The organism is Sinosporangium siamense (assembly GCF_016863435.1).
Classification (GTDB): Bacteria; Actinomycetota; Actinomycetes; order Streptosporangiales; family Streptosporangiaceae; genus Sinosporangium; species Sinosporangium siamense.
Map to the genome: position 1 here is coordinate 1 of NZ_BOOW01000038.1, position 57,029 is coordinate 57,029.

At 65.2% G+C, this 57,029-nt stretch carries 52 protein-coding genes, 1 tRNA gene and 1 pseudogene; 27 read left to right on the plus strand and 27 right to left on the minus strand.

The annotated features are described in order from the left end of the window. Positions 1 to 241 precede the first annotated feature (241 nt). The 3 genes from Ssi02_RS28970 (at position 242) to Ssi02_RS28980 (ending at position 3,176) form a co-directional block, all read left to right on the plus strand. Positions 242 to 1,384 (plus strand): esterase-like activity of phytase family protein, encoded by a 1,143-nt coding sequence (locus tag Ssi02_RS28970; protein WP_239129963.1) that lies wholly within the window; start codon positions 242 to 244, stop codon positions 1,382 to 1,384. Between the two features lie 120 nt (positions 1,385 to 1,504). Next, complete coding sequence (locus Ssi02_RS28975; protein ID WP_239129964.1) at positions 1,505 to 2,059, plus strand: RNA polymerase sigma factor; 555 nt, start codon at positions 1,505 to 1,507, stop codon at positions 2,057 to 2,059. Beyond that, positions 2,052 to 3,176, plus strand: coding sequence for a hypothetical protein (locus Ssi02_RS28980; RefSeq protein WP_204030773.1), 1,125 nt, complete (start codon positions 2,052 to 2,054; stop codon positions 3,174 to 3,176). Before Ssi02_RS28975 ends, Ssi02_RS28980 begins: the two co-directional genes overlap by 8 nt. A 107-nt stretch (positions 3,177 to 3,283) precedes the next feature. Here Ssi02_RS28980 and Ssi02_RS28985 read toward each other — a convergent pair whose 3' ends face one another. Both Ssi02_RS28985 and Ssi02_RS28990 read right to left on the minus strand, forming a co-directional pair. Beyond that, complete coding sequence (locus Ssi02_RS28985) at positions 3,284 to 3,955, minus strand: response regulator (protein ID WP_204030774.1); 672 nt, start codon at positions 3,953 to 3,955, stop codon at positions 3,284 to 3,286. Further along, the gene (locus tag Ssi02_RS28990) at positions 3,952 to 5,121 is read right to left on the minus strand and encodes a sensor histidine kinase (protein WP_204030775.1); all 1,170 of its coding nucleotides are present in this window, start codon (positions 5,119 to 5,121) and stop codon (positions 3,952 to 3,954) included. Before Ssi02_RS28990 ends, Ssi02_RS28985 begins: the two co-directional genes overlap by 4 nt. A gap of 243 nt (positions 5,122 to 5,364) precedes the next feature. On the opposite strand from Ssi02_RS28990, the gene Ssi02_RS28995 reads away from it, so the two are divergent. The 3 genes from Ssi02_RS28995 to Ssi02_RS29005 all read left to right on the plus strand — a co-directional run bounded on the left by Ssi02_RS28995 (position 5,365) and on the right by Ssi02_RS29005 (position 8,350). Continuing rightward, positions 5,365 to 6,318 (plus strand): hypothetical protein, encoded by a 954-nt coding sequence (locus Ssi02_RS28995; RefSeq protein ID WP_239129965.1) that lies wholly within the window; start codon positions 5,365 to 5,367, stop codon positions 6,316 to 6,318. Between the two features lie 218 nt (positions 6,319 to 6,536). Next, positions 6,537 to 7,703 carry a MacS family sensor histidine kinase gene (gene macS, locus Ssi02_RS29000; RefSeq protein ID WP_204030776.1) on the plus strand — a complete coding sequence of 389 codons (1,167 nt, stop codon included), beginning with the start codon at positions 6,537 to 6,539 and terminating at the stop codon, positions 7,701 to 7,703. Further along, positions 7,700 to 8,350, plus strand: coding sequence for a response regulator (locus Ssi02_RS29005; protein WP_204030777.1), 651 nt, complete (start codon positions 7,700 to 7,702; stop codon positions 8,348 to 8,350). The genes macS and Ssi02_RS29005 overlap by 4 nt, the downstream gene beginning before the upstream one ends. A gap of 5 nt (positions 8,351 to 8,355) precedes the next feature. Here Ssi02_RS29005 and Ssi02_RS29010 read toward each other — a convergent pair whose 3' ends face one another. The 5 genes from Ssi02_RS29010 to Ssi02_RS29030 form a co-directional block, all read right to left on the minus strand. Further along, on the minus strand, positions 8,356 to 8,643 hold the full coding sequence (locus Ssi02_RS29010; RefSeq protein ID WP_204030778.1) for a YiaA/YiaB family inner membrane protein: 288 nt from the start codon (positions 8,641 to 8,643) through the stop codon (positions 8,356 to 8,358). Between the two features lie 216 nt (positions 8,644 to 8,859). Beyond that, positions 8,860 to 9,354 carry a peptidoglycan-binding domain-containing protein gene (locus Ssi02_RS29015; protein ID WP_204030779.1) on the minus strand — a complete coding sequence of 165 codons (495 nt, stop codon included), beginning with the start codon at positions 9,352 to 9,354 and terminating at the stop codon, positions 8,860 to 8,862. Positions 9,355 to 10,257: 903 nt separating this feature from the next. Further along, positions 10,258 to 11,661 (minus strand): MDR family MFS transporter, encoded by a 1,404-nt coding sequence (locus Ssi02_RS29020; protein ID WP_204030780.1) that lies wholly within the window; start codon positions 11,659 to 11,661, stop codon positions 10,258 to 10,260. Positions 11,662 to 12,090: 429 nt separating this feature from the next. Continuing rightward, on the minus strand, positions 12,091 to 12,966 hold the full coding sequence (locus Ssi02_RS29025) for a replicative DNA helicase (RefSeq protein WP_204030781.1): 876 nt from the start codon (positions 12,964 to 12,966) through the stop codon (positions 12,091 to 12,093). Between the two features lie 290 nt (positions 12,967 to 13,256). Next, a complete protein-coding gene (locus tag Ssi02_RS29030) occupies positions 13,257 to 15,437 on the minus strand; it encodes a prolyl oligopeptidase family serine peptidase (protein ID WP_307825820.1) in 2,181 nt (726 codons plus the stop codon). 576 nt (positions 15,438 to 16,013) lie between these two features. Between Ssi02_RS29030 and Ssi02_RS29035 the strand changes: the two genes are divergently transcribed. The 3 genes from Ssi02_RS29035 (at position 16,014) to Ssi02_RS29045 (ending at position 18,593) form a co-directional block, all read left to right on the plus strand. Beyond that, positions 16,014 to 17,276, plus strand: coding sequence for a hypothetical protein (locus tag Ssi02_RS29035; protein WP_204030783.1), 1,263 nt, complete (start codon positions 16,014 to 16,016; stop codon positions 17,274 to 17,276). A gap of 334 nt (positions 17,277 to 17,610) precedes the next feature. Continuing rightward, complete coding sequence (locus tag Ssi02_RS29040) at positions 17,611 to 18,270, plus strand: hypothetical protein (RefSeq protein ID WP_204030784.1); 660 nt, start codon at positions 17,611 to 17,613, stop codon at positions 18,268 to 18,270. Positions 18,271 to 18,422: 152 nt separating this feature from the next. Continuing rightward, positions 18,423 to 18,593, plus strand: a complete 171-nt coding sequence (locus Ssi02_RS29045) for a hypothetical protein (RefSeq protein WP_204030785.1) — start codon at positions 18,423 to 18,425, stop codon at positions 18,591 to 18,593. A gap of 132 nt (positions 18,594 to 18,725) precedes the next feature. Here Ssi02_RS29045 and Ssi02_RS29050 read toward each other — a convergent pair whose 3' ends face one another. The 10 genes from Ssi02_RS29050 to Ssi02_RS29095 form a co-directional block, all read right to left on the minus strand. Further along, positions 18,726 to 19,871: a glycerate kinase gene (locus Ssi02_RS29050; protein ID WP_204030786.1), complete on the minus strand. Its 1,146-nt coding sequence runs from the start codon at positions 19,869 to 19,871 to the stop codon at positions 18,726 to 18,728. A gap of 132 nt (positions 19,872 to 20,003) precedes the next feature. Then, positions 20,004 to 20,855, minus strand: a complete 852-nt coding sequence (locus tag Ssi02_RS29055) for a fumarylacetoacetate hydrolase family protein (protein WP_204030787.1) — start codon at positions 20,853 to 20,855, stop codon at positions 20,004 to 20,006. Further along, entirely contained in the window at positions 20,852 to 21,730 is an 879-nt protein-coding gene (locus Ssi02_RS29060; protein WP_204030788.1) for a beta-keto acid cleavage family enzyme, read from the minus strand. Before Ssi02_RS29060 ends, Ssi02_RS29055 begins: the two co-directional genes overlap by 4 nt. A gap of 75 nt (positions 21,731 to 21,805) precedes the next feature. After that, on the minus strand, positions 21,806 to 22,828 hold the full coding sequence (locus Ssi02_RS29065; RefSeq protein WP_204030789.1) for a Gfo/Idh/MocA family protein: 1,023 nt from the start codon (positions 22,826 to 22,828) through the stop codon (positions 21,806 to 21,808). Between the two features lie 3 nt (positions 22,829 to 22,831). Beyond that, positions 22,832 to 23,704 carry a sugar phosphate isomerase/epimerase family protein gene (locus Ssi02_RS29070; protein WP_204030790.1) on the minus strand — a complete coding sequence of 291 codons (873 nt, stop codon included), beginning with the start codon at positions 23,702 to 23,704 and terminating at the stop codon, positions 22,832 to 22,834. Between the two features lie 57 nt (positions 23,705 to 23,761). Next, positions 23,762 to 24,841 carry an alcohol dehydrogenase catalytic domain-containing protein gene (locus Ssi02_RS29075; RefSeq protein WP_204030791.1) on the minus strand — a complete coding sequence of 360 codons (1,080 nt, stop codon included), beginning with the start codon at positions 24,839 to 24,841 and terminating at the stop codon, positions 23,762 to 23,764. Beyond that, on the minus strand, positions 24,838 to 25,854 hold the full coding sequence (locus Ssi02_RS29080) for an arginase family protein (protein ID WP_204030792.1): 1,017 nt from the start codon (positions 25,852 to 25,854) through the stop codon (positions 24,838 to 24,840). Before Ssi02_RS29080 ends, Ssi02_RS29075 begins: the two co-directional genes overlap by 4 nt. Beyond that, positions 25,851 to 27,650, minus strand: a complete 1,800-nt coding sequence (locus tag Ssi02_RS29085) for an ABC transporter permease (RefSeq protein ID WP_204030793.1) — start codon at positions 27,648 to 27,650, stop codon at positions 25,851 to 25,853. The genes Ssi02_RS29080 and Ssi02_RS29085 overlap by 4 nt, the downstream gene beginning before the upstream one ends. Positions 27,651 to 27,695: 45 nt before the next feature. Continuing rightward, positions 27,696 to 28,811, minus strand: coding sequence for an ABC transporter substrate-binding protein (locus Ssi02_RS29090; protein WP_204030794.1), 1,116 nt, complete (start codon positions 28,809 to 28,811; stop codon positions 27,696 to 27,698). Between the two features lie 89 nt (positions 28,812 to 28,900). Beyond that, a complete protein-coding gene (locus Ssi02_RS29095) occupies positions 28,901 to 30,151 on the minus strand; it encodes an ABC transporter ATP-binding protein (protein WP_239129967.1) in 1,251 nt (416 codons plus the stop codon). Positions 30,152 to 30,337: 186 nt separating this feature from the next. Here Ssi02_RS29095 and Ssi02_RS29100 point away from each other — a divergent pair, with 186 nt between their 5' ends. Next, positions 30,338 to 31,102 (plus strand): IclR family transcriptional regulator, encoded by a 765-nt coding sequence (locus Ssi02_RS29100; protein WP_204030795.1) that lies wholly within the window; start codon positions 30,338 to 30,340, stop codon positions 31,100 to 31,102. An 80-nt stretch (positions 31,103 to 31,182) separates the two neighbouring features. Here the strand turns inward: Ssi02_RS29100 and Ssi02_RS29105 are convergent, their stop codons facing one another. The 4 genes and pseudogenes from Ssi02_RS29105 to Ssi02_RS29115 all read right to left on the minus strand — a co-directional run bounded on the left by Ssi02_RS29105 (position 31,183) and on the right by Ssi02_RS29115 (position 34,546). Then, the gene (locus Ssi02_RS29105) at positions 31,183 to 31,590 is read right to left on the minus strand and encodes a VWA-like domain-containing protein (RefSeq protein ID WP_239130008.1); all 408 of its coding nucleotides are present in this window, start codon (positions 31,588 to 31,590) and stop codon (positions 31,183 to 31,185) included. A gap of 33 nt (positions 31,591 to 31,623) precedes the next feature. After that, a pseudogene (locus Ssi02_RS38955) lies at positions 31,624 to 31,869 on the minus strand (DUF2201 family putative metallopeptidase); the annotation flags it as partial. Positions 31,870 to 32,188: 319 nt separating this feature from the next. Next, positions 32,189 to 32,869 carry a hypothetical protein gene (locus Ssi02_RS29110; protein ID WP_204030796.1) on the minus strand — a complete coding sequence of 227 codons (681 nt, stop codon included), beginning with the start codon at positions 32,867 to 32,869 and terminating at the stop codon, positions 32,189 to 32,191. A 378-nt stretch (positions 32,870 to 33,247) separates the two neighbouring features. Continuing rightward, positions 33,248 to 34,546 carry a M50 family metallopeptidase gene (locus tag Ssi02_RS29115; protein WP_204030797.1) on the minus strand — a complete coding sequence of 433 codons (1,299 nt, stop codon included), beginning with the start codon at positions 34,544 to 34,546 and terminating at the stop codon, positions 33,248 to 33,250. Positions 34,547 to 35,135: 589 nt separating this feature from the next. On the opposite strand from Ssi02_RS29115, the gene Ssi02_RS29120 reads away from it, so the two are divergent. The 5 genes from Ssi02_RS29120 (at position 35,136) to Ssi02_RS39970 (ending at position 38,860) form a co-directional block, all read left to right on the plus strand. Further along, a complete protein-coding gene (locus Ssi02_RS29120) occupies positions 35,136 to 36,008 on the plus strand; it encodes a hypothetical protein (RefSeq protein ID WP_204030798.1) in 873 nt (290 codons plus the stop codon). A 180-nt stretch (positions 36,009 to 36,188) separates the two neighbouring features. Then, a complete protein-coding gene (locus Ssi02_RS29125) occupies positions 36,189 to 36,395 on the plus strand; it encodes a site-specific integrase (protein ID WP_204030799.1) in 207 nt (68 codons plus the stop codon). 769 nt (positions 36,396 to 37,164) lie between these two features. Continuing rightward, positions 37,165 to 37,665 carry an ATP-binding protein gene (locus tag Ssi02_RS29130; RefSeq protein WP_275410757.1) on the plus strand — a complete coding sequence of 167 codons (501 nt, stop codon included), beginning with the start codon at positions 37,165 to 37,167 and terminating at the stop codon, positions 37,663 to 37,665. Between the two features lie 127 nt (positions 37,666 to 37,792). After that, entirely contained in the window at positions 37,793 to 38,233 is a 441-nt protein-coding gene (locus Ssi02_RS29135; protein ID WP_275410760.1) for an ATP-binding protein, read from the plus strand. Between the two features lie 183 nt (positions 38,234 to 38,416). Next, positions 38,417 to 38,860 (plus strand): GntR family transcriptional regulator, encoded by a 444-nt coding sequence (locus Ssi02_RS39970; RefSeq protein WP_204030802.1) that lies wholly within the window; start codon positions 38,417 to 38,419, stop codon positions 38,858 to 38,860. A gap of 18 nt (positions 38,861 to 38,878) precedes the next feature. On the opposite strand, the gene Ssi02_RS29145 is transcribed toward Ssi02_RS39970, so the two are convergent. Continuing rightward, positions 38,879 to 39,721 (minus strand): IS5 family transposase, encoded by an 843-nt coding sequence (locus tag Ssi02_RS29145; protein WP_204030803.1) that lies wholly within the window; start codon positions 39,719 to 39,721, stop codon positions 38,879 to 38,881. 161 nt (positions 39,722 to 39,882) lie between these two features. Here Ssi02_RS29145 and Ssi02_RS29150 point away from each other — a divergent pair, with 161 nt between their 5' ends. The 3 genes from Ssi02_RS29150 to Ssi02_RS29160 all read left to right on the plus strand — a co-directional run bounded on the left by Ssi02_RS29150 (position 39,883) and on the right by Ssi02_RS29160 (position 46,698). Continuing rightward, a complete protein-coding gene (locus tag Ssi02_RS29150; RefSeq protein ID WP_204030804.1) occupies positions 39,883 to 40,953 on the plus strand; it encodes an IS630 family transposase in 1,071 nt (356 codons plus the stop codon). Between the two features lie 324 nt (positions 40,954 to 41,277). Further along, positions 41,278 to 43,140, plus strand: a complete 1,863-nt coding sequence (locus Ssi02_RS29155; RefSeq protein WP_204030805.1) for a tetratricopeptide repeat protein — start codon at positions 41,278 to 41,280, stop codon at positions 43,138 to 43,140. Between the two features lie 975 nt (positions 43,141 to 44,115). Continuing rightward, a complete protein-coding gene (locus Ssi02_RS29160) occupies positions 44,116 to 46,698 on the plus strand; it encodes a tetratricopeptide repeat protein (RefSeq protein ID WP_204030806.1) in 2,583 nt (860 codons plus the stop codon). Positions 46,699 to 46,896: 198 nt separating this feature from the next. Here Ssi02_RS29160 and Ssi02_RS29165 read toward each other — a convergent pair whose 3' ends face one another. Beyond that, on the minus strand, positions 46,897 to 47,625 hold the full coding sequence (locus tag Ssi02_RS29165) for a helix-turn-helix domain-containing protein (RefSeq protein ID WP_204030807.1): 729 nt from the start codon (positions 47,623 to 47,625) through the stop codon (positions 46,897 to 46,899). A 288-nt stretch (positions 47,626 to 47,913) separates the two neighbouring features. Between Ssi02_RS29165 and Ssi02_RS29170 the strand changes: the two genes are divergently transcribed. Continuing rightward, entirely contained in the window at positions 47,914 to 48,363 is a 450-nt protein-coding gene (locus tag Ssi02_RS29170) for a GntR family transcriptional regulator (protein ID WP_239129968.1), read from the plus strand. A 78-nt stretch (positions 48,364 to 48,441) separates the two neighbouring features. Further along, positions 48,442 to 49,008, plus strand: a complete 567-nt coding sequence (locus tag Ssi02_RS29175; protein ID WP_204030808.1) for an HD domain-containing protein — start codon at positions 48,442 to 48,444, stop codon at positions 49,006 to 49,008. Here the strand turns inward: Ssi02_RS29175 and Ssi02_RS29180 are convergent. The 3 genes from Ssi02_RS29180 to Ssi02_RS29190 form a co-directional block, all read right to left on the minus strand. Beyond that, positions 48,976 to 49,452 carry an NUDIX hydrolase gene (locus Ssi02_RS29180; protein ID WP_204030809.1) on the minus strand — a complete coding sequence of 159 codons (477 nt, stop codon included), beginning with the start codon at positions 49,450 to 49,452 and terminating at the stop codon, positions 48,976 to 48,978. The two genes, Ssi02_RS29175 and Ssi02_RS29180, sit on opposite strands and share 33 nt — an antisense overlap. A 3-nt stretch (positions 49,453 to 49,455) precedes the next feature. Then, entirely contained in the window at positions 49,456 to 50,196 is a 741-nt protein-coding gene (locus tag Ssi02_RS29185; RefSeq protein WP_204030810.1) for a helix-turn-helix domain-containing protein, read from the minus strand. Positions 50,197 to 50,735: 539 nt separating this feature from the next. Continuing rightward, positions 50,736 to 51,065, minus strand: coding sequence for a GntR family transcriptional regulator (locus tag Ssi02_RS29190; RefSeq protein ID WP_204030811.1), 330 nt, complete (start codon positions 51,063 to 51,065; stop codon positions 50,736 to 50,738). Positions 51,066 to 51,171: 106 nt separating this feature from the next. Between Ssi02_RS29190 and Ssi02_RS29195 the strand changes: the two genes are divergently transcribed. The 7 genes from Ssi02_RS29195 to Ssi02_RS29225 all read left to right on the plus strand — a co-directional run bounded on the left by Ssi02_RS29195 (position 51,172) and on the right by Ssi02_RS29225 (position 56,794). Continuing rightward, positions 51,172 to 51,516 (plus strand): SCO3933 family regulatory protein, encoded by a 345-nt coding sequence (locus Ssi02_RS29195; protein ID WP_204030812.1) that lies wholly within the window; start codon positions 51,172 to 51,174, stop codon positions 51,514 to 51,516. Beyond that, complete coding sequence (locus Ssi02_RS29200) at positions 51,509 to 52,813, plus strand: FtsK/SpoIIIE domain-containing protein (protein ID WP_307825822.1); 1,305 nt, start codon at positions 51,509 to 51,511, stop codon at positions 52,811 to 52,813. The genes Ssi02_RS29195 and Ssi02_RS29200 overlap by 8 nt, the downstream gene beginning before the upstream one ends. A gap of 60 nt (positions 52,814 to 52,873) precedes the next feature. Beyond that, a complete protein-coding gene (locus tag Ssi02_RS29205; protein ID WP_204030813.1) occupies positions 52,874 to 53,533 on the plus strand; it encodes a DUF2637 domain-containing protein in 660 nt (219 codons plus the stop codon). A 13-nt stretch (positions 53,534 to 53,546) separates the two neighbouring features. Continuing rightward, a complete protein-coding gene (locus Ssi02_RS29210) occupies positions 53,547 to 53,945 on the plus strand; it encodes a hypothetical protein (RefSeq protein WP_204030814.1) in 399 nt (132 codons plus the stop codon). A 94-nt stretch (positions 53,946 to 54,039) separates the two neighbouring features. Then, complete coding sequence (locus Ssi02_RS29215; protein ID WP_204030815.1) at positions 54,040 to 55,395, plus strand: replication initiator; 1,356 nt, start codon at positions 54,040 to 54,042, stop codon at positions 55,393 to 55,395. Next, positions 55,392 to 55,577, plus strand: coding sequence for a helix-turn-helix domain-containing protein (locus Ssi02_RS29220; RefSeq protein WP_204030816.1), 186 nt, complete (start codon positions 55,392 to 55,394; stop codon positions 55,575 to 55,577). Before Ssi02_RS29215 ends, Ssi02_RS29220 begins: the two co-directional genes overlap by 4 nt. Further along, positions 55,574 to 56,794, plus strand: a complete 1,221-nt coding sequence (locus Ssi02_RS29225) for a site-specific integrase (protein WP_239129971.1) — start codon at positions 55,574 to 55,576, stop codon at positions 56,792 to 56,794. Before Ssi02_RS29220 ends, Ssi02_RS29225 begins: the two co-directional genes overlap by 4 nt. Positions 56,795 to 56,894: 100 nt before the next feature. Here the strand turns inward: Ssi02_RS29225 and Ssi02_RS29230 are convergent. After that, positions 56,895 to 56,970 (minus strand) — tRNA-Arg (locus Ssi02_RS29230). Positions 56,971 to 57,029: the final 59 nt, after the last annotated feature.

Sequence of the window (57,029 nt, forward strand, 5' to 3'; positions counted from 1 at the left end):
TCCTCCGGCGCGTCACCTCACCGGATGCTCACGCCTGAGACCTTGCCGATGTCCTGTCAGCGGGCGGCGCCGAACTCGGCGAAGTCGATGCGGGCCTGGGTGAGACTCACCCGCGTCTCAGCAGGCACAACATGCGCGAGCCGTACCGGCCCCCTAAACATGCCCAAACCAGGTGGACTCCCCCTCATGTTCGCGATCTCATTTGATCCACGATCTTTCGCGACACGACATGGGGGCATGTATGACACGCCGGCAGACAATGACCAGGCTTGCCATCGCGACAGCGGTCGGTTTCAGCCTCGTGGGCGCCCCGCCCGCCTCGGCCGCGTCGAGGGATTTCCAGTTCACCCGCTTCCTCGGTGAACAGCAGCTGGCCCACCAACTGCAATACGCCGGCACGACGGTCGGCGGCCTCTCCGGCTTCGACCGGGACCCGCTCACCGGCACCTGGTATCTCATCTCCGACGACCGAGCCCGCTTCAACCCCGCCCGGTTCTACACCGGGAAACTCGACATCAACCGGCGCACCGGCGCGTTCACCGGAGTCCACATCACCGGCGTCAAAACCCTCCAGCGCCCCGACGGCACCCCCTACCCCGGAATCGGCCTGCCGGAATCCGCCGACCCCGAGGCGATCCGCTTCGACAAATGGACCCGCCGGCTCCTCTGGGCGGACGAGGGCGACCGCCCCAATTCCACCGAGCTCACCATCCCGGTGTCCCAGCCGGGTGTGCGCTGGATCGACCGCGACGGTAAATTCCTCCGCGAACTCCCCCTGCCCGCCAACCTCAACAACACCGACGCCGAACGCGGCCCCCGCCGCAACGGCGCTTTTGAGGGGCTGACCTTCTCCCCCACCACCATCGCCGCCGTCGCCGAAGGCCCGCGTTTCGAAGACGGCGCACGGCCGACCCTCGAACGCGGCGCCCCCGTCCGCATCAACGTCTGGGGCCGCGACGGGGAAATCCGCGCGCAATACGCCTACCCCGTCGACGCCCTTCCCGCCACCCCGATTCCCCCGACCGGCTCCGGCGGCGGTGGTGTCTCCGAGATCCTGGCCATCGACGACAACCGCTACCTCACCTTGGAGCGTTTCTCGATCGCAGGCGTCGGCTACAAGGTCAAGCTCTATGAGATCGACCTGCGGGGCGCGACCAACGTCCTTGAGCGGGACAGCCTGGCGAGTGGCGACGCGTACCAGCCGGTGTCCAAGCGCCTCGTCTACGACTTCGACGACCTGGAGTCGCCGATTCAGAACCTCGAAAGCCTGGCTTTCGGCCCCCGCCTCCTCACCGGCGAATGCACGCTTGTCATCGGCTCCGACGACAACTTCGACACCCGGGAGACCACCCAGTTCCTCGCCTTCGCCGCCCGAGGCTGTTAAGGCGTCCCCCAGGGTCTACGCCTCCTGCCTCGCAAGCCCACCGGACGGCCGGGGAAACACACCTCGGTCGTCCGGCCCCGGCGACGTGAAAACGACTCCCCCGATCGGGCAAGAACGAGCGTGACAGTCCACGACACGCTGAATGAGGCGAGGCGGCACTCAAGGGTCCCTCCAGACCTCTTCGACGCGTATTTCGCTGAGATCCACCGCTACATCGCACGGCGCTTATCCGACGACGTCGCCGACGATCTGGCGGCCGAAGTCTTCGTGGCGGCACTGCAGAGCTCCTACGACCCGGCGATCGGCGCACCTCGCCCCTGGTTGTACGGCATAGCCACCAATGTTGTCGCCCGGCACCGCCGTACCGAAATCAGGCGTTGGAAGGCGATCAGCCGGACGGCCGAACGCGACAGCGGCGGCCACGAGGACGAAGTGCTCGACCGGGTCACGGCGGCACGTTTCACCGGCCCGCTTGCGGGGGCGCTGGCCGGGTTGAAGCGGCGCGACCGGGACGTGGTGCTGCTGATCGCGCTGGGCGGACTCAGCCACGCCGAAGTGAGCGAGGCTCTCGGCGTGCCCATCGGCACCGTCGGCTCCCGGCTGAACCGGGCGCGCAAACAATTGCGCCGCGCACTCGGCGACGTCAACCCGCTGAAGGAGGACTCCCATGGATGAGCTGGACCTGCTCGCTCGCGCCCTGCCCGACGCGAACCCCCCGTCGCCCGACGTCGTCGCCCGGGCCCGCGCCCGCCTGGCTGCCTCGCCGGCCCGCCCGGCGCGGCGGCGCACGCGAACCTGGACCCTGACCGCGGCCGCGGCCACCGTGGGAACGGTGGGAATCGTGGGGGTCGTCTTCGGCCTGGTGGCGAACCTGACAGCGGCGGCCCCGAGCGCCGTCGCGCCAAAACGAAACCAGGCGCTGTTGGACCTGGCCGACAGAATCGAGGGACTACCCGCGGAGACCGGCTCCTTCTGGCGGCAGACGTCGATCAGGGGGCAATACGTGAAGAGAAGCGGCATTACCTATGTGGGGCAACTCCACAGTGAAACATGGCAGCCGCGTGACTTCGGCGAGCCGGCGACTCAACTGTTCTGGCCCAACCCCATCGCGCGCCCGGCCACAACCGCCGACGAACGCGCCTGGCGCGCCGCCGGAAGCCCACGCCGAGTCAAATTCCCGTGCGACGAAGGTGAACGCTGCGACGTGCCGGTCACCGACAAGGTGGGCCAGTGCGAGCACAGAACGCTGGACAACTCACGAGTCGATGGCACAGTCGGCGACCTGACCATGGCCGACTTGGCGGCGTTGCCCACCGGTCAGAAAGAGTTGAAGGAGAAGCTCCGTACCTACCACAGGGTTTGGGAGAAGCGCGGCTTCAAGCAACCCTTCAATGAATATCTCGCCACCACCTCGAACCTTCTCGAACTGCCTCTCCGCCCCGACCAGCGCGCCGCTGTCATTCGCCTCCTGGCCGGACTGCCGGCCACCAAGGTGATAGGCACGGTGACGGACCCGCTGAACAGGCCGGCCCTGTCCGTGGAATTCGGCACTCCCAACAACACGTTGGTCTACAACCGGAAAACGGGCTTGGAACTGCCGGTCTATCACCGAATGCACATCGACCCCACCACGGGCACAACGCTCGCCGACGTCTCCCACGCGGCCCGCGCGGGTGTCGGGATGGCCAAGGACAGCGTCGTCACCTTCCGTGCCACAACCTCCGAGTCGGGCTGGACCACAGAGCAGCCCACCATCCCCAAGGGCTGCAAGAAAAGCAAAAACAGGAGCTAGGACCTGCCCTGCGCGTGCCGTACCGCAGATGTCCAGCCCGGTACGGCACAGCCCGCTTCACGCGTGGGGCAAGCGTTACGCCGTGCCGCATGCGCCTGCGTGCGCTCTTATCCCGATTCGCCAGGCACAATCAGCCCGGTCTCGTAAGCGACGATCACCGCCTGGACCCGATCACGTAACCCAAGCTTGGTCAGGACATTGCTGACATGCGTCTTGACCGTGTGCTCACTGACCACCATGGCTTCAGCGATCTCCGCGTTGGACAACCCCCGCGCGATCAACTTGATCGTCTCCCGCTCCCGCCCCGTCAGCACCGCGAGCCGTTGCGAAGCCGGCACAGTCGGGCGGGCGACCGCCGCTTTGGCGGTGAACTCGGCGATCAGCCGCCGGGTGACCGAAGGCGCGAGCAGCGACTCCCCCGCCGCGATCACCCGCACCGCGTGAACGAGATCGTCACGCCGCACATCCTTGAGCAGAAACCCACTGGCCCCAGCCCGCAGCGCATCGTAAACGTAATCATCCACGTCGAACGTGGTCAGCATGAGCACCCGGCACTCACTCTCCGCCGACACCGCACGAGCTGCCTCAATGCCATCCATCACCGGCATCCGGATGTCGAGCAGCAGAACATCCGGCCGATGCTCACGAACGGCGGCGACGGCCTGAGCCCCGTCGCCTGCCTCGGCGACGACCTCTATGTCCGGCTGAGCGTCGAGGATCATGCTGAACCCGGCGCGCACCAGCTCCTGATCGTCGGCCACCACCACTCTGACGGTCACGCCGCGACCGCTTCGCTGACCGGCAGCCGGACAAGCACCCGGAAACCTGGCCCGTCCGGACGGGGACCCGCGGTCGCCGAACCGCCCAGAGCGGCGGCGCGTTCGCGGATGCCGATCAGGCCGTTCCCACCCGAGGGGAGGAACACGCCGGAACCACGCCCGTCGTCGGTGATGCTGATCATGAGTGTGTCGGCCTCCCAGATGAGCCGGATCTCGGCACGGGTGGCGCCCGAGTGCTTGATGATATTCGTCAGGGCCTCCTGAGCGACCCGATAGGCCGCGACCTCGATATCAGGCAGCAACGGCCGAGACTCCCCCGAACTCTCGAAGACCACCTCAATCCCCGTGCCGGCCACCTGTTCCGACAACCCGGCCAGATCGCCGATGGTCGGCCGCGGTGTCCGCACCCCGGCGTCCTCTTTAAGCGCCCCCAGCGTACGGCGAAGCTGCACCATGGCGTCGCGCCCCACGGCGGCGATCGCGTCGAACGCGGCCTCGGCGCGATCCGGATCAATGCGCACCACCACCGGCCCGGCCTCGGCCTGCACCACCATGAGGCTGACCGCGTGCGCGAGGATGTCGTGCATGTCGCGAGCGATCCGGGCACGCTCCCGCTCCGCGGCCCGCTCGGCCTCAACCCGGCGTTCGTCTTCCAACCGGGCCGCCCGCTCCTCCAATGCGGCGGTGACGGCGCGGGAGCCGGCGGAGGCACGCCCGATGGCATGCGCGGCGACGAACAACACGACACCCCGCATCGCCGTATCCGAGGAGCCGACCAGGAGCACGCCCCCGACAACGCTGACGGCCAGCATGACCATACGGAGCAGCGGCGCCGAGTAGGCCGCGACCGTGTAGGTCGCAATGAGTCCGGCATACCAGATGGGCTGGGCCGGAACCTCCTCCACAACGTCGTACAACGCGATCACACCGAGGCTCACGATCAGCACGATCACGGGCGCCCGCCGCCGCCACACCAGCGGCACGGCAGAGGCGACCACCACCGCATACCCCCACCAGTGCCACGACGCGGCGTGCGGGCTCTCCCTGGACAGGAACGGCCATAACTGCACCACCATGACGAGCAGCGCCAACGCCGCATCCAGCCGGAGCGGCGGAAGCGCCCGCACCCGCCTCCAGAGCGACACAAGAGCCGACATATCGGACATGATGCTCATACTTCCGCCGGAGTGGAATTTCGTGGGGACACCGCCAATCCTGTCGGTCCCGCACCCACTCCCGGATCGCCGACGTGGCCCATCTTCTCCCTCCCTCTCAAGAGGGAGTCCCGCGCCTCACCATCGGCGGCTACGAAACGGACAATAGGCCCGCCTCTCCCAGATCGCGCCAGTTACCATCCCAATTAAGCTTCACCCTTCCCCCCACCCCCCGAGGACAAGGACAGGCGCTCCATGAGACGACGGGCCGTGCCGGCGATCGCCGTGTTGATCGTGTCCCCCATGGTTGCCGCGAGCACGGTTGCCACGAGCGCGGTCGCCACAAGCACTGTTGCCACAAGCACTGTTGCCACAAGCACTGTTGCCGCGAGCATGGTTGCCGCGAGCAACGCCGCCGCAAAGGCGGGTGCCCCCGACCCGGTGAAGGCCGTCAAACGGCACCTCCGAAACGACCGCGGAGTTCGAGTCTCGGAGACCAACCGCCACTTCTTCGGCAAGAAGGTATTCGGGCCGGAGACCCGCATCACCGGCAAAGTTCAACTCTCCCCCTCGGGCCCGGCCGCGACGAATCTCACCTGGTGGGACGTTCCCGCTCCCCGCTCGGCCAAGAAATCGGACCGCTATCGTGTGATCCGCGTCGGCGAGGACTTCTACGACGCCGCGAAAACTCACCCCGGACCGGTTCCAGACGGCAAGAATTGGATCAGATTCCCGGGCAACCACAAGGGGCTCATGGGCCGGGACATCGCCCTGGACGCCAGCCTGCAATCGATCAACGTATACGACCTGGCCGTAATGAAGGCCGTGCTGAAATGCTCGAAGCGCACACCCGCCTCCGGCGGTTTCCTTTACCAGGGCACCATGAGTTACCCGAGGCTGAGCAAGGTCTCCAAGGGCGCCTTCGTCAATCCCGTCTCGGGCAAACCCATCGGCGCCAAGAGCAAGGGAACGGTCTCGTGGCGGCTTTGGGCCGACCGCACCGGCCTGCTCAAGCGACTGATCACGGTGGACACCGCGGGAGCGGGGAAAGCCCCGCTGGTGAAGCGGAGCGACACCCGCTACAAGAACTGGGGCGTCCCTCTGGTCGTCACCGCACCGCCCGCCGACGAGGTCATCGACGAAGCCGACCTCCTGGAATACATCCGCGAGCAAAACGCCGGCGCCCCGACAGACTCCGGGAACAGCTGACTTTTCGCGGGTCTCAGAGAATGCCGTAGTAGCGGAAGGACGTGCTGCCGGCGGCGTCCGTCCGAAGAACGTTCCGCCTCAACTCCGAGGTTTATCCACCCGAAGTGAGTGCTCGGTCATAAGGAGAGAGCTCGGGAGGAGAATCGGCATGCGGCGAGCAAGTCGCCATATAGTCGGGTCACCGGGAACAGAGCGCCAAATTAGCGTCATGAGGCCACATGGAGATCGAAGGATCGTTCTGGCGTGCTATCGCGGTCTACCGCATCGCATCCCTCGGCTACGCGGCGCTGCTCCTGACCGGTGCGGACGGTTATCTCCGTCCCCTCGCGGGCTGGCTGGTCATCGGCGTCATGGCGGCCTGGACCGGCATCACCACCGCCGCATATTCCACCACCAGAACCCGTCCGCTCCTGCTGACGGACCTCCTCGTCACACTCGGCTGCATGCTGGCTTCGCCGTACGTCCAGGGAGCCGGCGCCCGTGAGGATGGCGTTATGCCGGTCACCGCGACGTGGATCGGGGCACCGGTGCTCGCCTGGGCCGTGTACGGCGGGCGGCGGGCAGGCGCGGTCGCGGCGGTCATCATGGCACTCGGTGACCAGTGGCTACTTGGTCTGCCGGGATTCGACCTCTCCACGCCCGTCAACGGATCTGTGCTGCTCATTCTCGCCGGCACCGTTGTCGGCCACGTGGCCCGGCTGACCAAACAAGCGGAGGAACGGCTGCAACAAGCCGCCGAGATAGAGGCGGCCAGCCGGGAACGCGAGCGACTCGCCCGCGGCATCCACGACTCCGTCCTGCAAGTGCTGGCGCTGGTGCAGCGCCGCGGGCTGGAGATCGGCGGAGAGTCAGCCGAACTCGGCCGGCTCGCCGGTGAACAGGAGGCGGTGCTACGGGAGCTGATCCGCGGCGGGCCACCACCCCTGCTCGCGCAGAACGGCACGAGCCCGGTTGACCTGGCGGCCGGCTTGCGCCGCTATGCGACGTCGTTGGTCACCGTGTCGACGCCCGCGACACCGTTGCCGCTCCCCTCCGACCAGGCCCGTGAGGTCGTCGCGGCCGTGGGAGCGGCGCTCGACAACGTCCGGTCGCATTGTGGTGAGAACGCGAGGGCCTGGGTGTTCGCCGAGAACGATGGCACCTCGATGACCGTCACCGTGCGCGACGAAGGCCCCGGCATCCCGGCCGGCCGGCTGGCGGAGGCCGAGGCGGAGGGCAGGCTCGGCATCGCGCAGTCCATCCGCGGCCGCATCGCCGGCCTCGGCGGCACAGTCGAGATCACGTCCGTGCCGGGCCAGGGGGCCGAGGTCGAACTGACCGTTCCCATCCCCAGAGGCTCATGCACTCTGGACGGGGACACAGGCCGGTTTACAGTTGCGCCATGACCAGTGCGCTGCGGGTAATGGTGGTGGACGATCATCCGATGTGGCGGGACGCCGTCGCCCGCGACTTGGAGAACGCCGACTACGACGTGGTCGCGACCGTCGGCGAAGGCCGTCAGGCGCTCCGCATCGCCGCCACGATCCGCCCCGACCTGGTGATTCTCGACCTGTGGCTTCCCGACATCCAGGGCGCGGAGGTCGCAAGAGGACTGGCCGCGTCCGACTCGCCTCCCCGGGTGCTGGTGTTGTCGGCGAGTGGCGAGCACGAGGACGTGCTGGAGGCGGTCAAAGCCGGCGCCTCCGGCTATCTCGTCAAGTCGGCGAGCCGGGAGGAGTTCCTCGACGCCGTGCGCCGCACCGCCGGAGGCGAGCCGGTTTTCACCCCCGGCCTGGCCGGGCTTGTGCTGGGCGAGTATCGCCGCCTCGCCACCCAGACGCCCCTCAACGACGGACCAAGCCTCACCGACCGGGAAACCGAGGTGCTGCGCCTGGTCGCCAAAGGCCTTTCTTACCGGCAAATCGCCGAACGGCTGGTGCTCAGCCATCGCACCGTGCAGAACCATGTGCAAAACACCCTGAACAAGCTTCAACTGCACAGCCGGGTCGAACTCGTCCGTTACGCCATCAAGCGCGGACTCGACGAGGCGTAGCTCAGTTACGCATCCACCTTGTAGGGGTCGTGCTCGGTGAGCAGTTTGTCAAGGCGTGCCTGGTCGACACGGCTTGCCATACTGGCGATCTCCTGCCGGTCACGCACACACTTGGCCAAGGTGAAGGTCGACGTCACCGTATAAAGCACGGAGACCGCGAAGAAGGCGCGGACCCAGGGGTCTATCGGCAGATAGATGACGCCGAGCGCCACGCTGCCGATAGCCACGACGAAGGATATGACGCACTGCACGAAGTAGGCAGTGGTCATTGTGGGTTGGAGTGGCTTACTCATGCTTTCAAGGGTCCGGCACCGGGCAGCCGTTCGCCTGAGTAAATCGCCCCACCCTGCCTGAGTAGATGAGCCCGAAGCACAAACCTCACGCGGCTGTGGTTCCGCCGTATCGTACGGTGGCCGGTGCCCTTGGACGGGCACCGGCCACGGATTCGGACGCCGCAGTCATATGAACACCGCAGTCACAAGGACGCAGCACTCACATGAACGCCGCCCTCACGTGGGTGCGCCCGCACCGACGGGCACCCTCTCCAGCCAGGCCTCGTCCCAGGTGTGCTGGTCGATCTTCCCGTTGACCGGCAGGCCCTTGAACTTCTGCAGTTCCTTGCAGACCTGCTCGGTCTGCGGACCGAAGTCGCCGTCGACCTCGAGTTCCTCCCAGCCGCGGTTGTTCACCTGACGCTGCCACTTGCGAACGAACTGATTGTTCATATCGCCTTTCTGCAGGATGTGGTCCGGTGCCGGCGGAGGCTTCGTGCTAGGAGCCTCCCACGTCGCCTTCCAGGTCTCCGGACCCACGATGCCGTCCACTTCCAGGCCGTGTTCCATCTGGAAGTTGGCGCATAGGCGCTTGCTCTCGGGTCCGTAGATGCCGTCGACGTCGATGTTCCAGCCGCGCGATCTCAGCTGCTGCTGCCATTGCCTGACGGTCTCCGTCTCGGTCGGCGGTGGGTACCTCAGCGGTGGTGGTTTGAATGGCGGTGCCGTCATGCTTACCTCCACAGATCGAGGTGGTGGCGCGGCCCGCGGCCGGGGCTACCTGGCGGCGCCCATGCACGGGCCGCTCGTGTCGCGCGAGCTCTCATGAAATGAGGCCGCAACTCCTAGCAGAACACAGGACGGCCCGGGGGTCGGCTCTCGCGAGGCTTTTTGACCTCACTCTTAATGCACTGTGACCGCAATCATTAATGGCGGCTGCAACCGGAGGACGGAGGCCGCTTTCCCTTGCGAATTGCTCGCACACTTGAGGATTTCCAGTGGGCGGCTCGCCGGCAGTCCGGCTCGGATTACGGCGATCTCCGGGAAGAGATTCCGTACAGTTGATATTTAAAGAACTGCGGATCTGCGCCGTCAGTGCGCCGGTGGCGGAGGATTATCCTACGTTTCCAACGGAAGTAGAAAGTCCAGCAAAAGAAGCCGCACCACACGACCCTTGACCACGAAAGCACAAGATTGATATGGTCCGGCGCCTCACGGCGCCGAGCGCAAATATTCGTTGGTCATCCAGACGGACGCGGCCGGTGAACCTTCACAGGCAAGGATTTCGCCAAGAGTTCGGTTCACCGTCTGCCACAACTTTCCGGCGTTCCTCACGCCGCCCCGTTCCCCGCTGCCCCCACGCCACCCCCAGTGCCGCTCTCGCTTCACCCCGGAGTCCAGTCGCCCGGGCACCGCGGCTCCGGCAGCCGGATCCGTGTCCGTACTTGAGCGCGGGCGCCCCTTCTCGACGATCGGCACACGCGGGCGGCCATCCGCCCGCCGAACCCCGTCCCCGCGTGCGAGCACCGCCGGCCCCGGTCGACGCCACCCCACCGTGGCGACTGTCCTGCCCCTCTTCAAGGGCGACCTGACCTGGGCGACGGCGGCACAGTGAACCATCCCGGCCCACCGCCGTCACTCCGGCTTCATCGACAGAGGCTCCTTGATCTCGGCAGGCTTGTTCGAGCGGGCCGGCAGGAGAAGAGCGGCGACGATCACAATCACCGACAGCGCCGCGCCGACGATGAAGGCCATCCGCATGCCGCCGAGAACAGCGAGATCCTCCGTGACCCCCGCCGCCTTCAGGGCGTCGGACCGGGCGCTCATCACAGTGATCACGAGTGCGGTGCCGATGGCGGCGGCGACCTGCTGCAGTGTGCTCAGGATCGAGCTGGCGTGCGAGTAGAGCGACGGCGGGACCGCACCGAGCCCGAGCGTGAACACCGGGGTGAAGCTCGCGGCCAGGCTCACCATCAGCAGCGCGTGCAGGCCGAGGAGCTGCCAGAACGGCATGGTCATGCTGATCTGGGTGAAGCCGATGAGCGACAGCGTGATCCCGATCGCACCCGGGATGACCAGCACCCGGCCGCCGAACCGGTCGAACACGCGGCCGACCGTCGGCCCCAGCAGGCCCATCGCGAGGCCGCCCGGCATCACGAGGAGTCCGGTCTGCAGGGCGCTGAGCCCGCGGACGCTCTGCAGGTAGAGCGGCACCAAGATCATCGAGCCCATCATCGCCAGGAAGGCCACCGACATCATGATCAACGCGACCGTGTAGTTGCGGTTGAGCAGAGTGCGCAGGTCCAGCAGCGGCACACCGCGCTTCTGCAACGACAACTGGCGGACGACGAAAACGGCGATGGAGGCCAGACCCGCCACCACGATCGCGACGGCCACGCGGACGTCACCGCTCTCGAACCGGCTGAGCCCGTAGACCAGACCGCCGAAGCCCGCAGCCGCGGTCACCACACTGAACCAGTCGACGGTGCTGAACCGGGGCTCGCCGACGTTCTCAAGCTGCTTCAGGCCCCGCCATGTGATCAAGCCGGCGATGGGAAGCACGACAAGGAACAGCAACCGCCAGGACCCGAACTGGAGGATCAGCCCCGAGACCGTCGGCCCCATGGCGGGCGCGACCGAGATGGCCAGGGAGACGTTGCCCATCACCCGGCCCCGATCGGACTCGGGCACCACCTGCATCAGCGTGGTCATCAGCAGCGGCATCATCACCGCGGTTCCGGATGCCTGGATGATGCGGGCGCCGAGCAGCACCTCGAAGGTGGGCGCGACCGCGGCCAATGCCGTACCGGCCAGGAACAGACCCATCGCCGTGGCGTAGGCACGGCGCGTGGGCACCCGCTGCAGGAACCACCCGGTGATCGGGATCACCGCCGCCATAGTCAGCATGAAGGCGGTCGAGAGCCACTGCGCGGTCTGCTCGGTGATGTGCAGCGCCTCCATCAGCTGCGGGATCGCGTTGATCATGATCGTCTCATTGAGGATGACCACGAAAGTGGCGAGCACCAGCAGCCGGATCACGGCCGGGGTTCGCCGCTTGGTATCAGGGCTTGCGGGCGCGACTGGCAAGTCGAGCTGTGGAGTAGGCACGGCACCTCGATCGGGGTTGCAGGATGTGGTGGGGGCATGGATGAAGCCCAGCGGTCAGGTAAAGACTGACCTGCACCACCGACAAAACTCATAGCCCCCGCCCAACATTCCGGGTAGAGGTAGGAAATGTCACGTGATTTTCCCGGACTGGCAACGATCTGAAGATCGCACCGTGAACCCCGGCTCCCACGCTGACCTGGGCGAATATCTCGCGGCTTTCGGTCGCCGAGGCTCCTGCCGTACCTCTTGAGAAGAAGAATGTTCGGCAGGAGCAGGCAGGGGCGGCAGGGCGACGTACGGCAGGCGCGGCCGGTCGCGAAGGGGACCTCCACCACCGAGCGACGACACTGCCGGAGATCCCTAACCTTGTCCGGCGTTCCTGGGGATGTCGATGAACCGGCCGTAGTGCCCCTGAAAGGCAACCGTGATCGTGGCGCACGGACCGTGCCGATACTTGGCGATGATCAGATCGGCCTCGCCCGCTCGATCCGACTCCTGCCCGTAGCCGTCCTCCCGGTGAAGCAGGACCAGCAGATCCGCGCCGTAGGCGATCGCGTCTGAATCACGCAGGTCGTCCACGTGCGGCCTCTTGTCGACGACCTGCTTCGGAGCCCGCTTCAGGTGCGACGTCACCAAGACGGCCACCTTGAGGTCACGGGCGAGAGTCTTCAACTCTTGTACGGCAGTGCCGTCTTTGCGTCCATGCAGATCGCGACGCCGCTCCGGGCGGATGTCGTGGATGCCGTCGATCGCGATGAGCCGCACACCTCGCGTCGCGACCAGCTCCGCGGCCTCGTCCGCAAACTGGGCCATCGTGAGAGACGAAGGGGTGCTCAAGTGGAGCGGCGCCGCCTCGATCTGCCCCCGAGCCTTAGCGATCCGCGTCCAGTCGTCCTCGACCAAGGCACCCGAAAGCATGCTATGGCGGGCCACCCGGGCCTGGGTGCTGAGCAGCCGGACGGTGAAGTCGTGCGCCTCCTCTTCGAACGTCCAGACGGCGACAGGCCGGCCTTTGGCGAGCGCATTATGGCGACAGATGTCGGCCATGAGGGTGCTCCGCCCCATCCCCGGCCGTGAGGCGATGACGGTGAGGCTCCCTGGCCGCAGACCACCGGCGGTGAGCGCGTCGAAGTCCTCGAAGCCGGTGGGCATCGCGGTCGAATCATCGGGCGCTGCCGCTCTGGCCTTGATGAGGTCGAGCGTTTCGGAGAGGTATTCGCTGCCGAGGTGCATCATGGCGTTCAGATCTCCGTTCTGGCAGAAGCGCGGGACGACGGCACGGGGCACGGGCCGTGGGGGGCGGGGAAGTCTGCGGTGCGGGGAAGTCTGCGCACACAGCATGGCCCAGCCGCACTCCCGTTTCCGGGCATTCGCCCATATGGCTGGGCTCCATCACTGTCCGTGCAGCAGGGAGGGGCGCGGCACGTTTGGTCTGTACGATGGGCCCGGCACCCCGAAGCCAGCCGGCAGATCAGACCCCACGCCGATCTCGCATTGCATCTTCTGCATGCCGCTGGACGCCGTTCTCAGTATGGCTCTACGACAGCCTTGCGAAGAGATTTTTCCGCCGCCATCGGCGATAGCCCGGTGTATTGGCCGGCGAAGGCAAGGACGTCGATATTCAGGCCGCGCTCTTTACTGGCGGAGGAGGCCGCGTGAGCGGTATCGGGTTCTCGCCGCATCAAGATCGGCCGGTCACCGCCGGTGGCGTGCTGTAGTGCCGCACACATTTTGGTGGCATGAGCCTCGCCGGTCTGCAAATCAATCGACGCACCGGCCAGGAGGAATGCGGGATAGCAGACTCCAGGCTCGACGTTGTGGTAGGGAGAGTATGCCAGCAGCCATTGAAGTTGTTCGGCCTGGGAAGCCGTCCCGAATTCATCGCTCCAAGTGCAGCCAAGCCCGAAATTCTCGTAGCGCACCATGTCACACAGCGGCCCTTCGGCAATGACCGCGGCATACAGCTCCGGTCGTTGCGTGGCGGCGGCGGTGACCAGCAGCCCACCGGCCGACTGGCCATAGATCGCCAACTGGTCGCGAGTGGTCAGACCGGTGTCGATGAGCCATGCCGCGGCGTCGTTGAAGTCACTGATCGCGCGATGCTTGTGCGGTCCCCGGCCGGCGTCGTGCCAACGTCGGCCTTCTTCACCACCGCCGCGCACACAGGCCACCGCATAAGTGCCACCGGCACTGACCCATGCGGCCGCGGCCGGGAAAAACCACGGCCGCATCGGCATGCCGAAGCTGCCGTAGCCGTAGAGAAGGGTGGGACGGGGACCCTCGCGTTCCTCGGACGGGGTGAACAGGAGCATCGTGACCTCGGTCCCGTCACCGGCACGATAGCGAACACTGCGGCTGCGGATCTCCGGAGCGTGCCCGGCTGTCGTGGCGCCGCTCTCCTGCTCTATCTCCCCGGTCACGGCGTCGTAGCGATAAATGGTGGGCGGTGTGGTCGCGTCACAGTAGCTGAACCAGGCGCGGTGTCCACGTGCGATGTCCGTACGCAGAGACGACACCACACCTGCCCCGGGAAGAGGCAGACCGCTGATCAGCCGGCCGGTGGCCAGGTCGTGCGATGTCAGGGTGGAGATCCCGTGACGGGCACGCGCCACCAGCAAGAGGGGCCGCGGAAGTGCCGGGCCGTCCAGAACCACACACTCATCCAGAGGAGCCTGCGAATCCTCGGCTACCAGCACCCGCCATGCAGCCGGGCCGACATCACCCCTGCGCGCCACACAGACGCGGCCACAGGGAGCCTGGTAGTCGGTGACCAGGAGCAGATCGTTACCCGCGAGAAAACGTGGAAGGACACGGGCGCGTGTGGTGCCCCCATCCACAATCTTGACGAAGCACGGAACCTCCAGATCGACGATCTCGCCCAGGTAGACATCGTTGTGCGAGGCAGGCCCAGCCATCGCAGTGACCGCCAAAAAACATCCGTCACCGCTGACCGTGAGCCCGTAGTAGTGGTCCGGCGCATCGTCACCACCGAAGACCACCACATCGTCCTGCCAGGGCGACCCGACGCGATGCAACCTCACCCGCCGCTGCAAACGCATATCCCCAGGGACCAGTTCCTCGTCGGGAACCCGGCTGACGTAATAAAACGCATCCCCTCCCGGCAACCAGGCAAGCGAGGTGTTACGAGCACGCGGCAAGGGCCCGTCCACCACCTCACCGGTGCGCACGTCCAACACCAGGATGTCACTCCCGGGCTGCTCGGCGACCTCCATTTGCACAGCCACCCGCCCGCCCTCACGCGACGGCCACCAGGCATACAACCCGGTGTGACCGGACGGATCGACCTCTACCGGATCGACCAACACCCGCCTGTTCCCCACGCCGTCGACAACAAGCAAACGCCGCTGCTCGTCCCCACGGGCCTGCTCGGCCAGGAACATGACCGAACCACGCACCATCGGAGGCTCCGACACCCCAGAAGATGACACCTGATCCACCAAGGAAGCCCACAATTGGCCGTCGCGCCATCCAGCCCGACAGGAGCGGAAGAGCCGATCCTGAGCAGCCGCCCACGCCCGCACACGCGTATCAGTGCCGTCTTCCAGCCATCGATAGGGGTCGGAAACCGAGCATCCGAACAGACTTTCCACCACATCACCACGCCAAGCGGCAGGGTAAAACCGTCGCGCCACAACGCCCCCCGATGCCGAGCACCACGTTTCAAGCAGGTCGAGGCACTGCGGCACCTAGGCACCGCAGCACCTCGAGCTCACTCAGCTACGACTCGCCGCGAAGAATATCCGCCTGCCAGCCGCGCACGCCTCCAACGCGGGCAGCCGGAGTGGTTTCGCGATACGGCAGGTATCCATTCATGATTACCCTCCCGGATCCATCGCTTCGCCCGAAATGAGCGCTGTACGCCGACCAGTCTCCCCATACCGGGGATCGATAAACAAGGGCACCGTTATCGACAGCGAGAGCACACCCTCGGCATGTGCCTGTTAACCACATGAGCTACCTCAGCAAACCCTTCACATGGAGAAAATTCACATCTCAGAGCCCGAGTAGCAGCCAACCTGAATGTCAACAAAGAGAGCGCCAATTACCCTTACATACCGCAGCGCTCGCGCCGGCCAAGCACCTCGACAAAGCAAACGCGACGTCCCATTAGCTCCCACCTGTCAGAAGTCACCCTCAAGCCCCAATGGCCCCCACCATGACAAGCGCACCAGAGGGACGCCCTGGATCAAGGCCCTCATGGCGACCGTGAGCGATCTTGTCGGTGACGGCGTCTACGCTCCTTGCTCGTGAGCAGCAGCGAGGTGAGCAGCGTACGCGTGCAACTGGAAGTGGCGGACCGCGGGATCGTTTACCTTGCAGACCGGGAACTCGAGGGATATGCCGCCGAAACACCGGCTCAGAGCATCGGGATCATCGCGGTCGAGCAGGGCTACGCCACCCTCCGCATCACCCACCAGTGGGGACCGGCCAACTTCACCGTGGCGATCAGCGATCGAGCCCCGGAGGCAGATCTCACAGGATATGAAGACATCGTGGAAATCGGCTATCAATCCATGTCCGGGCACTTGGAGATGACCGGGTTCTGCTACGACGAACACATAGCGTTCCCCCTTCCCCCACTCCCAGCCGGCCCCGGAGAATACCGCATCCGCTATCACGTCAAGGGCATGGACACCGAAGGCACAGAGGACGCCACCGACGACCACTACCTCCAGATTTGGCCTTCCCCTCCCAGGGATCCCGTGGTGGTCCAGACCACGACTCAAACTCTTCATTACTTTCTCGCCCCAGAGAAGCACGAAGGGAACAGTGGAACCACACGTCGCAATGACCACGGACGTCCAGCCATGCGCAGCGCTCTTCAACGTGAATGGCGCCTTCGACGAAACCCTGGGACCGATTGGTCAGACGTACGCGAACGGCTTGTGCGGCTGACCGCCGACCCCGGTGCCGATGCGGTGTTCGGCTCGGCCTGCCACCGCTGGACGCTTCAGCCGCCACTGGGAGCCGGCGACCTGGCCCAGATAGAGGCACAGCTACGGACAGAACTCCCTGGCGAATACCAATCCTTTCTGCAGCAGGCGGGGGCCGGCGGGGCAGGCCCTGCCTACGGGCTCTTTCCCGTGCGCCGCGTGAACGGACGGTGGCAGTGGGAGGGCGACGGCGCCAACCTCACGGACCTGGGCACGCTGAACCAGCCGTTTCCCCATGTCGAGGCGTTCAACCCCGCCGACGCTCTTCCCGCGCCACCTGACGAAGAAGACTTCGATTCCAGCGAGGCCTTCACCGCGGCCGAGGACGCCTACTGGGAGCAGTACAACACGATCGTTTACGATCATCGCCATTCGATCGGGCTGCTGTATCTGTGCCATCTCGGCTGCGCTCTGCGAGAGGCTCTGGTGATCAGCGGCCCGGCACGGGGCCAAATGTGGGGGGACGACACCGCCGGCGGCGCCGGGTTCCAACCACTCGTCGACGACGCCGGAAACCCGCTCGGCTTCGCCCGTTGGTATCGCCGATGGCTGGACGCGGCCGAAGACCAGGCCTCACACGAAGCCCACTGAGCCGCTGCTCCACTCACCGGGAGCCCAACCCGCTGGTTTTAGGCCGCCCAATAGGGCGTCATTAACACGCAGATCCGTTTCTTATAGCCAAGCGGATACATCGAACTATCCGCCACAATGATTTCTCTACGCATTATTTGTGATTTAAAAGAGGAGGTTTCCGCAATGCTGCCCAGTTCACCTTCATCCCGAACGTTATGGAGGGCGAGTGACGCACCCCAAGAGTTGCGAGCGCGCCAAGCTGCATCAGTGCCGATGTTCCGACTGCGGTGGGGCGCAACACGGGTGGCCCCACGGCCTGACCCTGGCCCGGGACCCGTCCCCCGCAGCTCGCATGGAGGTGAGAGAACGCAGCGACCTCGCGTGGAGCAAGACTCGGCCGCCCAGGGGGCGACGGAACCCGTCCAAGCCCAGACAGGCAGCCGCCATCGACAGCGCTACGGTCGATCTCATCGACTGGCTATTCGAAAACCCAAGTGCGATCGAACAGATCCAGAAAGTCGGCGATATTCTCACTGGCCCCGTCGTCCAAGAACTGGACAAAAGGTTCGGCGGACGCAACCCACCGGCAAACCGACGAAAACTTACCGACCACTTCTGGTGTGACCTCCTCGTCGCCCTGGCCGAGGTCATCGAGAAGTTCGCCAAGGCCCTGGATCAAGTGCCCGAACATGTGACAGCGGCCATCCTCAAGTTCCGGAAAGCCGAAAATCGCAGCCCTCTTCTCGAAGCGCTCGTGGCTCTTGCCGTACAGACAGCCTGGGAGCCCATCAGGGACGTGATTCACATCAGTGGGATCAAGGAACTGCAACGGTCGTGCCGAATTCTCGCCGTCCTGATCTGCCCGGCTCCCGAGAACCACACGGCGGTGCAGAACGGTGCTCTCCTCCCACTGGCGAAGGAGGGGATGCTGGAGATCAGCAAGACGCGGCTTGAGCAGGTCTTCCCCACCGAGTGGGTCCACCGCCTCCGGGACGACCTCGCCATCGCCTGAGCAGGCCCGCCGAGGGCTGGGGCAGCCACTGCTCGGGGAAGAAGGCCCGGAATGCCCTGCCGTCCCTTGAAGGGCATCTGCAAGGCGGATGAGCAAGTCCACCGGCGCCGCCTGGATCAAAGAGCCGGGCCGGCGGGATCTGCGACGAGGCCGTGTCGGCGCTCGACGTCTCCACTCAGGCGCAGATCCGCGGCCTGCTCGCCGAACTCCGCGAGAGCACCGGCTTAGGGTGCGTGTTCATCTCGCACGACCTCACCGTGGTGCGGCTGATCGCCGAAAACAGGCCGAACACACCGAACCCCGTGTCAATGCCGTCGTCCTGATCGGGATCTTCTCCTGACTCGCTCCCCTGTCCGTCTTTCCCGCCGCCATCCGCCCGGAGCTTGCCGACAGCCGGGCGATGCGCATACTCGACAACATGACATTCGTCGGGCTGTGCGCCGGCTATGTGATCCTCAGCGTGACGGTCCTGCTTCGGTGAACGCGGCGGCGATCCGCCCGGCGAGCCGTTCGAGGAGCGGTCCGGCCTCGGCCATGCACCGCCGTACGTCGGGCTCGATGTCGGTCAGTGCGTAGGCCGCCTCGATGCCGGCCGCGCGCAGCTCCTCGTCGCTCACCGAGCGGCGGCCGCAAACCGCCACTGCCGGCACATCGTGCCTGGCAGCGACCGCCGCGACGCCCACGGGGGCCTTGCCGCGGAGTGTCTGCCCGTCGATCGAACCCTCACCGGTGATCACCAGCCGGGCACCCGCCACATGCCGCTCGAAGTCCACCAGATCCAGCAGATATCCGATGCCCGGCCGGATCTCCGCCTCCAGGAAGGCCAGCGCGCCGAACCCGGTCCCGCCGGCGGCTCCCGCGCCGGGCCGCATCGCATATGCGACACCGCCCGGCTCGGCGACTGCCGCCAGCCGGGCCAGGCCGGCTTCCAGCACGGCCACGTCCCCGGGGGTCGCGCCCTTTTGCGGGCCGTATACGGCGGCGGCGCCGTACGGCCCGAGCAGTGGATTGTCCACATCGCTCGCCACGACGACCTCGAAGCCGCGCAACCTGCGGGAGACGTCGATCGTGTGCAGATCGCGCAGCGCGATCCCGCCCGGCGGCAGGTCGTTCCCGGCCGCGTCCAGCAGCCGCACGCCGAGCGCTTGGGCCATGCCGGCCCCTCCGTCGGTGCAGGCGCTGCCGCCGAGGCCGAGCACGATCCGGGTCGCGCCGTGCCGTACGGCATGAGCCATGAGTTCGCCGGTGCCACGGCTTGTGGCGGTCAGCGGCGCCGGGGCGCCGCCCTCCGGCAACCGCCGCAGGCCCGACGCCTCGGCCAGCTCGATCACCGCGACCCGGCCGCCCGGCTCGTCGCGTATGGCATAAGCCGCCGTGACCAGCTCGCCGACCGGCCCGGTGACCTCCATCTCAACCCGGGTGAAACCGCTCGCGACCACCGCGTCGACGGTGCCGTCGCCGCCGTCGGCGACCGGGAGCCGGACAACGGGCACCTGCCCGGAACCGGCGGAACGCAGCCCGATTGCCACATGGGCGGCCACCTCGGGAGAGGTCAGCGACCCGCGGAACTTGTCGGGCGCGACGACGACATGCCCTTTCATGCGAATCGCCTTCCGGTTGTTGCCTCTGCCCCAACGGCCATGCTCCGCAACGGAACCCCGCTCGATCGCAAGATGATCTATCGGAGTCCCGTTGGGGCCATGCCGTACAGCCGATCGGTCAAACGCACATGATCACTTGACGAGCACCTGGTTGGCGACGCTGCCGACGCCCTCCACGGTCACCGTCACCACGTCGCCGTCCCGGACCAGCAGCGGGGGTTTGCGTGCGAAGCCCACACCCGGCGGAGTGCCCGTCAGGATGAGGTCCCCCGGTTCGAGCGTCATGTAACGAGAGGCGTAGGAGATGATCTCCGCCACGGAGAAGATCATCTCTCCCGTCGAGCAGTCCTGAACGACCTGGTCGTTGAGCCGGGTGACGATGCGCAGCGCCTGAGGGTCTTCGACGTCCTCGGCGAGCACCACGACCGGCCCGACCGGGCAGAAACCGTTGGCGGACTTGCCGCGGAGCCATTGACCGTCGGAGAACTGAGCGTCCCGTGCCGACAGATCGTTCGCCGCGACGTAACCGAGGACGTGGTCAAGCGCCTCGTCCAGGTCGACGTTGTCCGCCCGGCTCCCGATCACGACGGCCAACTCCCCCTCGTAGTCGAGCTCGCCGGCGAGGTCGCTCCGTACCTCGACGACAGCGCCGTCGGCTCGCAACGTGTTGGGGAACTTCGCGAACAGGAGAGGCTTGGCGGGCGCCTGCACTCCCGACTCGTCTGCGTGGTCGAGGTAGTTGAGGCCGACACACAGGATTTTCGAGGGGTTCGCGACAGGAGCGAGGAGTTCGAGGTCTTCGACCGGAACCTTCGCCTTGTCGCGATCCTCACGCCATGCACCTGTGTGCAGCGCTTCCCGCAGGACGTCGGCGGCGGGGTGATCCGACTCGGTCGCCAGCACCGTCGCCTGTCCCTGCGAGATTCGCACGAGCACGACCTCGCCGCGGAGGCGGGCGCGCGCCAGACCCGCAGTTGCCGTCATCGGCTCACCCCGACGATGCGCCGGGCCTCCTCGACGTTCGCGATCGGACGGCCGATCTGCTGGGCCATCTTGACCACGATCTCCACCAGCTCGGCGTTGCTGCGCGAGGCCTCACCACCGGGCAGGTAGGGGTTGTCCTCCCAGCCGACGCGGACGTGGCCGCCCAGGGCGATGGCCAGCGGCAGCAGCTGCCACTGCGCGACCGCGTCCATCACGCTGATGTTCCAGTTCGTGTTCGGGGGGAGGTGCTTGACCATGTACATGAGCGCGTCCGGGGTCGGAGGAGTCCATGCGCCGCCCTGCCAGCCGAAGAACAGGGTCGCCCACGCCTTCTCCTGCAGCAGGCCCTGCCGCCGGACGTACTCAAGGTTCCAGAACGCTCCGGTGTAGAAGCACTCGATCTCCGGCTTCACACCGTGCGCCTCCGCCGCGGTGACGAACTCGACGAGCTCGTCCCGGGGGTGCAGGGAGTACATCTCGTTGGCGGGGTAGGCCGGGTCGGGCTGGAAGTACTCGTCGTGCACGTTGAAGGCGTAGGACATCATGTCGGGCTTGAGCGACATGAGCTCGACCTTCTCAGGGAGGCGGGCGCTGGCGATGCCGAACTGCATGATCGGATCGGTGCCAACGGTCCGGATCTTCTCGGTCAGGTCCCTCCAGCCGTCAAAGTCGATCTTGGACAGCTTCTTGCCGTCCGCCTGGATGGCGTCCTCCAGGTAGTGAACACCGTGGTGGTGGCACAGCGTCGCACCCGCGTTCACCGAGTCGATGTACTCCTGGCCGACCTTGTCGGTGTCCTCAATGGCCGGCATTCCCTTGTAGCCGGGATAGGACATCGTGCTGTCGACCGTGACGGTGATAACGAGCGGATCCATGGGGTCTCCTCATTGGTTGTGTTATTCGGGGGGTTGGTATGGGCGGCCACGCCCGGCCGGAATGTGCCGGACTGCTCAGACCGTGACGGGCGAGCCCGAGGCGATCGACTCGTAGGCGAGCTCGATGATTCGCACCGCGTAAGCGCCGTCCTCGGGCGCCACGGCGGTCGGCTCGTCGTTCGCGATCGAACGGGCGAAGCTCTCGATCCCGGCCGAGATCGAGTTGTACTTCCAGGTGTTCGGCTCGTAAGCCGTGCCGGGCAATGGCGATCCCGCGTGGTCGCGCTTGCCGCGGAAAATCATGGCGGGAGGGTTCTGGTGCTGGTCGACGACGATGAGCCCCTTGGTGCCGTGCACCTCAAGGCGCTCGTTCCACGGCCCGCCGGAGGTGAAGGTGGACTCGACGGAGAAGAGCGCACCCGATTGCATCCGGCCGCACACGACCGACCAGTCCTCGACCTGGCTGGCGCCGACGAGGCGCTCGGAGAGGGCCCGGAGCGACGCGACCTCGCCGAACATCCACTTCAGCAGGTAGAAGGAGTGAGCGCCGGCGTCGATGATGGTGCCGCCGCCCGAGCCGTCCTGGCGACCCTTCCAAAGTTTTGTGTTGCCGAGGCGCTCGAACTCATTGCCGCTGATCAGGGTGCGGACCAGCGTCACGTCTCCCAGTTCGCCGCTGTTGACGGCGTCGAGAGTCGCCTGATAGGCGGGGATGAAGCGCGTGTTCTCGTTGACGGTGAACTTGAGTCCCTTGCGAGCCGCCAGGTCGACGAGTTCGCGCGCGTGCGCGGCGTCGACGGTCATGGGCTTCTCGATCAGGACGTGCTTACCCGCCTCCAGGAACTCCCGTGCGATCTTGTAGTGCACGTTGTGCGGAAGCACGAGGTCGACGGCCTGGATCCGGTCGTCCTCGAGTAGCCGGCGGTAGTCGGTGCTCGCCTCCGCGCCGAGTGACTGCGCCGTCCGCTCGGCGACGTCCTGGTCGAGGTCGCAGACAACCGCGGCTTCCAGGCCGTCCGCCCGCTGGTAGGCGAGGTGGTGGGCGAGTTGGTAGATCTCGCCAAGGCCGACAACGCCGAAGCGTACCGATTCGGTCACCGGTCAACGCCCCCCTTCGAGGCGTTCGCGGATGATGCTGCGGTTGTGGGTGAGCGAGTCCATCACCCGTGACTCGTGCCGGAAGACGGCCACCGAGACGACGCCGTCGAACTCGACCTCCCGAAGGGCGTCGAACACCTCTTCCCAGTCGATGTCGCCCTGGCCGATGTCGAGGTGCTGGTGGTTGCGCACCCCAGGACTTCCGGGATTGAGGAAGGTACGGCCGGGCAGCAGGGTGTCCGCCAGATGGATGTGGTCCATGGTGTCGCCCGCGTAGGTGATGATGTCGCGGTTGACGCCCTTAAGGTGACCGCGTTCGTCTTCTACGCCGGTGAGGTAGAAGGTGTGCGGCACACAGTGCAGATAGGTGACGTAGTCGCTCTGCAGCCCGCGGATGAAGTTGACGGCCTCGATGCCGGACTCCACCCAGTCGCCCGGATGCGGTTCGAGCGCGATCGTGATGCCCTCAGCCTCCGCCAGCGGCAGCACCTCCTCCACTGAGCGGCGCATCGCGGCCTCGCCCGCCTGCGGGGCGGACGGGTGTCCGGTGAACTCGGAGTTGATCCGGTCGCAGCCCAGGTCGACGGCGAGCTGGATGGTCTGCTTCCAGTAGCCGACCGCGGCCTGCCGGATGTCCTCCTCCGAGCTTCCCCATGCCTGTTCGATGAAGATGGACGCGATCTCGACGCCGTGGGTCTTCGACGCCTCCGCGATCTCGGCGATCTTCGCCTTGGACGCCCGTCTGCCCCCGTAACTCGGCATCACGTCGGGCCGCGGCGAAAGCTCCAGGTAATCGAAGCCCGCCGTCCGCACGGTCGAGAACACCGTGTCAATCGGTTGTGGACGCAGCATCCACGTATCGGTTGCGATCTTCATATCGCTCCTCACTGATCCTTATGCCTGTTCTGGCTGTTGCCGGCCTCGCCGGTCGCCCTACTGCCGGCGCATCGCCTCATGCGTGATGAGGACCCGGCCGCGTGCCTGGCCGCTTCGCAGGCGGGCCAGTGCTTCGTTGGCGTGCTCGAGTGGATATTCCTCGTCCAGCGGCGGGGTGATGACGCCCTCGGCGAGCAGGCGCAACGCGTCGTGCTGATCGCTCCGATCACCGTTGCGCGAACCGACGATCTCCAGCTCGCGCTGGGCGATGGTCGTCGAGCTGATACCGGGAAAGTCGGGTTCCTCCCCGACGACGACGATCCGGCCCCGGCGGCGCACATACTGGGCGGCGTCGGCCATGCTCGCCGTCGACCCCACCAGGTCGATCACCAGATCCACGCCGTCACTCCAACCGCCAGGTTCACTCCGTACGGCTTGGGAGTCCGCCCAGCTACGAAGAACCTGCACGCGGTCCGCCGCCGACGCCAACGCGGTGTGGCCGGCCCCGTTGCTGATCGCGAGTGCGAGGTTTTCCTCCCTCACGTCGACGACCGCAGTCGCCACGCCCGCGCCGACCAGGAGCTGGACCAGGATCTGCCCGATACCGCCCGCGCCGATCACGACCGCGGTCCTCGCCGGTGTGACCGTTCCGCGGCGGTAGGCGTGCACAGCCGTGATGACCGCGCAGCTCGAAAGCCCGGCGATCCTGGGGTCGAGCCCTGCGGGGACCTTCAGGAGATTTCGGGCAGGTGCCCTGAAATACTCGGCGAAGCCGCCCGGCAGTGTCACGCCGAGGATTCCCTGTAGGTGCAGTGCCTGTGCGTCGGCACCGGCCTGGGTGTAGCGACACTCCCGGTCCGCGATGAACAGATGCGGTACGACCACTTCGCCGACTTCGACCTCTGAAACCGCTTCGCCGCGTTCGACCACGATGCCCGCGGGTTCGTGACCCATGATGTGCGGCAGCCGGGGCACATAGGCCAGGCCGTCTTGGATGTGCAGGTCAGTGCGGCATACACCGCTGGACAACGTCTGGATCAGCACCTCGTCGGGTCCGATCTGAGGGATCGGCACCTCCCGGATCTCCAGTGGCCGGTCGATGCCGGTCAGGAGCGCGGCGCGCATGGTGCCACTCACCGCCACTGCTCCGCCCACCCCTGGAAGAAGTGGGTCGCCGCCACTGCGGTCGACTCGTAATACCCGTAGCACCCCTCGGTGGTCACGAGCGTCGGCAGGCCCAACCCGGCAATACGGCGACCAAGCACGCCGAAGTCCTCCGAATCCAGGCGAAGCAGGCCGAACCCCTGCTCCCGCTGGGCGTCGTAGCCCAAAGCGAGAACGAGATACCTAGCTTCGAAGCGGGCGATCGTCTCCAAAGCGGTCTCAAGAGCGGGTGCGTAGCCGTCGAACCCTGTGCCGGTGGGCAGCGGGAGGTTGAGATTGGTGCCGGGCGCGCCGGGCCCTCCGGTCTCCTCCGCGAACCCCGCGACGTGAGGCCAGCCCTCGGCGTGGATCGAGATCGTCAGAACCGACGGATCGTCGTAGAACACACCCTGGGTGCCGTTGCCGTGGTCCTGGTCGATGTCAAGCACGACGACCCGGCCGCTGCGGGAGAGTTCGCGTGCCGCGATGGCGGCGTTTGCGAACACGCAGAGACCACCGCCCACCGAAGGGAGGGCGTGGTGACCCGGAGGACGGGTCGGCACGAGCATCAACGCGTGCTCCGCGGTTTGCGCGGTCTCCGCGAGCCGGCGTGCACCCTGCTGAGAGGCAGCCGCGCTGATCAGCGCCCCCTCGCACAGCGCGGGGGTGGCACGGGTGATCTCGTCGAAGAAGTACTGCGTGTGCCTGCCCTCGAAGGTGCGCGGCTCGGAGACCTTCAGCTCGGGGAGCGCGACGACGTTCAGGGGGAACTTCGTGGCACCCTCCGGCCGCCGGGAGCCCTCCTTGACGAAGTCGACGTAGTCGCGGCTGTGCACGCTCAGCGCCGCCGCCCCGCCGTCCTCCTCCGGCACGAGCCGCGCCGCGGCCGGGAACGCCTCACGGAAAGCCGCCAGCGTGGCCGTGACCGAGGTCGGATAGACGAGGTCAGGGAACTCCTGATGCTCGACATAGGGTGAGGTCATCTCCGCGATGACTGTGGTGCTCATGAGGCTCCCCTTCGGCTCAGCGCCACCCGTACGGCACGCACGAGCCAAGCCATGACGAACCGGAGGAGCACCGCGGCCGCTCCTGCTCCAAGCAGGACGACGGCGACCACGGCTGTCCTCGGGCTCACTTCGAGTTTGATGTCTTGGAACATCCGCAGCGGCAGCGTCACCGCCGTCGGACCCGACATGAAGGTGGCGACGACGACGTCGTCGAACGCGGCGAGGAAGGCGAACACGAACCCGCTGATCAGTGCCGGGCGCAGCGCGGGCAGCAGCACGTGCCGGAGCACCGAGAGCGATCCCGCGCCGAGACTGCGCGCGGCGTTCTCCAGCCGCTGGTCGAGGTTGCGCAGTGCCGCCGCCGTGATGGAGACCGCGAAGGGCAGTCCCAGCACCACGTAAGGCATGATCAGCCCCAGGTTCGTGCCGACGACGTCGTGCGGCGCCACGAGGATGAAGAATCCGAGGCTGTAGATCATCGGAGGGACGATCAACGGCATCGCGACCAGGATCGCGATCGGCAACCGCGGGCGCTTCGGGCCGCGCACAAGACCGAAGGCCCCGAATCCGCCGATGACGACACTGATCACAGCGGAGGCGGAGGCGATGCCCAGGCTGAGGAACGTCGAGCCGATCCACGCCTCATCGGTGAAGTAGTCGGCGAACCACCGGGTCGAATACTCCTCCGGCGGGAACGTCAGATACGTCGCGTCGCTGAAAGACCAGATGGCCACCACGACAAGTGGCGTGGCGAGCAGCGCCGCGCCCACGATCCAGCCGCACACCAAGATGGGCAGGCGCAACCGCCCGACGGCGTCGAGACCGCTGTCGAGAATCCGGGCACGCAGGGCACGCAGATTCTCACGCCGTTCGGTGGTGTCCGCACGACGACCACGCCGTGGGGTAGCCGACCCGGTGCTTTCGACAGACAGCGAAGGCGCGAGATAGCGGAAGAGAACGACGAACAACATCAGGACGATCAGCAGGAGCAGTACGGCTTGCGCCGCCGCCCCGGCGGGATCCACGAGGTTCGAGAACTGCACGAGGATGGACTGTGCGATGAGCGCGTCACCCGGGCCGCCGAGCAACGCGGGCGTCACGTAGAAGCCAAGACTGCTGATGAAGACCAGAGCAGCGGACGCCATGACCGCCGACGACGTCGCGGGCCGGTATACGTGCCAGTGCGCCACAGCGGGCGAGGCCCCAAGGCTTTGCGCGGCGCGCACAGAAGCGCGGTCGATGCCGCTCATCACACTGTAAATCGGCAACAGCGCCAGCGGCAGCAGGATCTGCACGGTCCCGATCAGCACACCGGTCTGGTTGAACACCAGGTCGGGGGGAGAGTCGATACCCACCAGCGCGAGCGTGCGGGCGACGAGCCCGCCCGGCGCGAGGATCGCGATCCACGCGTAGGAGCGGATCAGGATGCTCGTGAAGTACGGCACGAGCACCACGACCATCAGCACGCCACGTAGCCGTTTGGGCATTCGGGTGAGTGCGTAGGCCATGAGATACCCGAGCACGACACAAATCCCGGTCGAGATCGCGGCGATGACCAGGGTGCGGCGGATCGCACGCCAGAAGACCGGTGAGGTCACCTGCTCGCGGTAGTTCTCCAGGGTGAATCCCTGCTCGCTGCGGAAGCTGTCGATCAGCAGCGAGAACAGCGGGACGACGAACAGCAGAATCAGGACTGCCAGGAGCGGCACGAGCGTGAGCCACCGGCGGTCTGGCCGGCGCCGCGGGCGGGCGGCCAGACCACCGGTAAACCGCTCCGTGGAGCTGTCGACCGACATGGATCTCCTAGATCGAGGTCGTCTTGATCGCAGACACGTCGCGGCCTACTTCGAGGCCCACGCTTGCCAGCGCTCGATGGCGACTTCCTCATTGCTCTTGTCGGACCCCGGGGCTTTAGCCGTCCACCATTCGTAGTTCTGGGTCACGGCGGACGCGACGTTGTCCGGCGATGTCGGCAGCTTGGCCGCGCGGTCGGCGGAGAGCAGGTCGAATGCCGCGGAGTTAGCCGGCGAGTAGGTGATCGCGTTCGCGAAGTCCGCCTGAGGCTGGGCCTCCATCATGAAGGCCAGGAGCTTCTGCGCGTTCGCCGCGTTCTTGGCGCCCTTGAGGATCGTCCAGTTGTCGTACTGAAGGATCGACTGGTTCCACGTGCTGGCCACCGGCACGCCCTTGTCCTGGGCGCCGGCGACGCGGCCGTTCCACGCGCTGGTGCCCGTCACCTGGCCGCCGGTGAGCAGCTGAATGGGCTCGGCGCCGGTCTCCCAGAACTTCACCAGATTCGGCTTGAGCCGGTCCAGACTCGCGAACACCTTGTCGTAGTCGATCGGGTAGAGGTCTTTCGGCGCCACCCCGGCGGCCATGGCCGCGATTTCAAACGTCGCACCGCCCGCTCCCCATGAGCCGGGTGCGAGGGTCCGCTTCCCGGGGAACTTGTCGACGTTCCAGAAGTCCGCCCACGAGGTCAGCCCTTTGTCGCCGAGTTTCGCGGTGCTCCAGGCCGGGACGATGGAGATGTAGTAAGCCGGTACCGCGTCGTCGGCGGCCTTTACCGGGGCGATCTTGTCGCGGGCGCCGTTCTGCCACTGCGCGTAGTCGATCGGCTCGATCGCCGCACCGTCGCGGAACCGCTGAAGCACCGCGCCGTTGACGTTCAGCATGTCGTAGGCCGGGGCACCGGCCTTGACACCCGCGAGCACGACGGCGGCATCGAACTCACCGGAGCTGAGCACGACGTCGATTCCGGTCTTCTTTTCGAACGGGTCGAAGAAGGCCTTCTTCATCGCCTTGCCCAGGTCACCGCCGGGATCGGGGACGATGACCTGACCGGCGGAAGTGGTCGCTCCCGAGGTGTCACTGTCGCCGCTCCCGCAGGCGGCGGTCGCGAGCAGCGTGCTGACCGCCGCCACCGCCCCCAACACGGTCTTCCGAGAAAACTTCATGAGCCGAACCTTTCTATCGTGCAGATCTCACACGGATTGGAGCCCTGGCCCGCGGCCGCGCTCGCCTAGGCTGAGGTATCGCCGCGATGTCACGACGAGGGGGATGAATTCCGATCCGCAACGTGGTAGCCCCGTGCCGCATGGGCATCCCAATGCACGGCGACCTGGTCACCGACAGCCCATCGGGTCTCTCGGAGGTTCTTGAGCGAGAGGCGCGCGTTCACGTTCCCGATTGCCGTCTCGACGACATGCAAAGCCGTCGCGCCCTCGTAAAGCACTTCACACACCTTGCCGACCACGTCAGGCCCGTCGGTGCCTTCCACAGGCAGCAGTGAAACCTGCTCTGGGCGCACCCCGACTTCGACACCGCAGTCGGCCTTGAGCGACTCCGCGTTGTCCACGTCCCGGCGGTGACCCGTCCGGTCACCGTCGAGAACAACGCGGACCCGGCCGTCCGCGTCGAGTACGGTGCGCCCCTGAAAGAAGTTGGTCTCCCCGACGAAGTCGGCCACGAAGGCACTCGCCGGCCTCTCGTACAAGTCGTCGGGCGTTCCGAGTTGCTCGACGGCGCCGTCGTTCATCACCGCGACCCGGTCGGCCATCGTGAGCGCCTCGCCCTGGTCGTGGGTCACGTAGATGACGGTCGCGCCGAGATTCCGCTGAAGCCGTTTGATCTCGACTCGCATGTGCTCGCGCAGCCGCTTGTCGAGCGCGCCAAGCGGCTCGTCCATGAGAAGCAGCGGCGGCCGGAACACAATTGCGCGAGCGAGCGCGACCCGCTGCTGCTGGCCACCGGACAGCTGGTCGGGGAATCGGGTCGCGAAGTCCTCTAGCTTAACCAGCTCAAGGGCGTGCTGAATGTGGCTCCGCTGTTCCCGCGGCGACATCCGCCGCATACGCAGGGGGAACGCCACGTTCTGGGCGACGGTCATGTGCTTGAACAGCGCATAGTGCTGAAACACCACGCCGATCCCACGCTTGTGCGGCGCCAGCCGCGCGACGTCCCGGCCGTCGATCCGGATCGCACCACTCGTGGGCTTCTCAAAGCCGGTGAGCATGTTGAGCAGCGTTGTCTTTCCCGCGCCGGAGGGACCCAGGATCGCCAAGAACTCCCCGCGACGGATGCTCAGCGAGACTTCACGCACCGCCTGGACCGTTCCATACTTCTTCGACAGGCCGTCCAACTCAACCTCACCGCCCGTCGCGACCTGGTCGACGACCTGGACGCCCTCCAACACCTCGGACATCCTCAACTCCTCGGTAGAGTTGCAATCAATGCAACGCGTATGGCTGCTGAACATAGGCAGCCCCGGAAGGCGTGTCAAGGGGGTGACCAGCACTGAAGCACCTCATCCCTGGCCACAGCGGTCGCTCAGCGCCGGGATTCCATGCTTCTCCACCTCAAGCAAGGCGTGCTATGTTGCCAACAGCGCAACACACCTCAGTGCGGGGCCACGCTCCACAGCACACTGAGAAATTCCGAGAACAGGTCAGTCCAGGATCTTGGTGAGGAGAGAATCATCTCTATGCCAGACAAGCGATCACGGGACAACAGCGACCTCGGGAGCATGTCGCACATCAGGCGCGGCCTCATGGTTCTTGAACAACTGGCCACCAAGTCTGCGACGGCGGCCGAGGTGGGGCGGTTGGTCAACGTGAACCGCAGCAGCGCTTTGCGAATCCTCGGTGACCTCGTGGACGCCGGCTACGTCGCCCGCGACGACGCCACCAAGGAGTTCACCATCCGCCCGGAGCGGTTTTACGGGCTGATCGTCAACCACCCCGCCCACGAACAGCTGATGGAGAAGGTCGGTCCCCTCCTCAAGCTGCTCACCGGCCAAACCGGCGAAGCCTCCCTTTTCGCTGCCCCCGCCCAAGGCAACATGGTCTACGTCCAATACCAGCCCTCATCGGAGGTGCTCACCCTTCAAGAGCGAGTCGGCACGGTGCGCCCCATGCACTGCTCCGCAGTGGGCCGCGCCTACCTGTCGACCCTCGACGGCATCACCCTGGACGAGGTCCTCGGCACCCTGAACTACTCCGGCGGCACAGAACGCGCCGCCAAGGGCCCCCTGGACCTGCGTCAACGCGTCGACGAAGCCCGCAGCGCGGGATTCGCCCTCGACATCGACGAAACTCTTGTCGGGGCTTCGTGCGTGGCGGCTCCCTTGAACCACAACGGGAGGTGCATCGGCTCGATCGCCTTGTCGGGACCGACCTCTCGCCTGCCCCAGAACCGCCTTGTGGAAGTCGGGACCATGCTGGTCCACGAACTCACGCACACGTTCTGACCGTTTGCAGGTGCACCTTCAGCACCCGATGAGGAGTCGATCCCGAAAGGCTCGCCGCGGAAAGGCCGGCCTGGCAGCCGCTAGCCGATGTGAACTACCCGTGCCCATTCGGGCGGTGTGTCCGGCACATAATCGGGATCGTCCTCGTCCCACCGCGTCCCCCGCGGGAACAGTCCCACCACTGTGCGGCATGGTGGTGGCGCATCCGGCCAGGGAGTCTGGCCGTCGGTCAGGATCACGATGACGTCTGGCCGAGGACTCGCTCGCAGTGCCTTGGCGAAGCCCGTACGCAGATCCGTCCCGCCACCGCCCACCAGCGGAATTCCCTCGGCACGGCACATGGAGTCCACGACCGTGGCCGCCGCGTCGCAGGACAACACGCTGACCAGGTCGCGCCGCCCGCCCAGAACGCGGACCATCGCGGCGACCTCAAGAAGCGCACTACCCAACTCGGTGTCGCTGACCGACCCGGATGTGTCGATGACCACGGAGACTCGCGGCGGCCTGCGCCGCAGGCTCGGCAGGATGACGCCGGGCAGGCCGGCGGACCGCCGCGACGGCCGACCATAGGTGTAGTCCTCCCCGGCCCCCGGACCTGAAGCCGCCGAGCGAACCGCCGCGCCGAGCAGCTCCCGCCACGGCTGTGGCGGGTGAAACGCCTCCTCCGCCCACCGCCGCCCCCCCTTCGGGGCGTTCCCAGGCCGGGTTGCACAGTGGCGGTTTACAGCCCCTCGCGGATTGCCCGCAACGCGGGTGGTGTGATGCATCTCCCGAAGAGGAGGCAGCGCTCATGCCGGAGATCCATCCACGTGATGAGTCCGACCGACCTCACCGCTCGGCTGGGAAAACCGCAGCCGAGCGTCTCGCGTGAACAGCCGTACAGCTCGGCAGCAACGGCGTCGAGGTCCTCTCAGGTGGGGACAGACAGATCGACGCCTTTGCCGAAGTACTGGCGCAGCAGTCCGTTGCTGCTTCTATGTCAAGACGATATTGCTGCACGCCCTGCCGTACAGCACTCCTTCAATGCACCTCAGCGTTACTGTCCCAGCTCTCACCGGACAGAACTCGGACTGGCCCTCTCGCTTCTCAGCCGGCAATCGACGGATACCGGGCCGCCGCAAGGTCGTCGGCGAGGTCCTCCACGGAAAGGTCGGCGTTCAGGGCAGTGACCACCGTCTGCGTCAGCGGACGGAGGGCGTAGATGTGCCGGGCCGCATTGAGGTCCACGGATACGTCGTAGTAGTCCTCCGCAAACCGCTGGAACGCCTCCGGAGTCGGGTCGACGAGCTGTGCGAACAAGTACACCGCCCCATCGGGATCGCTCACGCCGTCCGGGTAGTCAATCTCACAGTCAATCTCACCCGCCCGCCACCGCTGATCATCGGTCGCACGCCACAGGCAAGCGGTCACAACCGGCATACCGTCCTCGTCGCAGAACGCGGGCTCTCGCACACAGTGGCGGAAGGCTACTGGGATGGCGTCGAGCACTCCCGGCCACGGCCCATCGTTGCCGTATGGGCTCATCACAGCCTCGTGAGCGAAGCCGCGAATGTAGGCCCCTGCCGCGGAAAAGACAATGGAGTATTCGTCTCCCGAGCCGTTGCGCATCGAGGCCAACTCTTCCCCAGGGCCCCAGCCCGCGTCGCAGGAGTGGTAGCGGCTGGACCACGCCGGGCTCAGGATGGCCTCCAGCATCGCCATGGACCGGCATAGATCACGGAGCGTCGGGACATCCGGAAGGAGACGAGCCACATCGTGAGCGGTCATGGGCCTCATCCAATCGGATGCCGGCGACATCTCACGGAAGGGCTCTCACCATCCGTCCGGTGACGGACAACCGATGACTCCCTGGAGGCAAGGTCGACAAGCTTTCCCTGTGCCATCGCTGTCGTAGTCCCGTTACTTGAGACACGAAAGGCGCTCGGCCGGCTCAACCGAGCTTGGACGGGGACAGCTGATCGTGTAGCTGCACTTTGTCGCCGTACAAGATCGAAAAATGCCCTCTGGAATGATCCCAGAGCGCCTTTGACCTGTGGCACGGCCGAGCAGACTGATCCGCAGGAAGGGGCACAGTCCTTGTCGGCGGCTCCTGGGCCTGCTCAGGCAGTGGATGTCGGCCGATGGGATGCTGCTTGACGGTCGTGGTCAGGTGAGCAGTCGCACGGGGTTGACGAGGTCGGCGTACATCAACAGTCCGGCCATGATGATCATCAAGAAGGCCGCCACGTAGGTCAGGGGAAGCGCCTTGGCGATGTCCACGTGGCCGGGAGTGGGGCGGCGTGTGACGCGGGCGAAGCCGCGCTTGAGTCCCTCCCACAGGGCGCCCGCGACGTGGCCGCCGTCCAGGGGAAGCAGCGGGATCAGGTTGAACACGCCGACCGCCAGGTTGAACCCGGCGAGCAAAGTGATCAGATACACGATTCTGGCCTCGAGGGGCATAGGTGCGGAGGCGATCTCGCCGCCGATGCGGCCCGCGCCGATGATGCCGATGGGGCCGTTCTTGTCGCGCTCCTCACCGGAGAAGGCAGCCTCCCACACACCGACCATCTTCTCGGGCAGGCGCACGATCGACTGCGCGGTGCGGGCGGTGAGGTCCCACATGTGGGTGGCGACGGCGCCGACGCTCTGCTGCTGGATTGACTTCACGGGGGTGAAGCCGAGGACACCGGCCACCTCAAACTTGTCGGACTCGTCCAACGACCACACCACTTGGGCAATCACATTGACGTTGACGTCCATGGCGCGGCCGTCGCGCTGGATGCCGACCACGGCCGGGCCGGCTCCATGCGCGCGGATGGCACGTGTGGCGCCCTCCCCCGAGTCGATCTTCCGGCCGTCGAAGGTGACGATGCGGTCGCCGGGACGAAGACCCGCGGCGCCAGCAGGGGAGAGAGGATCGGCGGCGGTGCATTCGCGAGCTTGGACATTCGCGGGGATGACGCAGCGATTGACCTTGTCGATCACAGGCTGGCTCACCTGGACCCCGAAACCCATCAACACGATGGCGAAAAGCCCAAAAGCCAGCACAAAGTTCATCGCCGGTCCGCCGGACATGATGACGACTTTCTGCCACCAGGCTTTGCGGTAGAAGACCCGATCCTCATCGCCCGGTCTGACATCTTCCAGGGAGACTTCCCGGGCCGTGTCGTTCAGGCTCTGCCATGGCCCCGTGGAGACCTTGCGCAGTTGGCCGGGATCGTCGTTTGACCTGGGCGGAAGCATGCCGATCATGCGGACGTAGCCCCCGAACGGGATCCACTTGATCCCGTATTCGGTCTCCCCTTTTCGGCATGACCACATGGTGGGGCCGAAGCCCACCATGAAATGCGGGACTTTGACGCCGAACAGCTTGGCGGGGACCAGGTGGCCCAACTCGTGTAGAGCGATGGAGAGCATCAATCCGATGAGGAAGATGACTATCCCTGCCACAAAGAGCCAGCTCATATATGCATACCCCCGCCATAGCGAGACGTGTCCGGGACAGTTGAGTAGCCATCAATCGCGGGAAACAGACGATTCCAACAGGAGGCGCAGAGCCTAGTGCCATTTTCCACGGGAGGAAAGTAGACATCCAGCTCTATCAACAGCACCCGCCTCCGTTCCCCTCTCTTAAGCATGGCGGCGATCAGTAAGGCTAGCCTGGACGCCACCGCTCGCCCCCGCAACCGGCTCCGCCGGCTCCACGCATGCCGACAGACCTAACAGCATGGAGAGGTTCACGCTCAACCCAAAGGAGCCTTTGGGCCTATGGCATGTCCCCCGTCCACCCGGCTGAACGCCGGTCAGCTGCCCCCTCCTTCAGCCCAGGGATCCACGTGCAAGGCCGCGGCGGAGATGACTGCGGGACCTCAGTAGACGGGATCCCAGTAGAACGGCCGACATTCGGGCATGCGCCTGCTCCATACCCGAATCAATTGCATGAGCGAAATGTCCAGGCCGACCCTCATCACTCGGTAGGCCGGGGCTAAGGAACAGGGGTTCATCTCCAAAGATGAGACGGGGCCGACGAGCTGTGCTTGCCTAAGCAGCATTCATGCAACCAGTCGCCAGCAACGCCGCCGATCGCACGGCCCTCCGGCGTGGTCTTGAACGCCACTGTCATTGGGCCTGCGCTGGCATTCTGTCGTACATGTCACACGATGATCTGATTGAGCGCATTCGCAGACGAGCCTGGGATCCCGCCCGCCGACACGACCTGGTCTACGTCCCACTGGACTGGCTCAAACGTGAGTACGGCGAGAGCATCGAAAGCCGCATCCACCACACGCTGCAGCCGCTCCGTGAAAACGGCAGCGTGACCCAACTCAGTTTCGACGACCCCATACCTGATCACCTCATAGAGGCCGCCTTGGAATCAGGTGCCACCGAAGCCGTCAAGTACTTCAGCAACGTCGCACATGAGCCACCGTACCCGCCGATCTCTCATGCCGACCTGCTCGCCTGCGAAGAACGCATTGGTCACGAACTGCCAGAACTCCTCCGCAGGGTCTACACCGAGGTGAGCAATGGCGGCTTCGGCCCCGGCTACGACCTTCTCCACTTTCCCGTCAAGGACGACCCGGTGCCCCATAGGCACGGCTACCCCGATGCAGTCGAAATCTTCGAACAAGATCCTGTGGTCAGCGAGGCACTGGGGTTCCCACTCGTGGGTGCAGGCTGCACTGTGTACTGGTACATGTCGCTCACTCAACCAGGCAATCCCGTCTATCTCTGGGATGGCGCCGGATGGGACTTCCCCGAGGAACAGTCGCCTGAGGTCGGGATCGCGATCACCGTCCCGTCCTTGGCCGATTGGTTCGACGACTGGGTCAACGGACACGACTGGTACACCCAGCTGAGAGACGACACCACTGCGAAGCCATCGACCTCCCTGGAGGGCGACGCACTGGACGAGCCCCCGTTCTAAAGGGCATCGCAGAACATAGCCAGGCGGGCATCCTGCATAGATGGATGTCGTGTCACGAGCTGAGCCAGTGTGAGTGGAGCCGTTCACAGGGCTGCCCATGAGCCGGTCCGAGCGGCTGCTGCACGCGATGCGGGAGCGTAGCGGCGACAGACCGAGCCGGCTCTATGAGGCCCTTCGGTCATGGTCGTCCAGATTTACCTTCAGCACATCCACGCGACGACGCTCCTACTCGCCGGCGTCCCCGTTCACGTGGTCGCGGCCCACCTCGGACACGCCGACCCCGCGATCATTCTCCAGGTCTACCGCCCATGTGATCCGGGCGACCAAAGCCTCGGCGGCGGACATCTTCACAAAGACCGTCGGCGACTAGGCCGCGAGCCCTGCTAGCAAGATCTCGATTCAGCCAAGAAACACTAAGGCCCGTGACCGGCGTTTCGCCTGTTCACGGGCCTTCTTATGTGGCGCGGCCGAGAGGACTCGAACCCCTAACCTTCTGATCCGTAGTCAGGATCTGATCGTCCGGGAGCGTCCAGCACAGCCTTCAGGGCCTGGTCGAGTGAGGTCCAGACCCTCCCTAAGTCCACACTCGTTTGGTGCTGTCCAGAGGCGTTGTTAGCACCAGCGTTAGCAAGATCTTTGGATCGCATGCTCGCCGAGAGCACCGGAACCGGGGCTGAATCCATCGCTACCGCGTACCGAGAGTGACGGCACCAGCGAACGGTAGGAGCGCAAGTTGCCGCTTAGGGCCTTCAGGCGGGGCCCACTCCACAGGTGAAATGACTATCGGGACGGCTTCGACGCTAACCGTAAACGTCTTGAACGTCTCTCAAACGCGGTGGCCCCGCCACTCCTCAACGGCAACGATCGCTACCAGTTCAACCGACGTCTAGTGCTGCGGAAACTAAGGACTGCCGGCAGTCGACGACTCGCCCTGAACCTGGCTTCCTACCACGGGACCACCCAGCTGACTTGACGTCGGTATTCACGGTCACGAGACAAGGAGTGCAGCAATGGAACGGCTTGACCGGCAACGACAGTGCGTTCGCTACATCCAGGTCCTTCACAGGCTGCCTTGCGCGGGAACGAGTCTTCGAGCGCACTTCCAGGCGCTTTCCAGCAAGGGCGCCTCTTACCAGCTCGCCAAGCCGGCGGCGTCATGAGAGCGGTCGGGGTCGGGTGGGGTGAGCATCCCTGGCCGACGAGGATCCGACGTCGAGACTCGTGCTTTCGCCGTATAGACGTACCGGGTTCACCGGTTGATGTGGGGGTGGTGCGGCGCTGGGTGCAGGGACTGCTGATTCTGCACGGGGTCGGGAGCGAAGTCATCGAGGTGGCGGTGCTTCTGGTGAGCGAGCTGGTGGCGAACGCGGTGGTCCACTCCTGCTCCCGCCACGGTGAGGTCACGGTGCTGCTGAAGGCGGACCGAGAGCGCGGCCGAATCCGTCTGGACGTGATCGACGACGGCCCCGCGGTCTCAGTGAGAGCCGTGCATAAGAACCAAGAACACGAGGGAGGCCGGGGACTGTTGCTGGTGGAGGAGCTGGCCGACCGGTGGGGCTGCTACCCCGACGAGGACGGAACCGGCGTGTGGTTCGAGCTTGAGTCCTCCTGGTCAACTGGATGCCGGATGACGGTAGTGGGCGATGCACGCGGATAAAGTCACGGCATCGCCAGCAACGAACACACCGGTGTTCAAGGACGCTCGGGGCCGACCGTTCGTCCCGCCAACCGGCATGGACGACCCCCGGCTACTGCTGGCGGCATACCGGCTCCGTCCTGATGGCATGATTTGGCGGCGGCTGTTCCCTTGCCGGCCTGAACAAGCCCGACACGTCAGGGCATTCGTGCGCACCATGATGCAGGACCTCCCCCTTATCGACGACGCGGTGGCCGTCGTATCGGAGCTGGTCAATGTGGCGGTGACACGCAATGAAGGCAGGCCGTACTTCACCTCCTTCATAGTGGAGGTTCAGCGGTACGGCCGACACGGGGAGCACTCGCGGGTGACCGTCTATGACTGCGGCCCTACCGGGATCCCCACCTTCAGAGAACGGCACAACACCGCTCAAGACGAGCCCGTTCCGGACACCACAGACGGACTTGCCCTACTGATCCTCCACGGCCTGGCCGATGCGGTGGGGTACTGGGACGGCCCGCACGGCACACCGACTTACCCGATGCGGGCTGAGTTCCCTGACCACCGTCTCTTGGATGGCGGCCCCTGAGACCGCTCCTCTTCACCTTGAGCTCCCTGTGAGGCATGGCGGACGTACGCCCTCCGCCTGACGCCCCCAGGCCGGTGTTCCACGGCCCTTGTAGGAGCCGCCGCTCCTAACAACCGGAGGGAGAGCCCAGCGACGAGTTTCCCAGGTGCACCTGCCCACAGCCCCGACCATAGGAGCGACCTTATGCCGCCCTATCTGCGGATAGTCAACCTGATCAGGACCGACATCAGCGAGGGCAGGCTTGCCCCCGGCGATCTCCTGCCCTCCGAATCCGAGCTAATGAGACGGCACAGTGTCTGTCGTGGCACGGTACGACGGGCAATAGCCGTCCTCTGCCGAGACGGCGCCATCCACACCATCCACCCCGAGGGCTCCTATGTGGGCTCGCGTTCGGTGCCCAGGCGGCGTCTCCCCCGCAAGTATGACCTGGTCGCTGCCGACCTGAGACAGCAGATCGACAGTGGCCGGCTGCCCCCGGGCGATCGGCTACCTACCGAGGCAGAGTTGGCCAAGCACTACAGAGTTTCGCAAAGCACAGTGCAAGCTGCGGTGGCACTACTGCGAGCCGATCATCTCGTGTTCACCGTTCTGGGAAGAGGCGTTTTCGTGGTCGATTGTCGACACTAGAGGGTGTCTGAGAAGTCGTCATCGTGACGCTCCGAGACGATGAAGGAGCAGCATGCAGGTCGCGGCGTAGATGACACTCTCAGAGGCCCTGATCAGGAACTCGTAGTCGCGCGACAGGCGCCGGTACCTCCCCAGCCAGGCGAACGTCCGCTCCACCACCCAGCGGCGCGGGACCACCGCGATCCGGGCCACCTCGCGTGGCGGCGCGCCCTTTTTGGCCCATGTACGCCGTGCCCCGCCGTCCGCACGGACGGTGATCTGCACGGTCAGGCCGAGCTCCTCGCGTGCCCAGCCTGTGAAGCGCTCACCGCGGTAGCCCTGGTCCGCCCAGAGGTGACGCAGTCGGGGCAGGCGGTCTGCGGTGCGCAGCAGCAACACCGCGGCCCCCTCCCGGTCGTCGACGCTCGCCGGGCTGACACAGGTGCCCAGCACCAGCCCCAGGGTGTCCACCAGCAGGTGCCGTTTGACCCCGAACACCTTCTTGGCGCCGTCGTACCCGTGCAGACCGCCCCGCTCGGTGCCCTTCACGCTCTGGCTGTCGATCACGCCCGCGCTCGGGGCGGGATCCCGGCCCCGGCGGATGCGCTCCCGTTCGCGCAGGGCCGCCGCGACGGCCTCCCAGCGGTTCTCCTCCCGCCAGAGCCGCCAGTAGTGGTAAACGGTCTGCCAGGGCGGAAAGTCGTGCGGCAGCAGCCGCCATGCGCAGCCGGCACGCAGCCAGTAGGCGATCGCGTCCACGATCTCCCGACGGTGGTGCACCACCGGGCGGCCCCCGGGCTTCGGCGCGGGGATCAGGGGTTCCAGCAGTGCCCACTCCCGATCGGTGAGGTCGGTCGGGTAGGGGCGGCGGTGACCGGGCATGGGGGACCTCCCGTACCCAGCACCTCATAAAGGGGACATCACGACCAGTTACTGGTCGGCCAGCTTTTCAGACACCCTCTAGAGAGATTCAAAGGTGAGGGTTAGGTACCGTCACCTGAGCGTCAGATGGCAGGCCGTCGCCGGGATGCGATGCCTAAGGCATGAGATATCCCGATGGCGGTGGACTGACCGCCGAGCAGCGCAAGCGCCGCGAGATCCTCCGGATGCGGGCGGCCGACCGGTTCGCCGAGGGCGCCACCGACATCCAGATCGCCCGCGAGCTGCGTGTCACCCCGATGTCGGTCGGCCGGTGGCGCAGGGCGCTGGAGAGCGGCGGACGCGGGGCCCTGCTCTCCAGGGGAGCCGGCGGCGCCGGGTGCAAGCTCAGCCCGGCCCAGCTCACCGACCTGCAGAAGGTGCTGGAGGAGGGCCCGGCCGCCTTCGGCTGGGACGACCTGCGCTGGACCCTGGCCCGGATCGCCGAGATGATCGACCGCCTGTACCGGGGTGGATTACACCCAGGCCGGGGTGAGCTACCTGCTGCGGCGCATCGGATGGAGTCGGCAGGTTCCGACCAGGCGCGCTGCCGAGCGCGACGAGGAGGCGGTGTCGACCTGGAGGCGGGAGGGGTGGGAGCAGGTAAAAAAAGAGCAGCGGGCGAGCAGGGCGCCTGGATCGTCTTCGAGGACGAGGCCGGACGTTCCCTGAGGTCGCCGCTGGGGCGCACCTGGGGGCGCAGAGGCCGCACGCCTGTCGTGTCGCTGCCCGCCGGAGGAGGCGGGCGGGTCTCGATCGCGGGCCTGGTCGCCGTCAGGCCGGGGCACCGGCCGAAGCTGCTGTTTCGCACCCGCGGCCGCCCGGCGCGCAGGGGCGGGCGCAAGGGGTTCGCCGAGGCGGACTACGCCTCGCTGCTCGACGGCGCGCACCGCACGCTGGGCGGGCCGATCGTGCTGGTGTGGGACAACCTGAACACGCACACCTCGGCCGCGATGCGGCGGCTGATCGAGGTCCGGCCGTGGCTGACGGTGTTCCGCCTTCCGGCCTACGCGCCGGAGCTGAACCCGGTCGAGGCGGTGTGGGCGCACATGAAGAGGAGCATGGCCAACCTGCCGCTGCGGACCGTGGAGGAGCTGGTGTCGGCGGTGCGCGGCCGACTCAGGCGCATGCAGTACCGGCCCGATCTTATCGCCGGGTTCGTCGCCAAGACGGGGCTGGGCTTCCAGCCGCCATAACTTCCGCCTTTAAATCTCTCTAGGTGGAGGACAAGCCATAAAAATGGGCGATAGTGATTAGTTTGTGGGCCAAGGTCGTAGACCAGCCGACTACCTGTGGGGCCGTCATCCTTGACCAGCCACCTCATTCCGGTGGCAACACGACCTGGAGCAGATGGGACGTGACCTGCCCTACCATCATTGGCACCGGAAGCGGCGCGGCAGGAAGCCCGAGCCAGCCACCACTGTTCTACTTCCCGACAAGAAAGATAGTTCGGCGATGTCCAGCGTATCATCTATGGGGTGACTCTCGTCTTAGCGCTTGCCTCAGAGCATCAGCTGCACATGACCTGCGATTTTAAATTAACCGACGCAAGGACCGGTAAGCCATTAACTTACAACGCTCACAAATTAATATCCGTTCGAAGTTCCACACTACAGGCCATCGTTGGATTCACCGGGATTGCAACGTTCGGACGAGAGCCTGTGGGGGTGTGGATTGCCAGGAAAGTAGCAGAGCTTCCCGATAAAGCCGATCTCGACGCACTTATAGCAGCATTGCGCCAAGCATCGAGTCAGCTGGAAAAGTTGCCGAGGAGCATATGGAAGTTTAGGCATTTGACATTTGTTGTGGGAGCGATCCAGGGCTCTCAGGCAGTAGTGGCACTTCTGTCAAACTTCCAAGACTTAAGCGGCCTATTCCTCGACGACAGCTCAGCACCGGAGAGCGACCTCCGGCTGAGTGTAATGCGACCAAGCAAGCCGAGTCTGATCGTCGCAGGCGAGGTAAGATCTATCCGTAAGGATGAACGCAAGTCGATTGAACGGAGCCTGCGCGCCAATATCGATCAAGAAGTTATTAGAGAAAGACTTGCCGCTTTGAACAGGAAGGCCGCCCAGCGCACCAATACAGTAAGCCAGGGCTGCCACTCTGGGAGTATTATCGCAACAGGAAGCGGTGCGTCACAGGCATTTTTAGTTGAACAGACCGGCGACTTTATCCCTCCTGATATACAGGAGATGTTCAATCGAGTTGGCCTCAAGCTCAACAGAGGGAAGCTGCCAGATGGATCGCCCGCACCGATAGTAGTGAGGGGCGCTACTTCCTATAGCTATTCTCCCTCTCCCAGCTATTTTCGCGAACAATTCAAGCTTCGACCAAACGACTCGGAGCTCTGGAACAATTTTGGCGCCTATGAGGATCATCAAGGTCGCACCGAGTCCGCCCGTACGGCATTTCAGAAAGCCTTAGAACTCAAACCAGACAACTTCATCGCGGCGCGGAACCTCGGCTCCCTGGTGTGGAGGGTAGACGGCAACCGCGAAGAAGCCCGGCGCCTGTTCGACATTGCCCTAACCGATCCGGAGGACAGTTGGCGCCGTACCACCTTGGCTTACTTCGCTGAAGCCGTCTTGCACTTTGAGGGCGATGTTCAAGCTGCCCATGAAACGTACAAATCGGCAGTCGAAGGAGAGTTCGTAGCGTGGATCGCGGCTAAGTATGCATGGTTCCTCCTCCAGTACAAGCCGGCGTTGATCGAGGAAGCACGGAATCTAATAGATGAATCACTGAAGCAGGACCCTCATCTCGCTTGGGCCCTCCTAGGGAAGGCCCAGTGCCTATGGCATCTTGATCGAGACCCAGACGCTGCTTTCCGCATGCTATTGGACTACCTACCTAGATTCGAGAAAGACATAACTTTTCTCGCTTCCACACTCCACATGAGCCTCGTGTCGCAACACCTTGCTGCTGCTGAAGAGCTGCTGGCACAGTTGACCCGCTCGAAAGATGCCGCCGAAGACATCAAGATATCGTTTAAAGGTATACTCGATTTATGTCAGGGGAAAAGCCTTGACGTGGCAGCTGCAAGCTTCATTGCATCAGAAGCCGAAACTGATTTAATCAACCTAGCCGCCGTTAGGTGGTCGCAAGGTAGGGACGCGGAAGGGCGCGAAGCTCTCGATAATATCAGAGGAGAACACCTTACTGCTGGCGCTTATGCCGAACTCGTAATTACCAAGGATCTAGTCGAGGGTACATCTTTCGACGCTATTACATCTACCCTGCAAGAGCTCATCTCTTCGAGACGTATTGCCGTATTCGATCCCACTCTGTTTAGAGGTCTCGCAAATCACGCCGATGTTGATCCGGAGATCAAACTAAAACTAAGCACGCTACTTAGAGTGATCAATGAAGCCCAAGTGTAACTATCTATGCCGTTGACCACCTGGGACACGAGAGACGCAAGTCAACCCACCGCCAGAGCAGCGTGCGAGATGGCTATTTCGGACAGAGGTATGATCCGACACTTTGGCCAAATTGGATCTTCTTGATGTAGCAGACGAAGAAGTGCTGCTGCTTCGCCTTCAGTCGGACCTTTCGACTTCTGAGACATTTGCCGTGTCTCGAGTCAACGGTAGGCATGAGTCTGAAGATGTGACCTGAATAAATCACGCAAACAGGGTTTGCAGGAAATAGAGAAATAGTCTTGTTGGTAAACACAGCACAGGGCGACTATGTGGCGGATATTGCGCATTGACAGCCCGAGCTGTAGCCAGTCTAAGATCCATGCTGCCTAAGATCGCCTAACAAGGTGATTGGATTGTGAAGCGGAGAGTACGACCTATGCAGACGGCACCCGCCACTGCGCCCCCTCCCCACTATCATTCAGCACGTGGTGGAGCCTCATCCCGAGACGACGACTCGGGATACGCCAGAGACGGTCTCGCCTCCTCACCACAGGTTTTGCATGATGCCGCTCCACAGCGTTCGAGGACAGGGCATGAGGGACGAATGCCTTGTCGACGGTCGCCCTTCACCCGTGACTGCCGAATCCCGTGGCGACCGTAACGCCCACTGGCAGACACGTACAGGATGCAGTTGCATCTACGGCGCCTGCCCTATCAGGAGTCTCTACGGCCCTTGTGTGCAGGCAGATCTTTCGACCTGCACAATGCGAGAACAGGTTGTGTGGCGCGGTTTCATGGGTTTGCGATTAGGTAACGGAGCGCGTGCGCGCTGCTCGGGATGCCTACACAGAAGGTATGGGCTTGTGGTGGTGGATACGTGGAGCGCTCGGTGCGATGACCTGTGCTGGTGCAGCGGCTGGGATCGCGGCACTCACCGATGGCAAGGGGTGGCTGCCGATAGCTGGTGCCTTCCTAGGCGCAGTTGGAGCCTTGTTGGCGCCATTGCTGCTAGAGCGGTGGCGGACGCAGCGTGCGGCGCACTCGGCTCTCGAGCGCCTCGCGGAACTTGGTCCCAACAGTGCGCCGGCGCTGCTGCTGAACGCGTCAGAGGCAGTGGTGCCGTTCACTGGGCGGGACAGGGAGCTTGCCGAGCTGCTGGCCTGGTGCTCCGATCCAGATGCGGGGCGGTTGCGGCTGCTGGTGGGGCCGGGCGGGGTCGGCAAGTCGCGGCTCGCTGCGGAGCTGGCGCGGCAGCTGGACCGTTCGTGGAGGTTTCTGCCGGTTGCGGATGAGGCTGAGGCCGAGGTGCTGTCCCGACTGCGGGAGGTGAGTGGAGGGCGGCTGCTGCTGGTGGTGGACTACGCCGAGACCAGGACCGGGCTGGCCTCTCTGCTGAACGAGGCAGCGGCCGATGAGGGCCGACAGGTGCGGGTGCTCCTGGTCGCGCGCAGTGCCGGGGAGTGGTGGCGGCAGCTGGGCGGGCAATCGGCGCGGGTGCGACAGATGGTGGCGGCGGCCGGTCAGGGCATCGTGCTGACCGAGCAGGTGGGTGACGGCATTTCGGATATCGAGTTGGTACTGGGGGCGGTCCCGTACTTCGCGCAGCGGCTGGGGGTGGAGATACCGACCGGGGTGAAGGTGGAGCCGGGTGTGGGGCCGCATCGGGTTTTGGATCTGCATGCAGCGGCGCTGGTGGCAGTGCTGCGTTCGATACAGCACGGCAGTGATGGTGCAGGCGCGATCAGCGTGGGGATGGGGGATGTGCTGGAGGAGCTGCTGGGGCATGAGCGGCGGTTCTGGTTGCGGAGCGCTCAGGCGCGGGGGTTCACTGGCGGTGTCGATGGGTTGAGTGCACTGGTGGTGGAGCAGACAGTTGCGGTGGGGACTCTGCTGGGAGCACACAGCCGGGCTGAGGCGGTGAAGCTGGTGGGGCGGGTTCCGGATGGCACGGTGTCGGGGGCGGTGGCCGACTGGTTGCGGGAGTTATATCCCCCCCAAGCGGGTGACGGGCGCGAGTGGTTCGGGCAGTTGCGGCCGGATCGGTTGGCGGAGCTGCACGTGACGCGGCAGTTGAGCGATTCGCCAGCGCTGTTGATGGGCTGTCTTGAGGGGTTGGACGGGTACCGGGAGCGACGCGCCTTAATGATGCTGGCGCGGGCCGCGCAAGAGCTGGATGAAGCCAGGGAGATCTTGCATCGCCTGCTTCCAGAGTTGGCCAATGAGGTGGGTGGCCTCATTGCATCTCGGGAGACTCTGAGGGCGTTACACGATGCACTGCCGTCCCGTTCGCTGATCTTGGGTGGGGCTCGCGTGCTGCTGGCTAAACGGTTGCTGGATAGCGTTCCGGACAAGGAAGATGTCGCGGAGAAGGCGCACTGGCTGGATGCACTTGTTGTACACCTTTCGCATGTAGGCCACTTGTTTGATGCTCTGGCCGCAGCCAGGGAAGCCGTCACTATTTATCGAGAGCTGGCCAGACTCGATCCCGACCGCCACTACGCAGACCTCGCCCACTCCCTAGCAAACCTCGGTGCCTGCCTGTCAGAGCTCAATCATCCAGCCGAAGCTCTGGCTGTAGCCAGGGAAGCCGTCACCATCAGCCGAGAGCTGGCCAGACTCGATCCCGACCGCCACCGCGCAGACCTCGCCGACACTCTACACATGCTCGGCAACTGCTTGTCAGAGCTCAATCATCCAGCTGAAGCTCTGGCCGCAGCCCAGGAAGCAGCCACTATTTATCGAGAGCTGGCCAGAGTCGACGCTGACCGCCATCGCGCAGACCTAGCCCGCTCCCTTGCAAACCTCAGCATCTATCTCTCGGCTATTGGCAATAACGCGAAAGCTCAATCCCCAGCCAAGGAAGCAGCCACTATTTATCGAGAGCTGGCCAGACTCAATCCTGACCGCCATCGCGCAGACCTAGCCCGCTCCCTTGCAAACCTCAGCATCTATCTCTCGGCTATTGGCAATGACACGGAAGCTCTGGCCGCGGCCAGGGAAGCCGTCACCATCAGCCGAGAGCTGGCTAGGCTTCACCCCGATCGTCACCGCGCGCTCCTTGCCGACACCCTAAACATCCTCGGCAACCGCTTGTCAGAGCTCAATTATCCAGCCGAAGCTCTGGCCGCAGCGAGGGAAGCCGTCACCATCAGCCGAGAGTTGGCCAGACCCAACCCCGACCGCCACGGCGCAAACCTCGCCCACTTCCTATACAACCTCGGTTTCCACTTATCGAAGGTGGGTCGTTTAGCTGAAGCCATAACTGCTGAACAGAGAGCTGTCACCATCCGCCGAAAGCTGGCTAGGCTCGATCCCGACCGCCACCGCGCAGACCTCGCCCACACCCTAAACAACCTCGGCTGCCATCTGTTGCAGGTGGACCGCCTAGTCGAAGCCCTGCCTGCTTCCAAGAAAGCTGTCACCATCTATCGAGAGCTGGTTAGACAAGACCCCGACCGCTACCGATACGACCTTGCTTATTCCCTTTACAATCTCAGCTATATCTGCGTAGAAGACGATTCAGCTGAAGCTGACAAACTGACCGAAGAAGCGAATCATCTTCTAGATGAGGGTTGAAGTGCTTTGGCCGCATGAAATCGATGTGACAGTCATACTCGCGTTCACCTATCGGGCGCGTGGGCGGTGCGGGGCGCGACCGGCCGGAGAGCCGCAGCGCGGCCCGTGACCGCCCGACGCGCGGCGGGCCGCGCAGCGGTCCGCCTTTAAAGACGTAGAGAAAAGTTTCTGTCGATCTCAGAGAGCCCTTGGTCCCGATCACGAAGGTGATGGCTCAGCCCTGGACCAGATGCGTTCGTAGCTCTTCAGGTAGGTGATCGCCGCACCATCAGCCGTGGTGGCGTTGAGGTGCATGACGGGTGCTTTAGAAGCAGGGACCCCGTATACATGCGGGTTAACGAGCAGGTTGCTGTCTGCGCGGTAGATCGAGGCGTAGAGGACGGTTTGGTGTAGGCGAAGCTCGACGCCCTTCACCTCAGCGAGGGAGCGGTACAGGGTGAGTGCGTTGTGCACCCGGGCGGTCATGACATCGGAGCCGATGCCTTCCTCTTCGCCCCGGGCAGCGACGGTGGGGCTGTCAGGGGCGCCCAAGAGAAGCCGGACGTGCACGCCGGCTCGGGCCTGATCGGCGAGAAGGTGGAGAAGCCCGGTGTCTTCGGCGAGGAACAGGCCGCTGTAGACCAGGATGGCGATGTCCTCTTTCGCCGCTGCGAAGAAGCGTCGCCATACGGTACGGGGGACGGCCCATCTGTGAGGGTAGACCGCCTGGATCTCAGGAGGCATAGCCCGCTGGCGTGGAGCAAGTTCGGGCCACAGGGCACGCTCGTCGGTTTTGAGGAGGTCGGCGACGGCTCGGCGGTGGCGGGGGTGCGGTGTGCGGCCGTGAATCCAGCGCTCAACGGTTTTGGGGTCGACGGCGATGTGCGCGGCTACGTCGGTGGCTCGGAGGTGTGCTCTGATCATCGCACTGCGCAGGTTCTCGTTCATGAGCGTCTCCAGGGCCGGGCTGGTTGCCTGCGACGCTAACACAAGACGTCCCTAGACGTCCCACACTCGGGGTGTAGAGGTTCCCTGCGCCCGAGCAGGGTTGACGTACAGCCGGGCATAAGGGAAGGACGCAAATCTTGGGGGCGCCTACACGACTGCCGTGGTCATACGGCGAGGAGCTGGCGGTTGCGTCGCGGAGTGAACCGATGGAGCGAAAGCGACGATCTCCTTCGGCAATGACCGTTACCCCCTACGCGTACATGCGCCCTTGGCAAGCAGGCTCTGAACGTGGGTGAGTACATCACCGGCGGACGGGTCTTCCCACAGATCGCCGACCGTCTACGGACGAGGATAGTCGCCGGCGACTATGCGGCGGGTTCGGTGATGCCGTCAGAAGCAGCGCTGTGCAAAGAATTCCATGTTGCTCGCAACACGCTACGGCGGGCATTGGCCGTGCTTGAGGACGAGAGGCTCATCATCACCGTCCCGGCCAAGGGGCGCGTAGTGGTCGAGAGGGATCGGCTGCCCCATGAGCCCTATCGATACCGGCTCATCTTGGGAGAGCTGCGCAAGATGATCGAAGACGGCATCTCCCCGCCTGGAAGCAGGCTACCGAGTGAATCAGCACTTCAGCGCCGTTATGAGACCTCTCGAAACACTGTGCGTCGGGCGTATGCCGAACTTGAGCAGGCGGGACTGATCACCACGAGACATGGCAAAGGGCGCTATGTCCGCTGACCACGGTGATCCAGACGTCTCAAGACGTCTTCGTCACGCCCTGGAGCGCGCAAGGCGCAAACAGCGATCGTGGACGGTATGGGACACATCGATTGGGCTTATGACCTGGCCAGAAATCTCCTGAAGGAGTCGCTGCCGCGTCGCTGGGCGCACACCAAGGGGGTCGCGCGGCGGGCCGAATCGCTGACGGCCATTCTCGGTGACCAGGCCGATACCTTGATTGCCGCCGCATACCTGCACGACATCGGGTACGCCCCAGACCTCGTCGACACAGGCATGCATCAGCTCGACGGCGCGCGATACCTACGCGACGTCGCCCACGCCGATGACACGATATGTCGGCTGGTGGCACACCACTCCTGCTCGGTCAACGAAGCGACCCAACGGGACCTGTACGACCTCCTCACCGGGGAGTTCGACGAGGAAAGTCCCGAGCTGGCCCAAGCGCTGACCTATTGCGACATGACCACGGGCCCCGACGGCCGCCACCTTGACGTGACCGACCGCCTCGGCGAGATCCATGCCCGGTACGGGCCCGATCACCTGGTCAGCCGCTCGATCACCGCGGCCACCCCGTGCATCCTGGCCTCGGTCCGTGCGGTCGAAGCGGCGCTATCCGATGTACGGCAGAGCCGTACCGCCTAGGAAGTGCTCGATGCGCATCCGCATCGACCGGTCCATCGGCAGTGACGCGACCTGGCCGCGGGGCACCCACCGCACCTCGCGTGACTCCGTGCTCGAACGGGGCTCTCCCTCCAGGTAGCGGCCGGTCAGCATGATGGAGAACTCCTGCCGCGCCTCGCCGTCGGAGGTGTAGAGGATCACGTGGCGGGGGTCGGTGTAGATGCCGACCAGCCCGGTGACCTCACACGTGATCCCGGTCTCCTCCAGCGTCTCGCGCACCGCAGCCTCCGGCAGCGATTCGCCGAGATCGATCGCGCCGCCGGGGACTGCCCAGTTGTCGTTGTCGCTGCGGTGGATCATCAAGAGCTCACCGCCGGCGTTGGTGACCACCACGTTCACCGATGGGACGAGGCTGTTGGCTGCGGGGGCGTCCGGGTCGTCGTAGAAGTCGATGCGCTGGGCCATGGCTCATGACCCTACTGGCGTTGCTCCCGCCCACACCTTCTCGAAGCTGTCCAGGTAGGTGCTCACCATGGTGCCCCCGGCGACCCGCCGGAGATGCAGCACCGGTGCGTTGCCGGCGCGGGTTCCGTACACATGCGTGTTGACCAGCAGTTGATCGTCGGCTCGGTAGATCGAGTTGTACAGCACTGTCCGATGCAACCGGATCTCGACGTTCTCCAGCCCCAGCAGGGGGCGGTAGAAGACCAGAGCGCTCCTGATCTGCGCGGCCATGCTGTCCCCGACGCCCTCGTCCGCGCCTCGCCGCTCCACCTCAGCGCAATCCGGATGTCCGAGGAGAATCCGCACCCGCACCCCCGCTGCGGCCTTCTCCTCAAGCAGGCGGACCAGACCCGCGTCGTCGGCGAGGAACAAACCGCTGTAGACCAGGACACCGATGTCCTGCGACGCGTCGGCGAAGAGCCGCTCCCACACCTCTCGTACGACGATCCAGCGGTGAGGGTAGATGGTGACGATCTCGCTCTCCGAGGCCGACACGACCTGCTCACGGCTGAGAGCCCTCGGCCACAGGTACGACTCGTCCACGCCGAGTAGTGAGGCAACGGCGAACCGGTGTTTGCGGTACGGCTCGCGGTCTTTGGTGATCCACCGTTCGACGGTCTTGGGGTCCACACCGATCGCCTCCGCCAGGGCGGCGACGCTCATGCCCCTGGCCAACAGTGCCGCGCGCAGCCTCTCGTTCGCCATCTCACCTGCTCGTGGCCTAGGACGTCGGGGAACCCAGCCATCCTAGGGTGGACGTCTTGAACATGTCCCGTCCTGTAGTGATCTCGTCCTGCCCTCTCGGCGCACTCTCGATATCGCACGGCACGCCCACAGCGACTCGAAAGCCCGAAAGGACAGGTGATGCAACCATGACCAACAAATCCCCTCTCTGCGGGTGCGGTGCCCAACCCACCCGAGGGCAGACCCGCTGCCGTAGATGCCTGGCCCGCGACCGGTGGACTAAGAAGGCGAGGGCGAGGAGGATGCGCAACCGGCGCGGCGAGACCCGCCGGCCCCCGCGTGACGCCCGGGGCACCGATCAGACCGGGGCTGACCGGTGATGACAGTGCTTCCGCTGATCATCGCCGCTCTGCTCGGCTTCGCGCTGCTTGTCGGCTATGTAGCCGTCCTCATCGGCATCCGCCGTGAGGACAAGGCGATGAGCCTCAGTCACGCCCCCACGAATGTGGCGGCTTCCCTGGCACGGCGGGTGACAGGCTGCCACGTCAGAAACGACGCGCCTACTTCTGCTGCTGCGACAGCGCCGCTTCGACCCTCGCGAGTCGTTCCGACAGTTCCCGTACGGCGGCGCGAAGCTCACTGACCTCGTCTCCCGCAGGGATATCGCTCTCTCGGACGAAGACGCCCTTGCCCTGCTGGCCGATGACGAGCCCCTCGTTCCGCAAGATGCCCACCGCCATCTTCACCACGCTCAACGAGGCGTCGTAGCGCTCGGCGAGCTGTGCCGTAGACGGGAGGGCGATCCCGGGCGCGAGTGACCCGCTGCGGATCTGCTCACGCAGGTCATCAGCGATCTGGAGATAGCCGGGCCGCCCGGTGTTCTTCACCATCGCTGCTTATCTCACCACGGAAACACAACCAAGCCAACCCGGAGAACATTGACAACTGAGCCAACCAGGTTAACTATGTTGACCAGGACGACGAGGAGGACCACACATGCGTAACGTTCCGATCCCCGTAGACACCGCTCGACTGCACTTCACCTGCGTCCGGGCCCCTCGGCCGCGACTGCTCAACAAGGAGACCGGAGAGATCAAGACCGACAAGGCGAGCGGCCAGACCCTATATGAGGTCACCCTCTCCGTCGAAGACCAGTCCGACCGGATCGAACTCGTCAAGATCGGCACCGTCGGCGAGCCGCTCATCTCGCCCGGCGATGAGGTGAAGCCCGTCGGTCTGGTGGGCTACGTCTGGGAGATCTCCGGACGCTGGGGCATCTCCTACCGAGCAGCCTCGCTTGTTTCCACCTCCGCCGACGCGCGGGGAGACGAGTTTGCCTGAGGCCCTGCCTGTCGCGCTGATGGTCCTGGTGGCCGGCACAGCCGGACTGCTGGGCTGGCGGCACTGGCACTACCGGTCCTTCTGGCCGATAGTCGGCTTCCCCCTCGTGGCGATCCACATTCGCGCCACCTGGCGCCGAGTGGCCCTCGGCTGCGGGCTCACCAAGAAGCGACAACGCTGGTGGTTCACCACCGTCCCCAGCCTGATCGCCTCCACCGGCATCGTTCGAGTACGGCGGCGCTTCCAACGCGTCGCCGTAGACACCAAGCCGTCCATGGGCATCCCGATGCCGACCCGGTTCGGCTGGCGCGTCACCCTGCACACCCTTGAGGGACAGATCCCCGAAGACTACGCGCAAGCGGCCGAACGCCTTGCCCACTCCTGGGGCATCCACGCTGTACGCGCCACCTCGCCTCGCCCCGGGCGGGTCGTTCTGACCGCGACCGTGCGCGACCCGCTGGTCGAAGTCAATGACTCGCCGCTCTCCGTTGAGCTGCTCAAGGTCGCCGTGGGTCGGTTGGAGACCGGTCGGCCATGGGAGATCGACTTCCGCACCGTCCCACACTGGTTGAACGCGGGCGCCACCCAATCCGGCAAATCCAACCTGGCGAATGTCCTGCTCATCGGATTGGCGCCGCAACCGGTCGCCCTGGTTGGCTTCGACCTCAAAGGCGGGGTCGAGTTCACCCCCTACGCACCTCGCCTATCAGCGCTGGCGACATCTCGGGCCGAATCGGTGAGCCTGCTCGATGACCTCGTAGCGCTGATGGCCTCCCGGATGGACCTGTGCAGGACGAGCGGCGTTCGCAACGTCTGGCAACTCGGCTCTGCCGTACGACCTGTCCCGATCGTGGTCTTGATCGATGAGCTGGCAGAGCTGTACCTGATGGCCGACAAGTCCGAGAAGGATCAGATCGCCAAGACCTCTACGGCGATGCTGCGCGTGGCCCAACTCGGGCGGGCGTTCGGGATCTACCTGTTCCTGTCAGGTCAGCGGATCGGCTCCGACCTCGGCGTCAGTGTCACCGCCTTACGCGCCCAGTGTTCCGGGCGAATCTGCCACCGGGTCAACGATCCTGAGACCGCGGCCATGACCCTCGGGGACCTCGATCCCTCCGCGCTGATCTCCGCTCGGGCCATTCCCGCAGAAACACCAGGGGTCGCAGTGGTTGCAGGCCAAGACGGCCGGTGGTCCCGCGCAAGGTCCTTCTTCGTTTCCCAGCAGGCAGCTGAACACGCTGCTCTCACGCACGCCGCTCTCGCCCCTTCCTGGGCGGAGATCACAGCAGGCGCCTAGGAGACACCGAACAGGACCGACCTGAAGTGCTCAACGCCCAACCTATGAAAGGGGGAGACGATGCGACGCTTCGCCGGCCGACTGCTCGACTCGGCACCGATTCTCGTGCTGGCGGTCATCGCGGGTGCCGGATCGTTCACCCACATACGCGACACCGCATACGAGAACGGCCAGGCCGGATGGATGTCCTGGGCCATCGCGGTCTGCATCGACCTCACCTGTGTCATGGCCGCCCGCGAGCGGCACAGGGACAAGAAGATCAATCGCGAACGCCGGGGGTGGATCTCCTGGCCCACCCTTGTACTGGCCGGCGGCGTCATCCTGTCCTTGGCCGCGAACCTCCACCAAGCCTCTCCATCCGTCTGGGGATGGATAACCGCTGCCACACCTGCGGGTGCGTTCCTCATCGCGGTCTCGATGCTGGAACGCCGTGCGCTCGGCCTCGATCCTGCGCTCCGCCGCGAATCCGGGCCGTCGTCGTCCCTCGACGTCCCCGAGCTGTCCTCGGCCACTGCTCACGTCGGCGAGGGCGAACCCGTCGACGCCGCTCCCCCGGCTCCGGCACTCCTCGACTACGCCCAACGCCTGGCCGACGAGCACCACGCCAAGCACGGCAGACCGATCACCAGCGATGCCCTTCGCGCCCGGCTCGGCGTCTCCAGCCAACTCGCCTCCGACTTACACCGCCACATCCACTCAACGGCGCAAGCCATCCGATGAAAGGAACTCGCCCATGACCGACCACCGAAAGGCCCTGACCAACGGACTTCGCGACCTGGCCGACTTCCTCGACAGCAACCCCGGCATCCCCGTCCCCCTGCACGGCGTCCCTATCCACTACTTCCCGCCGACCGCCGACGACGCGGAAATGACCGCTGCAATCGATCAGATCGCCTCTCTGCTCGGCTCACCGGTTTCTCAGGACTACCACTACAAGACGGGCATCCCCTTCGGCCCCGTCGTCTACGAGGCGATCGCCGTATTCGCCGCCAAGCGCGCTCAATACGAGGCGGATTCCACCTACTTCGGTTGCGTCACTCCAGATAACGCCGACGCGGCTGCCCAGAGCCACCCGAAGAGTGATCGCGACGGCGCCACCGGCCGGGACCGCAACAGGATTCGCTCCCGCTAAAACCAGGCGCCCCCGGCCTGGCCGCACATCCGCCAAGACGACCGCCAGGTCGGGGGCCATCCCTCCACCCGAACGAGTGAAAGGAGGTTCCATCATGCCCACAAGCGCCACCAACGCGCACGCAATCCACGGCATGATCGCTCGGCTGAACCACCCGCAATACGACCGATGGGCCGCCCAGGTACGCAAATGCGGCGGTTGCCGCCAACCTGTCCGCCTACGCGGCAAGGTCGAACACTACGACCGTGCCACCGGCCGACTCCTCCACCGCTACAGCACACACCTTGAGCCCGACGGCTTCCTTCGTGTCCCCTGCAAAACCCGCCGCGCCTCCCGCTGCCCCGCCTGCGCCGAGATCTACCGTGCGGACACCTACCACCTCATCCGTGCCGGCCTGACCGGCGGGAAGGGCGTGCCCGAATCGGTCGCCACCCACCCGTGCCTGTTCGTGACACTCACCGCGCCATCCTTCGGCCCCGTTCACACCCACCGCGACGGCAAACCGTGTCGTCCCCGCCGTGATGCGCCCACCTGCCCGCATAGTCGCCTGCTGTCGTGCATGGCGCGGCACAGCGCTGACGATCCCCGTCTCGGCGAACCGGTCTGCTCCGGGTGCTACGACTACCCGGGCTCCGTTCTGTTCAACTCCGTCGCCCCGCTGCTGTGGAAGCGGTTCACCGACGCTCTCCGTGGACGCGTGGCCAAACTCATCGGCTCAACGCTGCGCGACTTGCGCCGACTGGTGACGGTCGCCTTCGCCAAGGTCGCCGAGTTCCAACGGCGGGGTGTCGTCCACCTGCACGCCGTTATCCGCCTCGACGGACCTGACGGCCCCACCTCGACGCCTCGGGCCCGTGTGGAAACCGAGCTGCTCACACAAGCCGTACGGCAGGCCGCGGGCGCCGTCACCGCCACCATCCCGGCCACGACCGGCCAACCTGCTCGCGTCCTGCGCTGGGGTGACCAACTAGACGTCCGGCCCATCACCCTCGCTGGAGAACTCACCCGGCAAGCCGTGGCCGGCTACATCGCGAAGTACGCCACCAAGGCGGCCGAGAGCACCGGCACCCTCGACCGGCGCATTCACCCGCTTGAAGATCTCACCGCGCTAGCCGTCCGTGACCACGTCAGGCGCCTCATCGCCGAATGCTTCCGGCTGTCGGAGGACGAGAGCCTTGCGCATCTCCGGCTGGCCGAATGGGCTCACATGCTCGGCTACCGCGGCCACTTCTCGACCAGGTCCCGCCACTACTCGACCACCCTCGGCGAGATCCGCGTCGAACGCATCGACCACCTCAAGGCCGACGCCGTTGCCGCCAGCCGACTCCCCCACTTCGACGAGGACACCGCGCTCAAGATCGCATCCTGGACCTACGCGGGTAGCGGACTCTCACCGGGCGAGCAACTGCTGACCGCTTCTCTCACCGGTCACTTCGGGGGGCGCGTGTGACGCAACTCCTCCTGACCGTGCCCCAAGCCGCCCAATCCCTCGGTATCTCCCGCAGCAAGTTCTACGAACTGATCACCTCCGGAACGGTCGCCTCCATCAAGATCGACGGCTCGCGACGCGTCCCCGTCTCCTCCCTTCAGGAGTACATCCAAGAACTGCTCACGAAAGGAGCGGCAGCATGACCAAGCCTCGGGCGATGACTCCTGACGAGCCGAACAGAAAGCGGAAAGTCGTTCCCAAGCTTCGTGACGGCGTCATGAAACGCGGAGCCACCTGGTCCTACGTCATCCGCGTCAAGGACCCGGAGACCGGGCTGAGCAGGCCGCGGTGGGTGGGTGGCTTCGCCACAGAGAATGAGGCCAAGGCCGCCCGGGACGAGGCGCGTGTCAGCGCCTATCGTGGTGAATACGTCGACCGGAACACCATCACGGTCGGCCAATACCTTGACGAATGGCTCGAAGCACACGCCGTGGCGATCAAGCCGAAGACCCTCAAGGACTACCAGAACATCGTCACGCGCTACGTCAAGCCGCACATCGGCCTGCTTCGAATGCAGGCCATCCGCCCATCGACGGTCACAAAGCTGTACCGCGACCTGACCAAGCACGGCGGGAAGGAAGGACGGGCACTGTCCTCCCGCACAGTCGACTACGTCCACGCCGTCCTCAGAAAGGCATTCCGTGACGCCGTGGAGGTTGACGAGATCCTCGTGTCCAGCCCCATCGAAAAGGCCAAACGGCCACGTCGCGAAGTCGGCGAGCCAGGAACGGTGTGGACGACCACGCAGCTTAAGGCGTTTCTCAGATCGGCCCGTGAGCACCGGCTGTGGACCTTCTTCCACTTGGCCGCCTACACCGGTGCGCGTCGCGGGGAGCTCCTCCATCTCCGGTGGGCCGATGTCGACCTCGACGGCAAGCAGATCACCATCACCGGCTCCACGGCCTTCATCGACGGCGAAAGGGTAGAGGGAACCACCAAGAGCGGCCGGAAGCGAATCGTCAGCCTAGATGCTGCCTCGGTCAAGGTTCTTCGTCTGCAAAAGAAGATGCAGGCCGCTGACAAACTAAAGGCCGGATCCGCATGGCGCGGCTCGACGGACCACGTGTTCACCACCGGCTGGGGCGAACCGATCCACCCGGACACGGTCAGCTCGCTATTCCCGATCCTGATCAAGCGGCACAACACCACGCATCCCGATGACGAGCTGCCTCGCGCCCGGCTTCACGACCTCCGGCACATTCACGCGACAACGCTCCTGCTCGCCGGCGTTCCCGTGCATGTGGTCGCGGCCCGTCTCGGCCACGCCGATCCTGCGATCACACTCCGTGTCTACGCCCACGTGGTCCGGGCGGCCGAAGCGTCGGCGGCCGACGTCTTCGCAAAGGCGATCGGCGACTGAACGATCACCCTGTTAGCAAGGCTGTTAGCAAGATCTCGACTCTGCCGTGAAACACTAAGGCCCGTGACCGGCGTTTCGCCTGTTCACGGGCCTTCTTATGTGGCGCGGCCGAGAGGACTCGAACCCCTAACCTTCTGATCCGTAGTCAGATGCTCTATCCATTGAGCTACGGCCGCTTGCCTGTCCCGGTTGGCCTTGTGGTCTCTCGGGCTGAAAGAACTCTACCAGACCTCAC

Coding starts and splice junctions, on each gene's coding strand:
- Ssi02_RS28970 (WP_239129963.1), top strand. CDS start 242: ATGACACGCCGGCAGACAATGACCAGGCTTGCCATCGCGACAGCGGTC.
- Ssi02_RS28980 (WP_204030773.1), top strand. CDS start 2,052: ATGGATGAGCTGGACCTGCTCGCTCGCGCCCTGCCCGACGCGAACCCC.
- Ssi02_RS28990 (WP_204030775.1), bottom strand. CDS start 5,121: ATGTCCGATATGTCGGCTCTTGTGTCGCTCTGGAGGCGGGTGCGGGCG.
- Ssi02_RS28995 (WP_239129965.1), top strand. CDS start 5,365: ATGAGACGACGGGCCGTGCCGGCGATCGCCGTGTTGATCGTGTCCCCC.
- macS (WP_204030776.1), top strand. CDS start 6,537: ATGGAGATCGAAGGATCGTTCTGGCGTGCTATCGCGGTCTACCGCATC.
- Ssi02_RS29005 (WP_204030777.1), top strand. CDS start 7,700: ATGACCAGTGCGCTGCGGGTAATGGTGGTGGACGATCATCCGATGTGG.
- Ssi02_RS29010 (WP_204030778.1), bottom strand. CDS start 8,643: ATGAGTAAGCCACTCCAACCCACAATGACCACTGCCTACTTCGTGCAG.
- Ssi02_RS29015 (WP_204030779.1), bottom strand. CDS start 9,354: ATGACGGCACCGCCATTCAAACCACCACCGCTGAGGTACCCACCGCCG.
- Ssi02_RS29025 (WP_204030781.1), bottom strand. CDS start 12,966: ATGATGCACCTCGGCAGCGAATACCTCTCCGAAACGCTCGACCTCATC.
- Ssi02_RS29040 (WP_204030784.1), top strand. CDS start 17,611: ATGGAGGTGAGAGAACGCAGCGACCTCGCGTGGAGCAAGACTCGGCCG.
- Ssi02_RS29050 (WP_204030786.1), bottom strand. CDS start 19,871: ATGAAAGGGCATGTCGTCGTCGCGCCCGACAAGTTCCGCGGGTCGCTG.
- Ssi02_RS29055 (WP_204030787.1), bottom strand. CDS start 20,855: ATGACGGCAACTGCGGGTCTGGCGCGCGCCCGCCTCCGCGGCGAGGTC.
- Ssi02_RS29060 (WP_204030788.1), bottom strand. CDS start 21,730: ATGGATCCGCTCGTTATCACCGTCACGGTCGACAGCACGATGTCCTAT.
- Ssi02_RS29070 (WP_204030790.1), bottom strand. CDS start 23,704: ATGAAGATCGCAACCGATACGTGGATGCTGCGTCCACAACCGATTGAC.
- Ssi02_RS29080 (WP_204030792.1), bottom strand. CDS start 25,854: ATGAGCACCACAGTCATCGCGGAGATGACCTCACCCTATGTCGAGCAT.
- Ssi02_RS29085 (WP_204030793.1), bottom strand. CDS start 27,650: ATGTCGGTCGACAGCTCCACGGAGCGGTTTACCGGTGGTCTGGCCGCC.
- Ssi02_RS29090 (WP_204030794.1), bottom strand. CDS start 28,811: ATGAAGTTTTCTCGGAAGACCGTGTTGGGGGCGGTGGCGGCGGTCAGC.
- Ssi02_RS29100 (WP_204030795.1), top strand. CDS start 30,338: ATGCCAGACAAGCGATCACGGGACAACAGCGACCTCGGGAGCATGTCG.
- Ssi02_RS29110 (WP_204030796.1), bottom strand. CDS start 32,869: ATGACCGCTCACGATGTGGCTCGTCTCCTTCCGGATGTCCCGACGCTC.
- Ssi02_RS29115 (WP_204030797.1), bottom strand. CDS start 34,546: ATGAGCTGGCTCTTTGTGGCAGGGATAGTCATCTTCCTCATCGGATTG.
- Ssi02_RS29120 (WP_204030798.1), top strand. CDS start 35,136: ATGCAACCAGTCGCCAGCAACGCCGCCGATCGCACGGCCCTCCGGCGT.
- Ssi02_RS29125 (WP_204030799.1), top strand. CDS start 36,189: ATGGTCGTCCAGATTTACCTTCAGCACATCCACGCGACGACGCTCCTA.
- Ssi02_RS29130 (WP_275410757.1), top strand. CDS start 37,165: ATGAGAGCGGTCGGGGTCGGGTGGGGTGAGCATCCCTGGCCGACGAGG.
- Ssi02_RS29135 (WP_275410760.1), top strand. CDS start 37,793: ATGATTTGGCGGCGGCTGTTCCCTTGCCGGCCTGAACAAGCCCGACAC.
- Ssi02_RS39970 (WP_204030802.1), top strand. CDS start 38,417: ATGCCGCCCTATCTGCGGATAGTCAACCTGATCAGGACCGACATCAGC.
- Ssi02_RS29145 (WP_204030803.1), bottom strand. CDS start 39,721: ATGCCCGGTCACCGCCGCCCCTACCCGACCGACCTCACCGATCGGGAG.
- Ssi02_RS29150 (WP_204030804.1), top strand. CDS start 39,883: ATGAGATATCCCGATGGCGGTGGACTGACCGCCGAGCAGCGCAAGCGC.
- Ssi02_RS29155 (WP_204030805.1), top strand. CDS start 41,278: ATGACCTGCGATTTTAAATTAACCGACGCAAGGACCGGTAAGCCATTA.
- Ssi02_RS29165 (WP_204030807.1), bottom strand. CDS start 47,625: ATGAACGAGAACCTGCGCAGTGCGATGATCAGAGCACACCTCCGAGCC.
- Ssi02_RS29175 (WP_204030808.1), top strand. CDS start 48,442: ATGGGACACATCGATTGGGCTTATGACCTGGCCAGAAATCTCCTGAAG.
- Ssi02_RS29180 (WP_204030809.1), bottom strand. CDS start 49,452: ATGGCCCAGCGCATCGACTTCTACGACGACCCGGACGCCCCCGCAGCC.
- Ssi02_RS29185 (WP_204030810.1), bottom strand. CDS start 50,196: ATGGCGAACGAGAGGCTGCGCGCGGCACTGTTGGCCAGGGGCATGAGC.
- Ssi02_RS29190 (WP_204030811.1), bottom strand. CDS start 51,065: ATGGTGAAGAACACCGGGCGGCCCGGCTATCTCCAGATCGCTGATGAC.
- Ssi02_RS29195 (WP_204030812.1), top strand. CDS start 51,172: ATGCGTAACGTTCCGATCCCCGTAGACACCGCTCGACTGCACTTCACC.
- Ssi02_RS29205 (WP_204030813.1), top strand. CDS start 52,874: ATGCGACGCTTCGCCGGCCGACTGCTCGACTCGGCACCGATTCTCGTG.
- Ssi02_RS29210 (WP_204030814.1), top strand. CDS start 53,547: ATGACCGACCACCGAAAGGCCCTGACCAACGGACTTCGCGACCTGGCC.
- Ssi02_RS29215 (WP_204030815.1), top strand. CDS start 54,040: ATGCCCACAAGCGCCACCAACGCGCACGCAATCCACGGCATGATCGCT.
- Ssi02_RS29225 (WP_239129971.1), top strand. CDS start 55,574: ATGACCAAGCCTCGGGCGATGACTCCTGACGAGCCGAACAGAAAGCGG.